Origin of the sequence: Methylobacterium longum, from assembly GCF_022179385.1 — a bacterium.
GTDB lineage: Bacteria > Pseudomonadota > Alphaproteobacteria > Rhizobiales > Beijerinckiaceae > Methylobacterium > Methylobacterium longum.
On sequence record NZ_BPQS01000026.1, the window covers coordinates 1 to 55,849 of the forward strand.

Annotated in this window: 53 protein-coding genes, 2 tRNA genes and 2 pseudogenes (1 of these 57 cut by a window edge); 24 read left to right on the plus strand and 33 right to left on the minus strand. The window is 69.3% G+C overall.

Annotated features, from left to right (window positions below; all coding sequences use genetic code 11):
* The 4 genes and pseudogenes from MFF58_RS19980 to MFF58_RS19995 all read right to left on the minus strand — a co-directional run.
* Positions 1-418 (minus strand): annotated as a pseudogene (locus tag MFF58_RS19980) (transglutaminase family protein); the annotation flags it as partial.
* A 67-nt stretch (positions 419-485) separates the two neighbouring features.
* Entirely contained in the window at positions 486-1,415 is a 930-nt protein-coding gene (locus MFF58_RS19985; RefSeq protein WP_238290627.1) for a transglutaminase family protein, read from the minus strand.
* A gap of 210 nt (positions 1,416-1,625) precedes the next feature.
* Complete coding sequence (locus MFF58_RS19990) at positions 1,626-2,222, minus strand: response regulator (RefSeq protein WP_238290628.1); 597 nt, start codon at positions 2,220-2,222, stop codon at positions 1,626-1,628.
* 120 nt (positions 2,223-2,342) lie between these two features.
* Positions 2,343-3,515, minus strand: coding sequence for a transglycosylase SLT domain-containing protein (locus MFF58_RS19995; RefSeq protein WP_238290629.1), 1,173 nt, complete (start codon positions 3,513-3,515; stop codon positions 2,343-2,345).
* Positions 3,516-3,744: 229 nt separating this feature from the next.
* Here MFF58_RS19995 and alaS point away from each other — a divergent pair, with 229 nt between their 5' ends.
* On the plus strand, positions 3,745-6,423 hold the full coding sequence (gene alaS / locus MFF58_RS20000; protein WP_238290630.1) for an alanine--tRNA ligase: 2,679 nt from the start codon (positions 3,745-3,747) through the stop codon (positions 6,421-6,423).
* Positions 6,424-6,506: 83 nt separating this feature from the next.
* On the opposite strand, the gene MFF58_RS20005 is transcribed toward alaS, so the two are convergent.
* From MFF58_RS20005 to mdeB, 5 genes are all read right to left on the minus strand, one after another.
* Entirely contained in the window at positions 6,507-6,917 is a 411-nt protein-coding gene (locus MFF58_RS20005; protein WP_238290631.1) for a DUF2147 domain-containing protein, read from the minus strand.
* A gap of 33 nt (positions 6,918-6,950) precedes the next feature.
* Positions 6,951-7,571 carry a hypothetical protein gene (locus MFF58_RS20010; RefSeq protein ID WP_238290632.1) on the minus strand — a complete coding sequence of 207 codons (621 nt, stop codon included), beginning with the start codon at positions 7,569-7,571 and terminating at the stop codon, positions 6,951-6,953.
* Between the two features lie 345 nt (positions 7,572-7,916).
* The gene (gene lpdA, locus MFF58_RS20015) at positions 7,917-9,656 is read right to left on the minus strand and encodes a dihydrolipoyl dehydrogenase (protein ID WP_238290633.1); all 1,740 of its coding nucleotides are present in this window, start codon (positions 9,654-9,656) and stop codon (positions 7,917-7,919) included.
* Between the two features lie 11 nt (positions 9,657-9,667).
* On the minus strand, positions 9,668-11,083 hold the full coding sequence (locus tag MFF58_RS20020) for a 2-oxo acid dehydrogenase subunit E2 (RefSeq protein ID WP_238290634.1): 1,416 nt from the start codon (positions 11,081-11,083) through the stop codon (positions 9,668-9,670).
* 223 nt (positions 11,084-11,306) lie between these two features.
* Positions 11,307-13,994, minus strand: coding sequence for an alpha-ketoglutarate dehydrogenase (gene mdeB / locus MFF58_RS20025; RefSeq protein ID WP_238290635.1), 2,688 nt, complete (start codon positions 13,992-13,994; stop codon positions 11,307-11,309).
* Positions 13,995-14,188: 194 nt separating this feature from the next.
* Between mdeB and MFF58_RS20030 the strand changes: the two genes are divergently transcribed.
* Positions 14,189-14,677, plus strand: a complete 489-nt coding sequence (locus MFF58_RS20030; protein ID WP_238290636.1) for an Lrp/AsnC family transcriptional regulator — start codon at positions 14,189-14,191, stop codon at positions 14,675-14,677.
* Between the two features lie 116 nt (positions 14,678-14,793).
* Here the strand turns inward: MFF58_RS20030 and MFF58_RS20035 are convergent.
* Together MFF58_RS20035 and MFF58_RS20040 are read right to left on the minus strand one after the other, a co-directional pair.
* A tRNA-Ala gene (locus MFF58_RS20035) sits at positions 14,794-14,869 on the minus strand.
* 147 nt (positions 14,870-15,016) lie between these two features.
* Complete coding sequence (locus tag MFF58_RS20040; RefSeq protein ID WP_238290637.1) at positions 15,017-15,403, minus strand: TIGR02300 family protein; 387 nt, start codon at positions 15,401-15,403, stop codon at positions 15,017-15,019.
* A 241-nt stretch (positions 15,404-15,644) separates the two neighbouring features.
* On the opposite strand from MFF58_RS20040, the gene aroA reads away from it, so the two are divergent.
* The 8 genes from aroA to MFF58_RS20080 all read left to right on the plus strand — a co-directional run bounded on the left by aroA (position 15,645) and on the right by MFF58_RS20080 (position 25,593).
* A complete protein-coding gene (gene aroA / locus MFF58_RS20045) occupies positions 15,645-16,994 on the plus strand; it encodes a 3-phosphoshikimate 1-carboxyvinyltransferase (RefSeq protein ID WP_238290639.1) in 1,350 nt (449 codons plus the stop codon).
* A 5-nt stretch (positions 16,995-16,999) separates the two neighbouring features.
* Positions 17,000-17,638 (plus strand): (d)CMP kinase, encoded by a 639-nt coding sequence (gene cmk / locus MFF58_RS20050; protein ID WP_238290641.1) that lies wholly within the window; start codon positions 17,000-17,002, stop codon positions 17,636-17,638.
* A 95-nt stretch (positions 17,639-17,733) separates the two neighbouring features.
* A tRNA-Lys gene (locus MFF58_RS20055) sits at positions 17,734-17,809 on the plus strand.
* Between the two features lie 1,193 nt (positions 17,810-19,002).
* Positions 19,003-20,829, plus strand: a complete 1,827-nt coding sequence (locus tag MFF58_RS20060; protein ID WP_238290642.1) for a cation:proton antiporter — start codon at positions 19,003-19,005, stop codon at positions 20,827-20,829.
* 92 nt (positions 20,830-20,921) lie between these two features.
* On the plus strand, positions 20,922-22,175 hold the full coding sequence (locus MFF58_RS20065; RefSeq protein ID WP_238290643.1) for a flavin monoamine oxidase family protein: 1,254 nt from the start codon (positions 20,922-20,924) through the stop codon (positions 22,173-22,175).
* A 144-nt stretch (positions 22,176-22,319) separates the two neighbouring features.
* Entirely contained in the window at positions 22,320-23,225 is a 906-nt protein-coding gene (locus MFF58_RS20070) for an SDR family oxidoreductase (protein WP_238290644.1), read from the plus strand.
* Positions 23,226-23,695: 470 nt separating this feature from the next.
* Entirely contained in the window at positions 23,696-24,619 is a 924-nt protein-coding gene (locus MFF58_RS20075; RefSeq protein WP_238290645.1) for a DUF6328 family protein, read from the plus strand.
* A gap of 653 nt (positions 24,620-25,272) precedes the next feature.
* Complete coding sequence (locus MFF58_RS20080) at positions 25,273-25,593, plus strand: class II aldolase/adducin family protein (RefSeq protein WP_238290646.1); 321 nt, start codon at positions 25,273-25,275, stop codon at positions 25,591-25,593.
* A gap of 738 nt (positions 25,594-26,331) precedes the next feature.
* On the opposite strand, the gene MFF58_RS20085 is transcribed toward MFF58_RS20080, so the two are convergent.
* The 3 genes from MFF58_RS20085 to mobB all read right to left on the minus strand — a co-directional run bounded on the left by MFF58_RS20085 (position 26,332) and on the right by mobB (position 28,604).
* On the minus strand, positions 26,332-26,685 hold the full coding sequence (locus MFF58_RS20085; protein WP_238290647.1) for an avidin/streptavidin family protein: 354 nt from the start codon (positions 26,683-26,685) through the stop codon (positions 26,332-26,334).
* Between the two features lie 139 nt (positions 26,686-26,824).
* Positions 26,825-28,081 carry a molybdopterin molybdotransferase MoeA gene (locus tag MFF58_RS20090; protein WP_238290648.1) on the minus strand — a complete coding sequence of 419 codons (1,257 nt, stop codon included), beginning with the start codon at positions 28,079-28,081 and terminating at the stop codon, positions 26,825-26,827.
* A 4-nt stretch (positions 28,082-28,085) separates the two neighbouring features.
* Positions 28,086-28,604: a molybdopterin-guanine dinucleotide biosynthesis protein B gene (gene mobB, locus MFF58_RS20095; RefSeq protein ID WP_238290685.1), complete on the minus strand. Its 519-nt coding sequence runs from the start codon at positions 28,602-28,604 to the stop codon at positions 28,086-28,088.
* Between the two features lie 250 nt (positions 28,605-28,854).
* Here mobB and MFF58_RS20100 point away from each other — a divergent pair, with 250 nt between their 5' ends.
* The 3 genes from MFF58_RS20100 (at position 28,855) to fdhF (ending at position 33,978) form a co-directional block, all read left to right on the plus strand.
* Positions 28,855-29,169: a hypothetical protein gene (locus MFF58_RS20100; protein ID WP_238290687.1), complete on the plus strand. Its 315-nt coding sequence runs from the start codon at positions 28,855-28,857 to the stop codon at positions 29,167-29,169.
* A gap of 62 nt (positions 29,170-29,231) precedes the next feature.
* The gene (locus MFF58_RS20105; RefSeq protein WP_238290649.1) at positions 29,232-30,950 is read left to right on the plus strand and encodes an NAD(P)H-dependent oxidoreductase subunit E; all 1,719 of its coding nucleotides are present in this window, start codon (positions 29,232-29,234) and stop codon (positions 30,948-30,950) included.
* A 55-nt stretch (positions 30,951-31,005) separates the two neighbouring features.
* Positions 31,006-33,978, plus strand: a complete 2,973-nt coding sequence (gene fdhF, locus MFF58_RS20110) for a formate dehydrogenase subunit alpha (RefSeq protein WP_238290650.1) — start codon at positions 31,006-31,008, stop codon at positions 33,976-33,978.
* Between the two features lie 185 nt (positions 33,979-34,163).
* Here fdhF and MFF58_RS20115 read toward each other — a convergent pair whose 3' ends face one another.
* The 3 genes from MFF58_RS20115 to MFF58_RS20125 form a co-directional block, all read right to left on the minus strand.
* Positions 34,164-34,517: a winged helix-turn-helix domain-containing protein gene (locus tag MFF58_RS20115; protein ID WP_435404752.1), complete on the minus strand. Its 354-nt coding sequence runs from the start codon at positions 34,515-34,517 to the stop codon at positions 34,164-34,166.
* A 212-nt stretch (positions 34,518-34,729) separates the two neighbouring features.
* Positions 34,730-36,718, minus strand: a complete 1,989-nt coding sequence (locus MFF58_RS20120) for a molybdopterin biosynthesis protein (protein ID WP_238290689.1) — start codon at positions 36,716-36,718, stop codon at positions 34,730-34,732.
* The gene (locus tag MFF58_RS20125; protein WP_238290690.1) at positions 36,715-37,806 is read right to left on the minus strand and encodes a molybdopterin-binding protein; all 1,092 of its coding nucleotides are present in this window, start codon (positions 37,804-37,806) and stop codon (positions 36,715-36,717) included. The genes MFF58_RS20120 and MFF58_RS20125 overlap by 4 nt, the downstream gene beginning before the upstream one ends.
* A gap of 269 nt (positions 37,807-38,075) precedes the next feature.
* On the opposite strand from MFF58_RS20125, the pseudogene MFF58_RS32610 reads away from it, so the two are divergent.
* The 7 genes and pseudogenes from MFF58_RS32610 to MFF58_RS20155 all read left to right on the plus strand — a co-directional run.
* A pseudogene (locus MFF58_RS32610) lies at positions 38,076-38,447 on the plus strand (hypothetical protein); the annotation flags it as partial.
* Between the two features lie 184 nt (positions 38,448-38,631).
* Positions 38,632-38,775 carry a hypothetical protein gene (locus MFF58_RS20130; protein ID WP_238290691.1) on the plus strand — a complete coding sequence of 48 codons (144 nt, stop codon included), beginning with the start codon at positions 38,632-38,634 and terminating at the stop codon, positions 38,773-38,775.
* A gap of 100 nt (positions 38,776-38,875) precedes the next feature.
* Positions 38,876-39,571, plus strand: a complete 696-nt coding sequence (locus tag MFF58_RS20135) for an ABC transporter permease (RefSeq protein ID WP_149312762.1) — start codon at positions 38,876-38,878, stop codon at positions 39,569-39,571.
* Entirely contained in the window at positions 39,568-40,278 is a 711-nt protein-coding gene (locus tag MFF58_RS20140; RefSeq protein WP_238290651.1) for an ATP-binding cassette domain-containing protein, read from the plus strand. Before MFF58_RS20135 ends, MFF58_RS20140 begins: the two co-directional genes overlap by 4 nt.
* Positions 40,251-41,096, plus strand: coding sequence for an ABC transporter substrate-binding protein (locus MFF58_RS20145; RefSeq protein ID WP_238290652.1), 846 nt, complete (start codon positions 40,251-40,253; stop codon positions 41,094-41,096). The genes MFF58_RS20140 and MFF58_RS20145 overlap by 28 nt, the downstream gene beginning before the upstream one ends.
* 340 nt (positions 41,097-41,436) lie before the next feature.
* The gene (locus MFF58_RS20150; protein ID WP_373323365.1) at positions 41,437-42,240 is read left to right on the plus strand and encodes a 5-formyltetrahydrofolate cyclo-ligase; all 804 of its coding nucleotides are present in this window, start codon (positions 41,437-41,439) and stop codon (positions 42,238-42,240) included.
* Between the two features lie 175 nt (positions 42,241-42,415).
* Complete coding sequence (locus MFF58_RS20155; RefSeq protein ID WP_238290653.1) at positions 42,416-42,877, plus strand: Ros/MucR family transcriptional regulator; 462 nt, start codon at positions 42,416-42,418, stop codon at positions 42,875-42,877.
* A gap of 75 nt (positions 42,878-42,952) precedes the next feature.
* Here the strand turns inward: MFF58_RS20155 and MFF58_RS20160 are convergent, their stop codons facing one another.
* From MFF58_RS20160 to MFF58_RS20180, 5 genes are all read right to left on the minus strand, one after another.
* On the minus strand, positions 42,953-43,450 hold the full coding sequence (locus MFF58_RS20160) for a DUF892 family protein (protein ID WP_238290654.1): 498 nt from the start codon (positions 43,448-43,450) through the stop codon (positions 42,953-42,955).
* Between the two features lie 43 nt (positions 43,451-43,493).
* Positions 43,494-43,781, minus strand: a complete 288-nt coding sequence (locus tag MFF58_RS20165; RefSeq protein WP_238290655.1) for a hypothetical protein — start codon at positions 43,779-43,781, stop codon at positions 43,494-43,496.
* A 350-nt stretch (positions 43,782-44,131) separates the two neighbouring features.
* Positions 44,132-44,443 carry a hypothetical protein gene (locus tag MFF58_RS20170; RefSeq protein ID WP_238290656.1) on the minus strand — a complete coding sequence of 104 codons (312 nt, stop codon included), beginning with the start codon at positions 44,441-44,443 and terminating at the stop codon, positions 44,132-44,134.
* The gene (locus MFF58_RS20175; RefSeq protein WP_238290658.1) at positions 44,443-44,697 is read right to left on the minus strand and encodes a hypothetical protein; all 255 of its coding nucleotides are present in this window, start codon (positions 44,695-44,697) and stop codon (positions 44,443-44,445) included. Before MFF58_RS20175 ends, MFF58_RS20170 begins: the two co-directional genes overlap by 1 nt.
* Positions 44,698-44,770: 73 nt before the next feature.
* Entirely contained in the window at positions 44,771-45,067 is a 297-nt protein-coding gene (locus MFF58_RS20180) for a hypothetical protein (protein WP_238290660.1), read from the minus strand.
* Positions 45,068-45,869: 802 nt separating this feature from the next.
* On the opposite strand from MFF58_RS20180, the gene MFF58_RS20185 reads away from it, so the two are divergent.
* Together MFF58_RS20185 and MFF58_RS32310 are read left to right on the plus strand one after the other, a co-directional pair.
* Positions 45,870-46,100, plus strand: coding sequence for a hypothetical protein (locus MFF58_RS20185; protein ID WP_238290662.1), 231 nt, complete (start codon positions 45,870-45,872; stop codon positions 46,098-46,100).
* A gap of 42 nt (positions 46,101-46,142) precedes the next feature.
* Positions 46,143-46,274 carry a hypothetical protein gene (locus MFF58_RS32310; RefSeq protein WP_279603288.1) on the plus strand — a complete coding sequence of 44 codons (132 nt, stop codon included), beginning with the start codon at positions 46,143-46,145 and terminating at the stop codon, positions 46,272-46,274.
* A 10-nt stretch (positions 46,275-46,284) separates the two neighbouring features.
* Here MFF58_RS32310 and MFF58_RS20190 read toward each other — a convergent pair whose 3' ends face one another.
* The 3 genes from MFF58_RS20190 to MFF58_RS20200 all read right to left on the minus strand — a co-directional run bounded on the left by MFF58_RS20190 (position 46,285) and on the right by MFF58_RS20200 (position 48,015).
* Positions 46,285-46,635, minus strand: a complete 351-nt coding sequence (locus tag MFF58_RS20190) for a hypothetical protein (RefSeq protein WP_238290663.1) — start codon at positions 46,633-46,635, stop codon at positions 46,285-46,287.
* 263 nt (positions 46,636-46,898) lie between these two features.
* Positions 46,899-47,588, minus strand: coding sequence for a metal ABC transporter permease (locus MFF58_RS20195; protein ID WP_238290693.1), 690 nt, complete (start codon positions 47,586-47,588; stop codon positions 46,899-46,901).
* Between the two features lie 172 nt (positions 47,589-47,760).
* The gene (locus MFF58_RS20200) at positions 47,761-48,015 is read right to left on the minus strand and encodes a hypothetical protein (RefSeq protein ID WP_238290694.1); all 255 of its coding nucleotides are present in this window, start codon (positions 48,013-48,015) and stop codon (positions 47,761-47,763) included.
* A gap of 109 nt (positions 48,016-48,124) precedes the next feature.
* Here MFF58_RS20200 and MFF58_RS20205 point away from each other — a divergent pair, with 109 nt between their 5' ends.
* Complete coding sequence (locus MFF58_RS20205) at positions 48,125-48,676, plus strand: hypothetical protein (protein ID WP_238290664.1); 552 nt, start codon at positions 48,125-48,127, stop codon at positions 48,674-48,676.
* Here the strand turns inward: MFF58_RS20205 and MFF58_RS20210 are convergent.
* Positions 48,581-48,973: an HU family DNA-binding protein gene (locus tag MFF58_RS20210; RefSeq protein ID WP_238290695.1), complete on the minus strand. Its 393-nt coding sequence runs from the start codon at positions 48,971-48,973 to the stop codon at positions 48,581-48,583. The two genes, MFF58_RS20205 and MFF58_RS20210, sit on opposite strands and share 96 nt — an antisense overlap.
* On the opposite strand from MFF58_RS20210, the gene MFF58_RS20215 reads away from it, so the two are divergent.
* Complete coding sequence (locus MFF58_RS20215; RefSeq protein ID WP_238290697.1) at positions 48,869-49,099, plus strand: hypothetical protein; 231 nt, start codon at positions 48,869-48,871, stop codon at positions 49,097-49,099. The two genes, MFF58_RS20210 and MFF58_RS20215, sit on opposite strands and share 105 nt — an antisense overlap.
* Before the next feature lie 515 nt (positions 49,100-49,614).
* On the opposite strand, the gene MFF58_RS20220 is transcribed toward MFF58_RS20215, so the two are convergent.
* The 7 genes from MFF58_RS20220 to MFF58_RS20250 all read right to left on the minus strand — a co-directional run.
* Positions 49,615-50,154: a tetratricopeptide repeat protein gene (locus MFF58_RS20220; protein ID WP_238290665.1), complete on the minus strand. Its 540-nt coding sequence runs from the start codon at positions 50,152-50,154 to the stop codon at positions 49,615-49,617.
* Positions 50,155-50,246: 92 nt separating this feature from the next.
* On the minus strand, positions 50,247-50,840 hold the full coding sequence (locus tag MFF58_RS20225; RefSeq protein ID WP_238290666.1) for a hypothetical protein: 594 nt from the start codon (positions 50,838-50,840) through the stop codon (positions 50,247-50,249).
* A gap of 153 nt (positions 50,841-50,993) precedes the next feature.
* On the minus strand, positions 50,994-52,028 hold the full coding sequence (locus MFF58_RS20230; protein WP_238290667.1) for a hypothetical protein: 1,035 nt from the start codon (positions 52,026-52,028) through the stop codon (positions 50,994-50,996).
* Positions 52,029-52,098: 70 nt separating this feature from the next.
* On the minus strand, positions 52,099-52,443 hold the full coding sequence (locus MFF58_RS20235; RefSeq protein ID WP_238290668.1) for a hypothetical protein: 345 nt from the start codon (positions 52,441-52,443) through the stop codon (positions 52,099-52,101).
* A gap of 11 nt (positions 52,444-52,454) precedes the next feature.
* Positions 52,455-53,105, minus strand: coding sequence for a hypothetical protein (locus MFF58_RS20240; protein ID WP_238290669.1), 651 nt, complete (start codon positions 53,103-53,105; stop codon positions 52,455-52,457).
* Positions 53,106-53,148: 43 nt separating this feature from the next.
* Complete coding sequence (locus MFF58_RS20245; protein ID WP_238290670.1) at positions 53,149-55,770, minus strand: virulence factor SrfC family protein; 2,622 nt, start codon at positions 55,768-55,770, stop codon at positions 53,149-53,151.
* 8 nt (positions 55,771-55,778) lie between these two features.
* Positions 55,779-55,849, minus strand: the 3' end of a protein-coding gene (locus MFF58_RS20250; RefSeq protein ID WP_238290672.1) for a virulence factor SrfB. The gene runs 3,040 nt beyond the window's last position; only the last 71 of its 3,111 coding nucleotides appear in the window; its start codon lies beyond the right edge, outside the window — the gene reads right to left on this strand; its stop codon occupies positions 55,779-55,781.

A 55,849-nucleotide genomic window follows, 5' to 3' on the forward strand; every position in this document is an offset into this window, starting at 1 on the left:
AGTCGACGATCGCCTGGACGCGCGCCCAGCCTTCCGGAGCGCCGCCGAACAGCGACCACGCCGTCTGCGAGAGCTTGTCGGTGTCGCAGTAGCGCGAGCCCAGGAGGAAGATGAGGACGTCGTCCGGCAGGTCCTGCACCGGGATCTGCCGCGCCTCCGGCACGACCGGATCGGGGGTTCCGGAATCCGCGACCGTGAAATCCGCCGAGATCGTCACCTGCCCGGGCGGCACGACGAGGCGGTGGCAGATGTTGTCGAAGCCGTCCCGGTATTCGCGCGCCTCGAGGGGCGGATCGAAGGTGATCACCTGCGGTGTCAGAACGTCCCCCAACCGCGAGGGATGGACGCTGAGCATCAGGATCATCGGCGTCGGCTGCGACAGCGTGAAGGCGATATCGAAACCCGTCCTGATCTTCATCGCGGCCACCTTGCCCTGTCGCCTTCCGCGCGGAGACGCCACGCACGCTCGTTCAGAATCCCGGGGTTCAACGCGCCGCATCGGGGGGAGGCCCCTGCGCGGTGCGGGACGTCGTCGCGTCCGCCGGCAGGGCGATCACGTCGACCTCGACGCGCATGCCCAGATCGTCGCTGGCGAGACCGAAGAAGGAGCCGTGCAGCGGCACGGCCTGCGCGGGGTTGCGCGCCACCGCCACGCGGATCAGGTCGCGGTTGCCGACGATTCCGTTCGTGGGATCGAACTCCACCCAGCCGGCACCCGGGAGATAGACCTGCAGCCACGCGTGGGTGGAGCCGCCGCCCACGTGGCGGGCGCGGTCGTTCCGGGGATTGTAGAGGTAGCCGGACACGAACCGGGCGGCCATGCCCAGGGCCCGCACCCCCTCCATCATCAGCACCGCGAAGTCGCGGCAGGATCCGACCTTGCTGCGCAAGGTGGTCAGCGGATCCTGCACGCCCTTCTCGGACCGGGCGAGGTAGGTGAAGTTCGCCCGGACGCTGCGCGTCATGGCGGCCAGCAGATCCTGCGTGGGGATCCGCCCCTGGACCGGCAGGAAGCTGCGCGCCCAGGCGTCGATATCGTGGTGTGGATCCGGCCATTGCCGCTCGATGGAACGGGCGAGGTCCGGCATGTCCTCCGCGCCGTATCCGAACGGGTAGTGGGTCGCGTGGGGCGCGAGCGGGAAGACCGGCGCATGTTCCGGCGTGTGTTCGAGGGTGATGCCGCAGGCGAAGGTCAGCGTTTCCGCCCGGGTGTCGAAGGTCGTCACGGCGACGCAATTGCCGAACACGTCGAACATCCAGCGCAGGGAGGCCGGCTCGGGGGTGACGTCGAGCGTCGCCTCGATCAGACGCTGGTCGTAGCTGTCGCGCGGCCGGAACATGATCCGGTGCTCTCCGAAGGCGACCGGGCGCCGGTACCGGTAGACCGTGCGGTGGCGGACGGACAGGATCGGCAACTTCTCGGGCTCCGGGCTGTCACCGACTCGGAGACCAGCCATGCAAGGGGCGGGCCCAGCGCGGCCGACCGACGGCCGGAAAATCCGGCGATCCGGTCTTTTCGGGGAGGCGCGGCGCACTCGCGATCGGGGCCCGCGCCGTTCGACCCCGGTGAACAGCGCCGCCGTCCCGGCAAGACGGCGGCGAAGGGCGATGGCGGCGCAAGCGCCTCAGATCACCGGCGGAGCCGACTCGGCGGCTGCGCGCTCAGCCTCGACCAGCACGTCGAAGGGGCGCCACGGCTTGGCGATGAACACGGCCTCGGCCGGCAGGTCGGGGCGCGGCAGGCCGTGGCCCGAGGTGATCACCAGCCGCGCCCGGGGCCACAGGGTCGCCACCGCGCGGGCGAGCTGGAGCCCGTCCATCTGACCGGCCAAGCGGACATCGGCGAAGACCAGGGCCACGTCGCCGCCGCGCGCCTGCAGGACCGACAGCGCGGCCTCGGCGCTGTCGCATCCGACCACGTTGAGCTCGGTCTCCTCCAGGAGGGTTTCGGCCAGGGCGCGAATCTCGGGATCGTCCTCCACCACGAGGGCGAGGCGCGGGGGCTCGGCCTCGAGCGTCACGACCGGCGGCTCGTGCCGGGCGGACGCGTCGTCCTCGGTCTGGCGGACGCGGCGGACCAGCGCGGCGAGGTGCTCGGGCACGCCCTCGGTGACGAGGTTGTCGTAGAACGAGGCCAGTGTCCGTCCGATCTGATCGAGCGGAAGGCCTGGGGACAGCGTATCGGTGAGCGGCAGGGGTGCGCTCGTCTGGTGCTTTTTCAAGGACTCCCCCCGAAGTCGTACAGTCACGGACATGCAGAACGCGGCGCCTGGGGAGGAAAGTCGGCAATCCGCCCCTGGTTGCGCGGGGAAATCCGAATCCCGCCTGGCCTCTCGGGAGCGTTATTGCGTGGCGAGGCCGGTCTCGGCGTCCGCGTAAGCCATGATGCCGGAGACCGCGCGGACGTTCTGATAGCGCGAGCCGCGGGTGCTCATCATCGCCTCGAACTTCTCGTGGACCTGCGCCACCGAGAGGCTCAGCGGCTTCCGATGGCGGCCGCGCCCGACGAAGCGCCCGGCGGCGAAGAAGATCGAGCGGTTGGCGCGCGCCGGTCCCGGAAGCAGCACGGCGGCGGCGGCGGCCGGCTTGTTGACGACGTTGGCGAGGAACTCTCCGGCGTCATCCACACCCAGGAAGTGGGCGAGGTAGACCTCGCCGAGGGTCAGCTCGCGCCCGATCCGCTGGGCGATGCGGCCGGCGTCGCGCTTGAGCATCTCGCCGGCCATCAGCGCCGACAGGTAGGGGTCGCGGCGCAGTTCCAGAACGCGGGCGCGCTCGGCCGCGTCGGTGATCACCGGCCGATCGTTGGCGTCGGCCGTGACCAGCGCGGCCTCCTTCTCCAGCCCGTATTTCGGGCCGAAGTCGCGCACCACCCCGAGCCACGTGCGCTCGATGAACTGGTAGAGGCCGGTGGCCGACGAGGTCTTGGCCTGGACCGCGGTGACGAAGCTCGACTCCTTGTCGGCCACCGCCATCAGCAGCACCGGATCGGTCTGAACGGCCTGCGCGGCCCGCACGATCGTCTGCACGAGGTGGCGCCGGATCTTCATCGGGCCGAATTCGAGGATGTCGTTGGGGTCGCCGGCCGCACTCTCCGACAGCAGGAAGTCGTACGAGACCCGGTCCACCGTGTTGGAGCCGATATCGGTGTCGAGGTCGTGCACCGCGGCGAAGCTGGCGGAGGCGCGCAGCGGCGTCTGCTCCAGATCGGTATCGGTGGCGAGGGCGACGGTGTGGATGCGCGGGCGCGGCATCGGTAGTTCGGTCGCGGCCTGCGCGGTGGACACCGCCGTCGACAGCCCGACCTTGCCGAGATCGACACCCGATCCGATCAGGGCCGCGCTGAGGCCCCCGGCGATCAGCGACACCGTGAGCAGGGAGCGGAACAGCGCGGGGCGGCTGCCATGGGCGCGGCCCAGCATGGGCTGCGCGGCGATCACGTCGGCATGGCGGGCGCCGAAATGGCGCTGGTTGCCGGTGATGGTCCTCGGCGATCCGACCGTGCGGCCCTGCATCGTTATCCCGACTCTCCACACGCCGCTGCGGCGCTACGGACACACCATCGCTTGACAGATGTGGCGACAACACGGCCGCGCTTGTGGCCGAGTTGCGGCGTCCCGGGGAGATTTCGCGGCGGGCCGCCCGTGACTCGCGCGGGATCCCTCCTTAAGAGGGCGCCATGCGGGTGCCGCGCGGAAGCGCGCGGCCGCCCTTTCCCCGTGTGTCCTGCCAGAGTCAGCCCTGATGAGCGGCGTCAACGAGATCCGGTCGACCTTCCTCGACTACTTCGCGAAGGCGGGGCACGAGGTCGTGCCCTCGTCGAGCCTCGTGCCGAAGAACGATCCGACACTGATGTTCACGAACGCCGGCATGGTGCAGTTCAAGAACGTCTTCACCGGGATGGAGAAGCGCCCCTACGACCGGGCGACGACCGCTCAGAAATGCGTGCGCGCCGGCGGCAAGCACAACGATCTCGACAATGTCGGGTACACGGCGCGCCACCACACGTTCTTCGAGATGCTCGGCAACTTCTCGTTCGGCGACTACTTCAAGGACCGCGCCATCGAGCTGGCCTGGACGCTGATCACCAAGGAGTTCGGCCTCAAGTCGGACCGGCTGCTGGTCACCGTCTACGCGGACGACGACGAGGCCGCGGGCCTCTGGAAGAAGATCGCCGGCTTCTCCGAGGACAGGATCATCCGGATCGGGACCTCCGACAATTTCTGGCAGATGGGCGATACCGGCCCCTGCGGCCCGTGCTCGGAGATCTTCATCGACCAGGGTCCCGCGCTCCAGGGCGGCCCGCCCGGCTCCCCCGACGAGGACGGCGACCGGTTCCTGGAATTCTGGAACCTCGTGTTCATGCAGTACGAGCAGCTGGAGCCGGGTTCGCGCAACCCTCTCCCGCGGCCGTCGATCGACACCGGCATGGGCCTGGAGCGCATGGCGGCGATCCTCCAGGGCGTGCACTCCAACTACGACACGGACCTGTTCCGCGCCCTGATCGATGCCGTCGCGCACGCGGTATCGCGGGCGCCCGAGCCGGCGACGATGGCCTCCTACCGGGTGATCGCCGACCACCTGCGCGCCGCGTCGTTCCTGGTGGCGGACGGCGTTCTGCCGGGCAACGAGGGCCGCGGCTACGTGCTGCGCCGGATCATGCGCCGGGCCATGCGCCATGCCGAGATCCTGGGGGCCCGCGAGCCCACCATGTTCCGCCTCGTGCCGACCCTGGTGCGCGAGATGGGGCCGGCCTATCCCGAGCTGATGCGGGCCGAGAGCCTGATCGGCGAGACCCTGAAGCTGGAGGAATCCCGCTTCCGGCGCACCCTGGAGCGGGGCCTGTCGATCCTCGACGCCGAGAGCCGCGACCTCAAGGACGGCGACAAGCTCTCGGGTGACACCGCCTTCACCCTCTACGATACCTACGGCTTCCCCCTCGACCTGACCCAGGACGCCCTCAAGGCCCGGGGCATCGGCGTCGACACCGACGCCTTCGCGGCGGCGATGCAGCGCCAGAAGCAGGCGGCCCGCGAGGCCTGGAAGGGCTCGGGCGAGGCCGCCACCGAGACCGTGTGGTTCGGGCTGCGCGAGCGCGTCGGCGCCACCGAGTTCCTGGGCTACGAGACCGAGACCGCCGAGGGCATCGTCACCGCGCTCCTGCGCGACGGCGCCGAGGTGCAGAGCCTGGAGGCCGGTCAGACCGGCCTCGTCCTCGTCAACCAGACGCCGTTCTACGGCGAATCGGGCGGTCAGGTCGGCGATACCGGCCTGATCCTGGCGCCGGGCGTGCGGGCGCGCATCACCGACACGCAGAAGAAGCTCGGCGACGTGTTCGTCCACCACGTGACCGTGGAGGAGGGGCGCCTGAGCCTCGACCTGCCGGTGGAGCTGAAGGTCGACAACGCCCGCCGCAGGGCGATCCGTGCCAACCACTCGGCCACCCACCTGTTGCACGAGGCCTTGCGGCAGGTCCTGGGCGACCACGTCGCCCAGAAGGGCTCGCTGGTCAGCCCCGACCGCCTGCGCTTCGACATCAGCCATCCGAAGCCGATCGAGGCGGACGAACTCGCCCGGGTCGAGGACATCGCCAACGCGGTGCTGCTCCAGAACGTCCCCGTGGTGACCAAGCTGATGGCGGTGGACGACGCGATCGCGTCTGGCGCCCGGGCGCTGTTCGGCGAGAAGTACGGCGATGAGGTGCGGGTGGTCTCCATGGGGCTGCCGGTCGACGGCGAGGCCGCCCAGGGCCGGCCGAAGACCTTCTCCGTCGAGCTCTGCGGCGGCACCCACGCGGCGCGCACCGGCGATATCGGGGCGATCACCGTCGTGGCGGAGAGCGCCGTGGGCGCGGGCGTCCGCCGCATCGAGGCGCTGACGGCGGACGCGGCGCGCCGCCACCGCGCCGAGGAGGCGCGGACGCTGGCGGCCCTCGCCGGCATTCTCAAGGCCCCGGTCTCGGAGGCGCCCGACCGCCTCACGGCGCTGATGGAGGATCGCCGCCGCCTGGAGCGCGAACTCGCCGAGACCCGCCGCAAGCTCGCCATGGGCGGCGAGGGCGGCCCGGGCTCAGGGGCGCGGCAATCCGAGATCGGCGGCGTGGCCTTCCGCCGCTCGGTGATCGAGGGGCTCGACATGCGCGACCTCAAGCCGATCGTCGACGAGGAGAAGAAGCGCCTGGGCTCCGGCATCGTGGCGGTGGTCGGCGTGGGGCCGGACGGCAAGGCTGGGCTGGTGGTCGGCGTCACCGACGACCTGACCGCGCGCTACGACGCCGTCGGCCTCGTGCGGGCCGGCGCCGGGGCGCTGGGCGGCAAGGGCGGCGGCGGCCGCCGCGACATGGCGCAGGCCGGCGGTCCCAACGGCGCGGGTGCGGAAGAGGCCCTCGACGCCGTCGAGCAGGCCCTGACCGAGGCCGCCTGAGGCGGGGGCGGCCGGGCCGCCCTAGCCAGCAGCGTGGCCAGCAGCGTGGCCAGCGCCCTGGCCAGCATCGTGGCCGCGGGGGATCACTTCACCCGCGTCCAGGTCTGCCGCTTGCAGAAGACGCTCATCACGCAGCCCGCCACCTCGAGGGAGTTGGCGCCCGTGAGCTTGAGCGAGCCGGAATAGGTCTTGCCGTCGTTCGGGTTGTAGAGCGAGCCCGAGAAGCCGCCGCCGTCGGCCTGCGGCGCGTTCAGGATCTGGATGCCGACGACGCTGCGGGTGCGCTGGGCCGGATCGGGATTCTTCTCGTCGAGCCCCTTGCCGGGGGCGCTCACGATCGTCCCGCAGAAGCCGCCGCCGCAGGGCGTGATCCGGACCCGCGACGTGCCGGTCTCCGTGAGCCAGGTCCCGGACGGGTCGGCGGCCTGCGCCGGGCCGCAGAGCAGGCCGGCCGCCAGCGCCGCCAGAACCGTGGGACGTACCGTGAAACGCATCCTGTTCCTCCCGTTGTCAGGTCATCGTGTCGGTCAGCGGGACGCCCGGGGCAGCGCGCTGCCCAGGTAGGTCTCCACGACCTCGCAGAAGGGCTGCCCGGCGCCGGTCGATAGCACGGCGTCGACCTCGAACAGCGGGTCGGTCGGTCCCGTCTCCGCGCCGCGGCCCGGGCCGCGGACCGCCACCGTGCTGCGCACCGGAGCCAGGGAGCGTACCACCCGGCCGAAGGGCGTGCGGGTGCCGTCCAGGGTGGCGTTCATCTCGGGCGTCAGCCGGGCCGGCACGTACCAATTGTCCGCCTCCGACAGGACGCGGTCCCCGCAGGCGAGGCGGACGCGCCGGTACCGCACGGGCTCGTCCGGGCCGATCGCCAGCCGGGCCCGCTGCGCGACGGAGAGCGGCTTGTCCGGGACGGGCAGCCGCTCGGCGACGAGGTGCGGATCGGCCGCGAGCGCGTGGTCGGCGCACCAGCTCTCGAGGGCGAAGGTCGCGCTGTGCGCGGCGAGGATCCGGCTCCTCAAGTCGGCGATCAAGGCGTCGTCGCGCGGTTCGGGTGCGGCCTCGCGGGCGGGCGCAGCCTGCGCCAGGGCACTGCGCGGCGCGCTCACCGCCAGCGCCGACAGAGAAACGGCGAGCAGGAGGCGGCCCGGCAAGCTTTTCCGCGCCGCGCGGAGGGCCCGATCAAGTCGAAGCCCAGTCGAGGCCGAACGTTGGAGCGACCGTCCGCAGCGCCACGGCATCTCGACACGTATCCTCCCGAACGCGGCGCCGGCTTCAGCACGGCGGCCGCCGCGTCGATGCCCGGCGATACGCGCGGGTCGAGACGATTCTCGATCCGCGGTGCGGCCGTGCGCGAGATTTAGCCAGGAAAACCCGAGCGGTCGAGATGGCCGGGGCGCGCCGGCACCGATCGCGTGGCGTCGCCGGGCTCGGCGGAGCCCCCCGCGCGGCGGCACACCCCGAGGAGGGGATCGGGCGGGGCCTCGATCCGCACGGCGTCAGGCCCGACGCGCCGGGGCGGGGAGATCGGTGCAGAGGCCGAGGGCGACTTCGGCGGTCAGGCCGATCGTCTCGCCCAGCGTCGGGTGCGGGTGGATCGTGCGGCCGATATCGGCGGCGTCCGCCCCCAGCTCGATGGCCAGGGCGATCTCGCCGAGCATGTCGCCCGCGCTCGGGCCGACGAGGGCGCCGCCGACGACCCGCTTGGTCCCCGCGTCGAACAGCAGCTTGGTCAGGCCGTACTCCGCGCCGTTGGCGATGGCCCGCCCCGAGGCCGCCCAGGGAAAGCGCGCCACCTCCACGGCCCGGCCGGCCGCCCTGGCGGCGGTCTCGGTGAGGCCGACCCAGGCGATCTCCGGATCCGTGTAGGCCACGGAGGGAATCACGGCGGCGTCGAAGCCGGCCCGGTGGCCGGCGGCCACCTCGGCGGCGACGTGGCCCTGATGGACGGCCTTGTGGGCGAGCATCGGCTGGCCGACGAGGTCGCCGATGGCGAAGATGTGGGGCACGCCGGTGCGCATCTGCGCGTCGACGGGAACGAAGCCGTTCTCCACTGCCACCCCGGCGGCTTCGAGCCCCAGGCCCGGGCCGTTCGGGCGCCGGCCCGCCGCCTGGAGGACGAGGTCGTAGGTCTGCGGCTCGGCCTCGCCCCCCAGCGCGACCGCGATGCCGTCGGCACCGGCCGTCGCGGACACGACCTCGGTCCCCGTGAGGATTCGGTCGAACCGGTGCGCGTTGCGCTTCATCCAGACGGCCACCAGGTCGCGGTCGACGCCCTCCAGCAGGTTCGGCAGGCGCTCGACCACGTCGACCCGGGCGCCCAGGGCGCTGTACACGGTCGCCATCTCCAGGCCGATGATGCCGCCGCCGATCACCAGCAGGCGCTTCGGCACGAAGGGCAGCTCCAGCGCCCCCGTCGAATTCACGATCCGCGGATCCTCCGGCAGCATCGGGAGGGCCACCGGGGACGAGCCCGCGGCCACGATGGCGCGGGCGAAGGCGAGGCTCCGCTCCCCGCCGGCGTGGAGCGCGACCGCGACGGTGGACGCCCCGGTGAAGCGCGCGGTGCCGCGGACCACCTCGACCTTGCGCTGGCGCGCCATCTGGGCGAGCCCGTCGGTGAGGCGGCGCACCGTCCCGGCCTTGAAGGTCCGCAGCTTCTCGAGGTCGATTGTCGGGGCACCGAAGCTGATCCCGTGCGCGGCGAGGCGCGCGGCCTCCTCGGTGACGGCGGCCACGTGGAGCAGCGCCTTCGAGGGGATGCATCCGACGTTGAGGCAGACGCCGCCGAGCGTCGCGTCGCGCTCGACGAGGATCACCCGCTGGCCGAGATCGGCCGCCCGGAAGGCGGCCGCGTAGCCGCCGGGGCCGCCGCCGACGACCAGCACGTCGCAGGACGGGCCGCCGCCCTCGCCGGGCGGCGGGGCCGCCGTCGCGGGCGCGGGGACCGGTTGCCCGGTCCCCGATCCGGGCTGGGCGCGGGATTGCGCCGCCGGCTCCTCGGCCGCGAGGCGGGCGACGAGCGTGCCGGCCGAGACCGTGTCGCCGAGGCCGACCAGCATCTCCACGAGGCGGCCGGCGACCGGGGAGGGGATGTCCAGGGTCGCCTTGTCGGATTCGACCATCAGCAGGGTCTGGTCCTTGGCGATCGACTGGCCGGGGGTGACCGGAATCTCGATCACGGGGACGTCGGCGTAATCGCCGAGATCGGGCACGCGGATGTCGATGGTCTCGGGCATGGGGGGTGCGGTCACAGGAGGGCGCGGCGCAGGTCCGAGAGGACCGAGGCCACATGGCCGAGGAAGCGGGCGGCGGCGACGCCGTCCACCACGCGATGGTCCCACGACAGGCTGAGCGGCAGGATCAGGCGCGGCTGGAAGGCCTTGCCGTCCCACACCGCCTCCGTCCGCGAGCGCGCGGCTCCCAGGATCGCGACCTCGGGGGCGTTGATGATCGGCGTGAAGCCGTCGCCGCCGATCCCGCCCAGCGACGAGATCGAGAAGCAGCCGCCCTGCATGTTGGAGCCCGCGAGGGTTCCGGCCCGGGCCTTCTCGGCCATCTCGGCCATCTCGGTGGCGATCTCGATCAGTCCCTTGCGGTCGCAGTCCCGCACCACCGGGACCATCAGGCCCTTGGGCGTGTCCACCGCGAAGCCGACATGGACGTAGTCCTTCAGCACGAGGTCGCCACCTTCCAGGGAGGTGTTGAACCGCGGATGGGCGCGCAGCGCCGAGGCCGCCGCCTTGATCAGGAACGCCACCATGGTGACCCGGGCGGGGGGCGTGCGCGGCTCCTTGTTCAGGCCCACGCGGAACGATTCGATCTCGGTGACGTCGGCCCGGTCGAAATTGGTGACGTGCGGGATCGTCAGCCAGTTGCGGCTGAGATTGGCCCCCGAGAGGCTCTGGATGCGTGACAGCGGCTCGCGCCGCACCGGACCGAACTTGGCGAAATCCACCTGCGGCCAGGGCGGCAGGCCGGCACCGATCCCGGATGCGGCGACGGGCTGACGGGCGGGCGCGGCGAGCGCCGCCTTGACGAAGGCGTGCACATCCTCGCGCAGGATCCGTCCCTTCGGCCCGGTGGCCGGCACGCCGTCGAGGCCCACGCCGAGTTCGCGGGCGAGCAGGCGGACCGACGGGCTGGCATGCACGTCGCCCCGGGTCGCGGGGATCGGATGATCGGGCTCGGCTCCGGGCGCGGCACCGGGCGCGGCACCGGTCTTCCCTCCGCCCGCGGCGGGGGAGGGCGGCGCGGGAACCGGGTCGGGGGCGGAGAACGACGGGGCCGAGCCGGGCGGGGACCCGCCCGCCGGGCCCGCCTCTTCCGGGCGCCCGGCTCCCCTCTCCCGATTCTCGCCGACGGAAGCGCCACCCGGCTCGGAGGGGGGCGGAAGGGCGCCCGCCGCCGCCGAAGCATCGCCCTGCGCAGGCTCGACTGTCAGGATCGGCGTCCCTTCCGACACCTTCGTGCCCACCGCGACCAGCAACTCGCGCACGATGCCGGCCACCGGGGAGGGGACCTCCATGGTGGCCTTGTCGGATTCGATGCTGAGGATCAGGTCGTCCACCGCGAGGCGGTCGCCGGGCTTCACCAGAAGCTCGATGACCGGCACGTCCCGGTAGTCGCCGATGTCCGGGAGGGCGATCTGCAGCGCGGCGCTCATGGGGTGGAATTCCGGTTTCTGGAAGGTCGTGGCGGTCTGTTTGCGCCCGGGCAGGCGCGGGAATCGCGGGCCGTTGCGGATGGACCCCGTGCGACGGTCTGCCGTGTCTTCGTTCCGCCCCCTCATCCCGCGGTGCCGGAGCGGAGGCCTCGCAGGAGCCCTCCGGGGACCGCGCGGCCGGCGGGCGGGCTCCTGCGAGGCGCGCTGCGTGGGGTCACCGCCTTCAGATCGTCCAGGGGGCGGGCGCGTCCGTCGCGATGCCGTAGCGGCCGATCGCGTCCGACACCGTGGCGCGCGGCACCGTACCGGCCTCAGCGAGGGCGTGCAGGGCGGCGATGACCACGTGCTGGCGGTCCACCTCGAAGAAGCGGCGGAGCGCGCTGCGCGTGTCGCTGCGGCCGAACCCATCCGTGCCGAGCGCGACGAAGCGCGCGCCGACGTAGGACGCGATCAGCTGCGGGTAAGCCCGGACGTAGTCGGTCGCCGCGACGACCGGCGCCGTGCCCGGCAGCAGCGCCGCCACGTGGCTGACCGGTGCCTCGGCTTCCGGGTTGAGCATCGCCTGCCGCTCGGCCTCGCGGGCGTCGCGGGCCAGTTCGCTGAAGCTCGTCACGCTGAACACCTCGGCCGAGACGCCCCAGTCCCGCGCGAGCAGGTCGGCCGCCGCGATCACCTCCGGCAGGATCGCGCCTGAGCCGAGGAGGCGGATGGCGGCGGTTCCGGTCCCCGGCCCGGCTTCCGGCCCCGACAGGCGGTACATGCCCTTCAGGATCCCGGCCTCCACCCCTTCCGGCATGGAGGGCTGCGCGTAGTTCTCGTTCATGGCGGTGAGGTAGTAGAAGGCGTCCTCGCCCTCTTCCATCATCGCGCGGGTTCCGCGGTCGACGATCACCGCCATCTCGTACGCGAAGGCCGGATCGTAGGCGCAGCAGTTCGGGATCGCGGCCGCCGCCAAGTGGCTCGACCCGTCCTGGTGCTGCAGGCCCTCGCCGCCGAGGGTGGTGCGGCCCGCCGTGGCGCCGATCAGGAAGCCGCGGGCCCGCTGGTCGGCCGCCGCCCAGATCAGGTCGCCGACCCGCTGGAAGCCGAACATCGAGTAGTAGATGTAGAACGGCAGCATCGACAGGCCGTGGACGCTGTAGGACGTGGCCGCCGCCGTCCAGGACGAGATCGCCCCGGCCTCGGTGATGCCTTCCTCCAGGAGCTGCCCGTCCCGGGCCTCGCGGTAGTAGAGCATCGAGCCGGCATCCTCCGGCTCGTAGAGCTGGCCCTGCGGCGCGTAGATGCCGACCTGCCGGAACAGGTTGGCCATGCCGAAGGTCCGCGCCTCGTCGGCGACGATCGGGACGACGCGGGGCCCAAGGTCCTTGTGCTTCAGGAGGTTGCCGAACAGGCGCACCACCGCGGTGGTGGTCGACATCTCCTTGCCGCCGGCCTCCAGCGCGAAGCCCGCATAGGTCGAGAGCGCCGGTACCGCGACGGTCGGCGCGGTGCGGCGGCGGGCCGGCAGCACGCCGCCGAGGATCTCGCGGCGCTCGCGCAGGTAGCGCATCTCGGCCCCGTCCTCGGCCGGCTTGTAGAAGGCCAGGCCCTCGACCTGCGCGTCGGTGAGCGGCAGGGCGAAGCGGTCGCGGAAGGCGCGGAGCGCGTCGACGTCGAGCTTCTTGGCCTGGTGGGCGGTCATGCGCGACTCGCCCGCGCCGCCCATGCCGTAGCCCTTCTTGGTCTTGGCCAGGATCACCGTCGGGCGGCCCTTGGTGGTCTTGGCGGCCGCGAAGGCGGCGTAGAGCTTGCGGAAGTCGTGGCCGCCGCGTTTGAGGCGATCCACGTCGGCGTCCGACATGTGGGCCACGAGTTCGCGCACCTCCGGATCCTCGCCGAAGAAGTGGGCGAGGTTGTAGGCGCCGTCCTTGGCGCCCAGCGTCTGGTACTTGCCGTCGACGGTGTCGGCGAAGCGGCGCAGCAGGGCGTGGTTGGTGTCGCGGGCGAAGATCCCGTCCCACTCCGAGCCCCACAGCACCTTGATGACGTTCCAGCCGGCGCCCCGGAACAGGCTCTCCAGCTCCTGGATGATCTGGCCGTTGCCGCGCACCGGACCGTCGAGCCGCTGCAGGTTGCAGTTGATGACGAAGGTGAGGTTGTCGAGGTTCTCGCGGGCCGCCAGGGCGAGGCCGCCGATCGACTCGGGCTCGTCCATCTCGCCGTCGCCGAACACGCCCCAGACGTGCCGGCCGGACGTGTCGGCCAGTCCCCGGTCGGCGAGGTAGCGCATGAACCGCGCCTGATAGACCGCGTGGATCGGTCCGATCCCCATCGAGCCGGTCGGGACCTGCCAGAAATCGGGCATCAGCCAGGGATGCGGGTAGGAGCAGAGGCCGTCGCCCGCGATCTCCTGGCGGTAATGCTTCAGCTGCTCGTCGCTGAGCCGTCCCTCCAGGAAGGCGCGCGCGTAGACGCCGGGCGCCGAATGCGGCTGGAAGTAGACGAGATCTCCGTCCGCCCCGCCCTTGAAGAAGTGGTTGAACCCGACCTCGAACAGCTCCGCCGCCGAGGCGTAGCTCGCCACGTGGCCGCCGAGTTCGCCGTAGGCCATGTTGGCGCGCACCACCATGGCCAGCGCGTTCCAGCGCATGATCGAGGTCAGCCGCTCCTCGATGTCGAGGTCGCCCGGATAGCGCGGCTGCTTCTCCAGGGGGACCGTGTTCCGGTAGGGCGAGTAGGGCAGCGCCTCGTCGAGGATGCCGATCTCCTTCGAGCGCCGCTCCAGGCGGTCGAGGATGAAGCGCGCCCGGGCCGCGCCCTCGGTGCGGAACAGCGATTCCAGGGCGGCGAGCCAGTCCTGCGTCTCGGCCGGGTCGTGATCGACCTCGGCGGACCGCGCGATGGTGGCTTTCGGCGGAATGGCGTTCATCGGCGCGGGCTCCCCTGTTGCGCGGGATCATACGGACATCCCCGAGGGGCAACATACCGATTGTTTGCTTCCGCGGTCCGAATGCGGGATCAATCGACCGGGGGACGGCCGTTTCGCGGCAAACGGTTCCCCGGCCGGGGCCGGTGGAGGATGCCCGGCTCGTGATCGATCCGAGGCAAGCGGAGCGTGCGTTCATGGCCCAGCCCCCGGCAACCCTCGACGCCGCGAGCCTGCGGATCCTCGAGCGCCTCCAGCAGGACAGCGAGATCAGCATCGCGGAATTGGCCGAGCAGGTCGGTCTCTCGACCTCACCCTGCTGGCGCCGGGTCAACGACCTCAAGGAGGCGGGCATCATCCGGGGCTGCGTCGCCGTGGTCGACCCGCTGAGCCTGGGGCTCGCCGTGAACGTCTTCGTCCACGTCTCCCTGGAGAAACAGACTCAGGCGGCGCTCCAGGCCTTCGACGCGGCGGTGCGCAGCCGACCCGAGGTGATGGAGTGCTACCTGATGAGCGGCGAGGCCGATTACATGCTGCGGGTCGTCGTGGAGGATCTCGGCCAGTACCAGAAGCTCGTCCTGGACCACCTCACGCGCATTCCCGGTGTGGCCAACATCCGCTCCAGCTTCGCCCTGGGTCAGGTGAAGTACACCACCGCGCTGCCGCTCGGGCACCTGACCCGCTGATGTGGCTCGCCGCAAGCGGTACAAAGCCCGCAGTGGTCGCCGGGGACGTTGGTCTGCGTCTGAAGGTCTAAGATGCACCCTTCGTGCGCGCCGGAACCGGCCGCGAAGGGGGAGGATGGTGGAGCCTAACGGGATCGAACCGATGACCTCTTCCATGCCATGGAAGCGCTCTCCCAGCTGAGCTAAGGCCCCACTTTATCCGCCGCGGTTTGGGGTCCGCGGTGTCTCGCCGGTCCGGCTGGCGTCCGGCGAGGGCGGTTCTATAGGCGGCTCCCGCCGCGGACTCAACCCCTTTTTTTCGCGATTTTCCGGGGTCTCGTCGGAGAGGCGGTCAAAGCCTCAGCTTTCCTCGTCGTTCTCGATGTCGCCGTCGATCAGATCGGACACGTCGTCGTCGCCGCTGTCCTCCTCCTCGAGGAAGGTGTCGTCGTCGGCCTGGTCCCCATCCTCGGAGGTCTCGTCCTCCGGCGTCGGATCGGCCTCGTCCTCGGCGGCCTCGACTTCGTCGAGGGACACGAGCTCCGGACCCTTCTCGTCCGTCTCGTCCTCATCGTCGTTGTTGACCGGCGCCCGCGATACGATGGGGGCCGCCGCACGGCTGCTGGTCGCCACCGCCTGATAGACCGCGCCGCATTTCGGGCACACGGCGGGGTCGCGGGCGAGGTCGTAGAACTTCGCGCCGCAGCTCATGCACTGGCGCTTCAAGCCAAGTTCCGGTCGGGCCACGGGCGGACACCTCGTCGTCAATGCTGTCTTGGGGGAGGGGCCCCGTTAGTCGCGGGCGCTGCGCCTGTCAATCGAGCGGGTGCGCACGGCCTCTGCCCGGTCCGGTCCCGCGGAGCCCGCGGATGACGCGCGACATCACGCGTGTTAACCGCGCGGCGAATTCACGGTCCGATTGCAGTGCCGCGGCGACGCCGCGCGACGCACCGGATCCAGGTCCATCCCGAGCCCGAACGGACGTCCCGTGTCGCACGATTCGCCTCCCCAGCCCCTCACCGCCGCGCCGGGAGCGCCCCTGCGGGGGCGCCTTCGGCCGCCGGGGGACAAATCGATCTCGCACCGGGCGATGATCTTGGGGCTGCTCAGCGAAGGCGAGACGAGAGTCGAAGGGCTGCTCGAGGGCGACGACGTGCTGCGCACCGCCGCCGCCGCGAAAGCGCTCGGCGCCGCCGTGGAGCGTCTTGGCACGGGCCGCTGGCAGGTGCGCGGCGTCGGCATCGGCGGCCTGACCGACCCGGACACGGTGCTCGACTTCGGAAACGCCGGCACCGGCTCGCGGCTGATGATGGGCGTCGTCGGCGGCCAGCCGGTTACCGCGACCTTCGACGGCGACGCCTCCCTGCGCTCGCGGCCGATGCGCCGGATCCTGGACCCGCTGACCCGCATGGGCACGCAGGTCCTGGCCGAAGCCCCCGGCGGACGCGTACCCCTGACCCTGCGCGGCCTGAACGAGGCCATCCCGATCACCTACGAGACCCCGGCCGCCTCGGCGCAGATCAAGTCCGCCGTGCTGCTCGCCGGGCTCAACGCCCCCGGGATCACCACGGTGATCGAGGCGGCGGCGACCCGCGACCACACGGAGCGCATGCTGCGCCTGTTCGGCGCCACGGTCAGCGTGGAGCCGCACGGTCCGGGCGGTCACGGCCGCAAAGTCGCGCTCACCGGGCAGCCCACCCTGCGCGGCACCGACGTGGTGGTACCGGCCGACCCGTCCTCGGCCGCGTTCCCGCTGGTGGCCGCGCTGATCGTGCCCGGTTCCGACGTAGTGATCGAAGGCGTGATGATGAACCCGCTGCGCACCGGCCTGATCACCACGCTCCTCGAGATGGGGGCCGAGATCGAGCGGGTCGCCGAGCGGGAAGAGGGCGGCGAGACCGTGGCCGACCTGCGCGTGCGGGCGAGCCGTCTGAAGGGCGTCGACGTTCCGGCCGAGCGCGCGCCTGCCATGATCGACGAGTATCCGGTGCTGGCGGTCGCGGCGAGCTTCGCGGAGGGGCGTACGCGGATGAACGGTCTGCATGAGCTGCGCGTCAAGGAATCCGACCGCCTCGCGGCTGTGGCGGCCGGGCTTGCGGCCAACGGCGTTCGCCACACGGTCGAGGGCGACGACCTCGTGGTCGAGGGGGACGGGGCGGCGGCCGCCGGCGGCGGCACCGTCGCGACCCATCTCGACCATCGCATCGCCATGGCGTTCCTGGTGATGGGGCTCGCGACGCGCGATCCGGTCACGGTGGATGATGGCGCGATGATCGCGACCAGCTTCCCCAGCTTCCTGCCGAGCATGCAGGCCCTCGGCGGCCGGATCGGAGCGTGATCCGCATGCCGCTTCTCATCGCGATCGACGGTCCCGCCGCTTCGGGCAAAGGTACGCTCGCCAAGAGATTGGCCGGCCATTACGGACTGCCGCACCTCGATACTGGGCTTCTCTATCGAGCCGTCGCGCTGGCGCTGCTCGACGCCGGCCGCTCCCTCGACGATCACGCCGCGGCTGCCCAGGCCGCACGCACCCTCGACGCCGAGCGGCTCGACGATCCTCGCCTGCGCGAGCGCGCGATGGGGGAGGCGGCGTCGCGGGTCTCCGCCGTGCCGGAGGTTCGCGCCGGCCTGCTCACATGGCAGCGCCGCTTCGCCACCGATCCCCAGGGCGCCGTCCTCGACGGACGCGATATCGGCACCGTGGTCTGCCCCGATGCGGGCGTGAAGCTGTTCATCACCGCGTCATCGGAGGAGCGGGCCAGGCGGCGGCATCTGGAACTCGCAGGCCGGGGCGAGACCGCGGACTTCGCGGTGATTCTCGCCGACATCGAGGCCCGCGACGCGCGCGATGCGTCCCGGGCCGCCGCGCCCCTGCGCATGGCGGATGATGCGATCCGGCTCGACACGACCGACCTCGACGCAAACGCCGCCTTCGACGAGGCCCGGGCGATCGTGGAGCGCGCCCGGGGCAGCATGTCCTGAGCGTCGCCGCGGCGCCTCGTGTTGACCCTTAGGGTCCGCTCACCTATTGCGGACGCGCCGTCCCCGCGAGGCTGTAGCAGGCGGGTGTGGGACGCGAGCGCGTAGCTCAGCTGGTAGAGCAACGGACTTTTAATCTGTAGGTCCTGGGTTCGAGTCCCAGCGCGCTCACCAGATTGTTCAGACACTTACCAGCACCAAAGAGGCTACGACCAAGAGCCTTTTTCACGTGCGCCGACAATGCGCGGTATGCTGAGCGCAGGCTCAAGCTTGAGATTAAGTAATATGCTGTTCACGCGCGAGCGCTGGAGAAAACGCTCGCTACCAACGCAGCGAATATCGGCGCCGCGAAGGAAGAACCGCGGTAGGTGATCATGTCTCGAGAGGGCTCGGTCTGAACCACCAGCCACGTGATAGTTGACGCCATGGTTTCCCGCCTCATCCGTATGTCAGAGAGGCGGATGAGCCGCTTCCACGGTGCGGCCCGCTCCGTTCTGTTCCTGCCGCCCAGCACGGCGCTCATACGCGGCGTTGCAGCCGTAACAGGCCGGCTGGAAGCGCCGGCGGCCCGGCGGGTGAGTGGACGTGCGCACCGTCTTGCGACGAGAACGCATCGCGCGGGGTGCTGCGATCTCCTGTCCACCCAATCGGGCAGGCGATCTCCTTCGACAGGGCCACGGCAGTCCGGTTGATCCGCCTAATCACGACGAAGCCAGCAACGAAGTACGCTGGGTCGCCGTCGGTCCCGATCGGTTCCCGAAGCGCGTCGCGCCACAATGATTGCGGAGCAGAAGGGGTGGGATGCGCTTGGAGCAGCTCGTACTGCCGCTCAAAACCGGATGGTCGGCTTCGCGCCCAACTCAGTCATCCGGTGGCCCTCGGCGGCATCTCCGAAGGGGACGTCGGCTCGCGTCGGGACGGTGTTCGGGGGGGGGCGATCACCGGCGCCCAAACGATGGTCGCCTACCCGGAGCCGTTCATCCTGCGTGCGAACGCGGTGTCCCGCGCCGTCGGAGAGCTGAGGCGTTGCCATGGCGTTGATAACGTAACAGGCACATCGACTCAGGCGCCGGCCGTCGGACGCATCGCACAGGCGCCCTCAGGGCCCGGCCGTGCGATGCCAGCGAAGATCGAAGGTCGCCTTCATGGCGATTGGGGCGGCTTACGGTCATCATCGGCGCGTGACCCAGTCGCTGCGTCCACGGGTGCACCGCTTGAACGGGAACCGTGGCGGTGCCACTCGATTGGCCGTGGAACGCATGGTGAGCCGCCAGTCGGGGGCGAAACGGCGCGACTGTCCCCACCCATCATTAGGTCCCGGTTCGGCTGCCAGGGGGTAGGTCCGGATGCTGGTCCGGAGCGTCTGCATGGAAAACGGTGTAGCCACGGCGGTCCTCTGCGTCGTCGGTGGTGGCATCGCCGCCCAGGTTCTCGCCGCCAGGCTGCGCATCCCGGCCATCGTCCTCCTCCTCGCGCTCGGGTTCCTGGTCGGGCCCGTACTCGGCCTGCTGCATCCCACGCACGACTTCGGACCGAACCTACGACCCCTGATCGGCTTGGCCGTGGCCATCGTGGTGTTCGAGGGCGGCCTCGCGCTCGACTTCCGCGAGTTGCGGGCGTCCGGCGAGGGGGTGCTCCGGCTCACGGCCTTCGCCCTGCCCATCAACTTCGTCCTGGGCACGCTCGCCGCCCACCTGATCGGGGGGATGATGTGGGGACCGGCGTCCGTGTTCGGCGCCATCCTCGTCGTCACCGGGCCGACCGTGATCCTGCCGCTCCTGCGCCATGCCCGCCTGGAACGGCGTTCAGCCGCCTTCCTGAAGTGGGAAGCCATCGTCAACGATCCCGTCGGCGCGATCCTGACCGCGGTCGTCATCGAGATTTTGGTGGGTGTGCCCCACGGCGCCGGGGAGGATCCGGCCACCGCACTGACGCTTCACCTCGCGGAGGGCGTGCTGGTGGCCGGCGCCCTCGGTGTCGGCTCGGCAGTCCTGGTCGCCTGGGCGTTCCGGCGCGACCAGATCCCGGAGACACTGAAGACGCCAGTGCTGCTCGCGCTCGCGCTGGTCGCCTACGTCGTGCCGAACCTCCTGATGCACGAGGCCGGGCTGATCGGCGCGACCGTGTTCGGCATCGCGCTCGCGAACCGGCACGTGCCCGGATTGGCCGAACTCCGCCGCTTCAAGGAAAGCCTCGTCGTCCTGCTGGTGTCGTGCCTGTTCGTCGTGCTGACCGCCGACCTCGACCTCGCGGTCCTCGGCAAACTGTCCGTGCCGATCCTCGGGCTTACGGCCGCGATCCTGTTCGTGGTTCGCCCGGCGGCGATCTGGTTGGCCACGCTGCGCAGCGACCTATCCCGGCGGGAGCGCCTGTTCGTCGGCTGGATCGGGCCCCGCGGCATCGTCGCGGCCGCCGTCGCGGGGCTGGCCGGTCCCCGGCTCAGCGAGGCGGGGTATGCCGGTGGCGACCTGATCCAGCCCACCGTGTTCGCGGTCATCGTCGCGACCGTGCTCGCCCACGGCTTCTCTCTCGGACCGCTCGCCCGCCGGTTCGGCCTGTCGACTGCCGCCGATACCCAGCGGCTCGCCGTAGTCGGGGCATCGCCGTGGGCGAGCGATCTCGTCATCACTCTGCACCGGGCTGGCGTGCCGGTCGTGATCATCGACATCTACCCCGGTGCCATGCTGGCCGCACGGCAGGCGCGCGTGCCGACACTCCAGGCCGAACTCCTGTCCCGGCACGCCGAGGAAGGGATGGCCGACCATCCTCCGGATCACCTGCTCGCGGCGACCCGGGACGATCTCTACAACGCCCTCGTGTGCACGAGGCTCGCTCCGGAGATCGGTCGCGAGCGCGTCTACCAGATCGCCCCCTCGGAGAATCACCTGCTGCACGCCGATACCGGCGTCAGCCGGGATGCCCGCGGAAAGGTTTTCGGGAACGCTGACGCCAGCTTCGATGCGTTGGCCGGTCGGCACGAGGCCGGGTGGCGGTTCGTGGTGACTGAGCCGGATGACGTCGCTCGGCAGGACGACATCCATCTGCTCACCATCAAGGCCGGTGGAAGTCTCGAATTCGTCTCCCTCGATCACGGGGCGAACGAGGCTGCCGAGGGCGACCGGTCGCTGATCCTGCGGGCGCCAACCCTGCCAGCAATCGAGGTTCAGGATCGATTCGCTCAGGTCTCTGCCTGATCGGCGGCGTCCAGCGGGATTGATCCCTCCCGATTGCGGGCTACAGCCGCACCGGCCTTGGAAGCCGTGTCGGCCGTCCTCACCTTGGCTCCATGGGCCGCGAATTCGACGTCATCATCGTAGGGGGAGGCGCCGCGGGCATCGGCGCCGCGCGGTGGCTTGCGGCCCACAGCACAGCGGCCTTGCTTCTCGAGGCGTCGTCGCGTCTCGGAGGCCGCGCGTACACGCAGGATCTCGGGGGCTACCCCCTCGACCTCGGCTGTGAGTGGCTCCACTCGGGCGACCGCAACGCATGGGTCGGCGTCGCTGAGGCATCGGGCTTCCCGGTCGACCGGGGCGATCCGCCATGGGCGAAGGCGCACCCTTCCATTGCCGAGGATGTCGATGACCAGGAGGCGGCGCGGCATGCATACGGCGATTGGGAGGAGCGGCTCCGCATCGTCGCCTCGGGCAGCGACCAAGCCAGCGATGCCCTTGAGCCCGGCGTCCCCTGGAACGCCTACGTGCGAGCCATCGCCGGTTTCATGAGTGGCGTCGCACCCGAGCGGATCTCCGCCGCGGACTACCTCGCCTATGATGATGCCTCGACGGGGCGGAACTGGAACCTGCCGCTCGGCTACGGCACGCTGGTCGCTGCCAGCCTGCCGTCCTCTACGGCCCTGCGGCTCGCCACCCCCGTGGAGCAGATCGACCTGACAGCGGACGGCGTCGCCGTCACCACCCGCGCCGGCGTCGTCCGTGCCGGCGCCGCTATCCTCACAGTCTCGACTGCGGTCCTGGCCGGCGACGCGATCCGCCTTCCCGCCGGAGTCGATCCCTGGCGCGAGGCGGCTGCCGCGCTGCCGCTGGGCTGCAACGAGAAGCTCTTCCTGGAGATCGGGCGCGATTCCGCATTCGAGCCGGACACGCATGCGTACGGCAACCTCCACGACGCGAGGTCGGCCGCTTACTCGATCCGACCCAACGGATGGCCGGTGATCGAGGCGTTCCTCGGGGGCGACGGCGCCCGCATCGTGAAGGAGGATGGCCCGGCCGCAGGGTTCGCCCATGTCTCGGCCGAGTTGGCAGCCCTGTTCGGCAGCGACGTCGCCTCGGCGATACGACCGCTCGCGGCGACCTCCTGGAGCCGGATGGCCTCCATCGGGGGCGCGTATAGCTGCGCTCTGCCGGGCCGATCCCAGGCGCGGGCGCGGCTGGCCCAGCCCTTCGAGGACCGGCTGTTCTTCGCGGGCGAGGCGACGCATCCCTTCGACTTCACGACCGCTCACGGTGCCCACGACAGCGGGCAAAGGGCTGCCGACGAGGCCATGGCCGCACTCGGGAACAGGCGGGGCAAAGCGGCCTGACGGGAGCCCTCGACGGCGTCCACATGGCCGCAGGCGCCGGAACATCCGGGGGCGGCGTCCATTTCAAGGGACCCCGGACAGCATCACCCGACACGCGAGCCGCACGAGCTGTCCCGTTCGAAGGCGGCGCGACAGGACAGCTTCATGACCGACGCCGCCGATCAGCGCCTCAGGATGCAGGATCCCCGCACCCAGTACCCGCAGCCGCCGTTCAAACGTCAACCGCAGGAGGCGCCCGGCCTCGCTGGGGCGATGGACCCGAAGCCGGACCACGGGGAGACAAGCTACAAGGGTCACGGGCGCCTCGCCGGTCGGAAGGCCCTGGTGACCGGCGCTGATTCCGGCATCGGGCGCGCGGCCGCCATCGCGTTCGCCCGCGAGGGCGCCGACGTGGCGCTCAGCTTCGTCGAGGACGAGATGCCGGACGCGCGGGAGGTGGCAAAGCTGATCGAGGCCGAGGGGCGCAAGGCGGTGCTGCTGCCGGGCGACATCACCGATCCGGTGTTCTGCGAGGCGCTGGTCACGAAGGCGGTCGCCGACCTCGGCGGCCTCGACCTCCTGGTGAACAACGCCGGCAAGCAGACGAACCAGAAGGACATCGGCGACATCACGGCCGAGCAGTTCGACCGGACGCTGAAGACCAACCTCTACGCGATGTTCTGGATCACCAAGGCAGCGTTGCCGCACATGCCGGCGGGCGCCTCCATCATCAACACGGCCTCGATGGTGGCCTACAACCCGCCGCAGATTCTGTTGGACTACGCCACCACCAAGGCTGGCATCGTCGCCTTCTCGAAGGCCCTGGCCGAGCAGCAGGTGGCGAAGGGCATCCGCGTGAACGCCGTCGCGCCCGGTCCGTTCTGGACGGCCCTGCAGCCCTCGGGCGGCCAGCCGCAGGATGCGGTCGAGAAGTTCGGCTCGGAAGTGCCGCTCGGCCGCCCCGGCCAGCCGGTCGAACTCGCGCCGGTGTACGTCTTCCTGGCTTCCCAGGAGGCGAGCTACGTGACCGGCGAAGTCTACGGAGCCACGGGCGGCAACGGCACGGCCTAACCGAAGAGCCAGGCGCGGGGCTTGCCGCGAGGGGAAGCGGGTGTCCGGGGAAGAGGCCGTGTTTCGGCTCCTGCCGGTCGCCCTAGCGGATCCGCGCGACGCGGGCCCCCTTCTCGTCGGCTCGCGCCTCTGCTTCCTTGGCCGCTTGCCGGGCGTCGTCCAGCCCCCCACCCGGGCGCGCGTCTCGCAGCCATGCCGAAGATCGTCCAACTCCTCCTCGGGGGGTCTCGATGCCGATGCAGCGGTTCCGGGCCGCGCTCGACCGGATGAGCTTGTCGAGCTTGGCCTGAAGGGTGGCACGGGCGTGGCGCGGCGAATTCTGGATCGGTTGTTCGTGGCGAGGGGGGTAAGCCGGCTGTGGACGCGCAGTCGCCTGCGGCGGCGGCTTAGGCCGCCCGAGCGTCCCGGAACGGAACCCGGCATGGGGGTTGCCGATTGCCGCATCCCGCCTCCCTTGGACCAGGTCGCGTATGTCCCTGTCGAAGAAGGTGAAGGTCGGCCTCGACGAGACCCGCATCCTGATCCTCGGCTCGCAGATCCTGCTGGGCTTCCAGCTCCAGGGCGCCTTCCGCCCGGCCTTCGAGAGGCTGCGGTTCCACGACCGCGTCGTCTGGGTCGCCGCCCTGGGCCTCATCACGCTCACAATCGCCGTCCTCATCACGCCCTCGGTCCAACACCGGGTGGTGGAGGGCGGACGGGACACGAAGCGCCTTCTCGGCGTGATCGGGCGCTGCGCCGGCCTCGCGCTCGCGCCGTTCGCCGGGGCGCTCGGGGCGGACCTGTACCTCGCCGTCGAACCGGTGCTGGGGCTTGGCCCCGGCGCCGCCGCCGGTCTCCTCTCCTGCTGCGTCGCCCTCCTGTTCTGGTACGGGTTGGAGGCGCTGAAGGCACGAAGCGTCGGGGAACGGGAGCGCATCATGACCGACCGCGAACCCGAGCACGAGCACACCTCGCTGGAGACCAAGATCACGCAGATGCTGACCGAGGCGCGGGTGATCCTGCCCGGCGCCCAGGCGCTGCTGGGCTTCCAGCTCGTCATCACCTTCTCGGAGGCGTTCGAGAAGCTGGCCTTCGCTACGAAGGTCGTGCACCTGGTGGCCCTCGGCTTCCTGGCGCTGACGGTGGTCTGGCTGATGGCGCCGGCGGCTTACCACCGCATCGTCTATGCGGGCGAGGACACGCCCGAGTTCCACGCCTTGGGCAGCCGCTTCCTGCTGGCGGCGAGCGTGACGCTCGCGCTCGGCATCTCGGCCGATCTGGGCGTCGTGGTGGCGAAGGTCGTCGCATCGAACGGGGCGGGCGTGGTCGCCGCGATCCTGACCCTCGGCCTTCTCGTGGGGCTCTGGCACATCCACCCGTTGGCGCTTCGGCGCCGCCACGGCGCTTCCGGATAGGGCAGATGTCGCGCTGACGGAGAATCCCGGTGCGCGGCACAGCTTCGACACGCCCACCAGCCCGTGGCCCGTCGCGTTCCCGAATGCGCAGAGCACCCGCCATTGCAGGATGGCAGAAAGCGACGCGGGCACGCTCTCAAGCTGCGGTAGGCCAGCCTCACAAGCCCGGTACGGACTCTTGCGCGGCGACAGGAGCCCATGTCGGCCGCAAGAGGGTCGCGACGGTACCGGCACGGGATGCCGTCGTCCAGTTGGTGCAGGCGGTGTTGTTGCCCTGAGAGAGGGTGCGTCGGGGCTATCGGCAAGCATCCTTGCCGCCGAGCCCGGCATCGGAAGGCCGCTGTTCTAGCGGCATTCGTCCGCATTCACGCCATTGTCGGGATCACCGCTGCCCCGTCACAGCGCGCGACTTGGGCGGGGGGAGACAAAGCGGTGAGAATCACACCTCTGGGGTTATCTGCCGGCGCCTGCACGCTGCTCAGTTCGTGGTGCGGACAAACCTACGTCCATCAACCCACGCCGACTTCCGCCCCGTCCCTCGATGCCGGGATCGAGGAGCTCGTCGGGGCCAACCACATCCTCACTGATCAAGGCGTGGTGGATGGCTCTGGACATAGCGGCATCGGCATCCCACGCGGCGTGATCACTTCCTGATGTCGCGCACTGTGGCGCCGGCGCTGGTCCGACGCGACGACATTCTGGAGTCCGACCGCGCCGGCGAGCCGGTCGATGCGAGGGGCCGTCAGGTCTTCCTCGAGCGGTTCATCCGCAGCGCCATCTGTCGGGTACGCCCGGATGTGCAGTCAGTGGTGCACACCCACTCGCCGGCCGTGATCTCCTTCAGCGTCAGCCAGGTGCCGACGCGCGCCACCTTCCTTATCGATAAAGTTGGACCATGTAGTGGTCTGGACCAGCGTCGACGCGCCGGCGGTCCCGTTGGATCCGCTGGGTCGAGAGTTGCGAACGCTGGGTGACGAGGTCGCCGATCTGGTACGTGATGTTGCTGCCGAAAGGCAGCGGGGCGGATGGTGTGGTCGGACTGATCTCGTACATCGGCGCACAGAGAGTGCGCCATTCGGCCGTCGTGTCGTCCGCACCCAACGAGCCAAATCCTAAGTCAGCCAGCTTATACAAGCACGGGTGTTGTATAGGCGCACCTTGATAGGGCAACCCGAAGGGGTATGTGCGGTCTGCTGAGTGCGAAAACGTCGCAAGCACAGCGAATGGCGGCTTCGGGTAACATTCCGAATTCACATCCAACGCGCCAGCGTCGATCGACAGGAACGCGGACGGGTGGCTCGGCCGCGGTGCCCGGCGGGTTCGCCTGCACCGTGGCCCGCCTGGCTTTCAGGAGGCTCGCGCCGTCGCTGGAGCGCCCGATTGGGGTCGCGAGAGGACCCTCCGCTCTTCCGGCTGACCATTCACCGAAGCAACCCTGCGGCTTCCGGCCAGACTCCGCCACGCCGAATTGTTGACGGGAGAAAAGCCTGTCGTTCGGCTTTGCGCCCATCCCGGCCATTCAGCGGGCTGTGGGGATATCCCGTGAGCGGAGGCTACCGGCCCCGATCGGCCATCTCCGCACCCGACACGGGGATGACGGCATGCAGAACGAACCGGAAGGCCGATATTCGTCGACAATCGTCGCCCGACCGCTCGTCGCTCCAATTCCCCCGTTCCTCAGAACGATATCGGGAATGGAAGCGGCCCTGCCTTCATGAGCATGCGTTCTCGACCTTTGAGAAGATGGTCGTTTCGAGCGCGATGTGACCGTCCACGGCCTTCGGCTGCGAACACCGTTCGACGGCATGGAAGACCGCATGAATCTCCTCGGCCGTCTTCTCGTCGGCGCGGACGAGACGCCCGGTCCAGGCCGTGATTTCCTGTGGTGACGACGTGCTGGTCACGAAGCCGATGATGTCGCCCTCGGCCGTGCCGACGAGGATGCGGCTTCGATGCGTCTGCGCAGGGCCGGGATTGGCGGCGGTGTAGGTCCCGGAAACGGCCTCGCCCATCTGGAGGAGGCGAAGTTCCGCGCCTGCTTGGCTCCGCCAGACACCATCGAACATCGTTGACCAAGCCCGCCGACCGAGCGGCCGTTCGTACGGCCAATCACAAGCGATATAGCAGGATTGATATAACGGAAGCGGGAGCCCGGCAATGCTCGGGGCGCCGTCTGCGGCCGGTGAGGCTCTGAGGACGGCCTCGCTACCAGAGGGCTTCGTGCGGATGGAACCGCACGATGTCGCCCGGCGCGACCTCGATCCGGCTATCCTCCAACTCCACGAGGCCGTCGGTTTCGGTGAGCGATGACAGCATGCCCGCGCCGTCGCGCTGGAATTTCCGGGCTTGCCAGGTGCCGTCGGCGTCCCGGGCGAGGCTGGCCCTGACGAACTCCCTGCGGCCGGCTCGCTTCCGGTAGGAGAAGGCCGCCCTGACGGTGAACCCGCGCGGCGGCGCGTAAGCCTCGCCGGCGAGCCGGGCGAGCAGCGGCCGCACGACGAACAGCAGGGTGACGTAGACAGCCACCGGATTGCCCGGCAGGCCCAGGAACGGCTTGCCGTCGATCATGCCCATCGCGACCGGCCGTCCCGGCTTGATCCCCAGCCTCCAGAACACGAGGCGCCCGATGGTCTCGACGGCGGTCTTCACGTGATCCTCGTCGCCGGTCGACACCCCGCCCGACGTGAGGATCACGTCATGCTCCGCGACCGCCGCCGAGAGCCTCACCGCGAGTGCCGCCGGGTCGTCACGGATGACGCCGAGGTCACGCGCCGCGACGCCCATCCGCCGGAGAAGAGCAAGCAGCAGGATGCGGTTCGAGTCGTAGATCGCGCCCGGCCTCAAGGGCGCCCCCGGCTCGACGAGCTCGTTGCCCGTCGAGAACACGCCGACCCGCAGGGTGCGGCGGACCGTCAACGTGCGCAGGCCGACGGCGGTCGCCAGAGACAAGTCCTGCGGCCGGAGACGCCGGCCGGCCGCGATGATCGGCGCGCCCTTCGCCACGTCCTCGCCAGCGTCGCGGCTGTTGGCGCCGCGCTTCAACCCGAGCGGCAGAGACACCCGGCCGTCGGGCAGGACGTGGACGTCCTCCTGCATGAAGACCGTGTCGGCATCCGCCGGCATCGGGGCTCCGGTGAAGATCCGGACGGCCGAGCCCGCCACCGACACGCCTTCCGACGAGCCGCCGGCCGCGACGACCGCGCCGACCGGCAGAACCGTCGAGTCGGAGGCGCGCAGGTCCGCGAAGCGGACCGCGTAGCCGTCGACGGCCGAGTTGGGGAACGGCGGGACGTTGATCGGCGCAACGCAATCCTCGGCCAGGATGCGTCCGTCGGCGTCCCAGACGGGAACGTCCTCGGTGCCGACGATCGCTTCGAGTCGCTCGCCGAACAGCGCGTGCGCGTCCTCGATCGTCATCAGGGGGCCGCCGAACGCGAAGCAGTCATCGCTGAGCTGGGCCATTCGGCTAGAGCCTCCCGAGGACGTCTTCGAAGGAACCGGCCACGTCGAGCATCAGCCCCGTCACCGCCTCCGCGTCGTTCAAATCTACGACGGGAAGGCCCGATGCCGGAAATCCGACGTCGCTCGCGATGCCCACGATGGTGGCGTCCAGAGGATGGAGGGGCGGGCGGCCGTTGTCGACGCGATGGACCTCGATCTTGGGGATCGGCTCCCGCTTGTATCCTTCCACGACGATGAGGTCGCAGGGGCTGATCCGTCGCAGGAGCTGACCCAGGGTCGCTTCCTGCTCGTCCCCCAGTTCGTGGACCTGGGCCCACCGGCGGCCCGACGAGACCAGGACCTCGCTCGCTCCCGCCTTGCGGTGCTCGTGGGAGTCCTTCCCGGGTTGGTCCGTGTCGAAGTCGTGGTGGGCGTGCTTAATGGTCGCGACCTTCACACCGCGGGCGACGAGCACGGGGATGACCCGGATCAGGAGGCTGGTCTTGCCAGCGCCGCTCCACCCGGCAAGTCCGATTACGCGCATACCGGACACCACTGACCGCCTCCCCCGCGACGTCTCCACTGCCTCGCTCGACCAGTCAGGGCAAGCGTCAGCCATGTCGCCGCGGCGCGTGACCCCCGCCCTACGCAAATTGAAACGACTTCAAAAACGATATAACACCTCCGCTATAACGGCTGCCATGTGGCATGCCACGGGCGAACGCCACGCCAACGGACCCGAACGGGCACGCCATGCACCACGTCGACTTCCCCTGGATCGCGCAAGCATGAGCATGGGCGATGCATCCCCTGCGGCGGACTGGGCCGCCATCGTGACGGACGCGTACTGCGCCGACGCGAAACCGCCGCTCACGCAGGAGCTCGCCGGGCGCGTCCGCGACGCGCTCGCGAAAGCGGTCGACTCCCCGGCCGAAGACGCCCCGAACACCCTGATGGACCGCCTGAACGGCGCCCTCGACGCGTTCGAGATCGAACTCCGCTCCGTCGTCGGGCCCAGGGTCACGTCCCTGGACGAGGCGACGGGAGCCGTCGTGATGAAACATCGATCCGAGGCCGGCCAGCCGCTCCGGGCCTTCGGCGGCCAGTAGGCCCCGACCGGACCGCAGGACGCCGCGACCACCCGCCCCAGAAGTTGGAAATCAGATACCGCATGAGTGAGGCACCGGGGACAGTCAGGAACTTTTCGCATCCCGGCCGGGGGCGGAACAAGGCGCGTAGCGTACCCAAGGGGCGCCAGGTCGAGCCGCGGGCGAAGGTCGAGATCGAGGAGCTTCTCGGCTCCCGCTCGCGCCAGCGCGACCTGCTCATCGAGCACCTCCACCTGATCCAGGACACCTACGGCCAGATCAGCGCCGAGCACCTGGCGGCGCTGACCGACGAGATGGCCCTGGCCTTCGCCGAGGTGTTCGAGACCGCGACCTTCTACGCGCATTTCGACGTCGTGAAGGAGGGTGACGCCTCCATCCCGAGGCTGACCATCCGGGTCTGCGATAGCATCACCTGCGCGATGTTCGGCGCCGACGAGTTGCTGGAGACGCTCCAGCGGGAACTCGCCTCCGACGCCGTCCGCGTCGTGCGCGCGCCCTGCGTCGGCCTGTGCGACCACGCGCCCGCCGTCGAGGTCGGGCACAACTTCCTGCACAAGGCCGATCTCGCGTCCGTGAGGGCCGCGGTCGAGGCCGGCGACACCCATGCCCACATCCCGGACTACGTCGACTACGACGCCTATCGGGCGGCCGGCGGGTACGCGACCCTCGACCGGCTCCGCAGCGGGGAGCTTCCGGTCGACGACATCCTGAAGGTGCTCGACGACGGCGGGCTGCGCGGCCTCGGCGGCGCGGGCTTCCCGACGGGACGCAAGTGGCGTTCGGTGCGTGGCGAGCCCGGGCCCCGGCTGATGGCGGTCAACGGGGACGAGGGCGAGCCCGGCACCTTCAAGGACCAGCTCTACCTCAACACCGACCCGCACCGCTTCCTCGAAGGCATGCTGATCGGCGCCCACGTCGTCGAGGCGCCGGAGGTCTATATCTACCTGCGCGACGAGTATCCCATCTCCCGCGAGATCCTGACGCGCGAGATCGCCAAGCTCCCCGAGGGCGGCCCGCGCATCCACCTGCGCCGCGGCGCCGGCGCCTACATCTGCGGCGAAGAGTCCTCGCTGATCGAGTCCCTGGAGGGCAAGCGCGGGCTGCCGCGGCACAAGCCGCCGTTCCCGTTCCAGGTCGGCCTGTTCAACCGCCCGACGCTGATCAACAACATCGAGACGCTGTTCTGGGTGCGCGACCTGATCGAGCGGGGTGGTGCGTGGTGGAAGAGCCACGGCCGCAACGACCGCGTCGGCCTGCGCTCCTACTCGGTCTCGGGGCGCGTGAAGGAACCGGGCGTGAAGCTCGGCCCGTCCGGCCTCACCATCCAGGAGCTCATCGACGAGTATTGCGGCGGCATGGCAGACGGCCACACCTTCGCGGCCTACCTGCCGGGCGGCGCGTCGGGCGGCATCCTGCCGGCGTCGATGAACGACATCCCGCTCGATTTCGGGACGCTGGAGAAGTACGGCTGCTTCATCGGCTCCGCCGCCGTCGTGATCCTGTCCGAACGGGACGATGTGCGCGGTGCCGCGTTGAACCTGATGAGGTTCTTCGAGGACGAGAGCTGCGGGCAGTGTACCCCCTGCCGTTCGGGGACCCAGAAGGCCCGCATCCTGATGGAGCAGGGCGTCTGGGACACCGAACTCCTGGGCGAGCTGTCCCAGTGCATGCGTGACGCCTCGATCTGCGGCCTCGGCCAAGCCGCCTCGAACCCTCTCAGCAGCGTCATCAAGTATTTCCCGGACCTCTTCCCCGCGCCGCGCGCCGCGGCTGCCGAGTGAGGCAACCGATGGCGCCAGCGAACCCTATCCCGATGTCCGAGCCAGGAGCGGCCGCATGAGCAACGCCCCCGAACAGCACGGCGACAAGACCGAGAAGTCCGAGATCCGGGCCGACGGGCTGCAGGATGCAGGCGGTCCCGCGCAGGGCTCGAAGCCGGAGGCCGGCGGCTCCTACTCGCAAGGCGCGAAGGCGGGCGGCCAGGCGGCACCGGAGCCGTCGGGACTGCACGATCTGACGGAGCGGCCGACCGCACCCGCGACCATCGCGTTCGAGCTCGACGGACAGCAGGTCGAGGCCGGTCCCGGCGAGACGATCTGGGCCGTCGCCAAGCGCCTCGGCACCCACATCCCGCACCTCTGCCACAAGCCCGAGCCCGGCTACCGTCCGGACGGCAACTGCCGCGCCTGCATGGTCGAGATCGAGGGCGAGCGGGTGCTGGCCGCCTCGTGCAAGCGCACGCCGGGCGTGGGCATGAAGGTCAAGACTGCGACCGAGCGTGCCACCAAGGCCCGCGCCATGGTGCTCGAACTGCTCGTGGCCGACCAGCCCGAGCGCGAGACCTCGCACGACCCGACGTCGCACTTCTGGGTGCAGGCCGACTTCCTCGACGTCTCCGAGAGCCGCTTCCCTGCGGCCGAGCGCTGGACCGGCGACTTCACCCACCCGGCCATGAGCGTCAATCTCGACGCCTGCATCCAGTGCAACCTCTGTGTCCGCGCCTGCCGCGAGGTCCAGGTCAACGACGTCATCGGCATGGCCTACCGCTCGGCTGGCACCAAGGTCGTGTTCGACTTCGACGACCCGATGGGCGGCTCGACCTGCGTGGCCTGCGGCGAGTGCGTCCAGGCCTGTCCGACCGGCGCGCTGATGCCGTCCGCCTATCTCGACGCCGAGCACAATACCCGGACGGTCTACCCCGACCGCGAGGTGACCTCGCTGTGCCCGTATTGCGGCGTCGGCTGCCAGGTTTCCTACAAGGTGAAGGACGAGAAGATCGTCTACGCCGAGGGCGTGAACGGGCCGGCCAACCATAACCGGCTCTGCGTGAAGGGCCGCTTCGGGTTCGACTACGTCCACCATCCCCACCGCCTGACGGCGCCGCTGATCCGCCTGGACAACGTCAAGAAGGACGCCAACGACCAGGTCGACCCGGCCAACCCGTGGACGCACTTCCGCGAGGCGACCTGGGAGGAGGCGCTCGACCGCGCCGCCGGCGGCCTCAAGACGGTGCGCGACACGCATGGCCCCAAGGCGCTCGCCGGCTTCGGCTCCGCGAAAGGCTCGAACGAAGAGGCCTACCTCTTCCAGAAGCTGGTGCGGCTCGGCTTCGGCTCGAACAACGTCGACCACTGCACGCGGCTGTGCCACGCCTCGTCGGTGGCCGCCCTCATGGAGGGGTTGAACTCGGGCGCCGTGTCGGCGCCGTTCTCGGCGGCGCTCGATGCCGAGGTTATCATCGTGATCGGCGCCAACCCGACTGTGAACCACCCGGTCGCAGCGACCTTCCTCAAGAACGCGGTGAAGCAGCGCGGCGCCAAGCTGATCGTCATGGACCCGCGCCGGCAGGTGCTGTCGCGGCACGCCTACAAGCACCTCGCGTTCAAGCCCGGCTCGGACGTGGCGATGCTCAACGCGATGCTCAACGTGATCATCGAGGAGCGGCTCTACGACGAGCAGTACATCGCCGGCTACACCGAGAACTTCGAGCTGCTGAAGGAGAAGATCGTCGAGTTCACGCCGGAGAAGATGGCTTCGGTCTGCGGCATCGACGCAGAGACCCTGCGCGAGGTCGCCCGGCTCTACGCCCGCGCCAAGTCCTCGATCATCTTCTGGGGCATGGGCATCAGCCAGCACGTCCACGGCACGGACAACTCGCGCTGCCTGATCGCTCTGGCCCTCGTCACGGGGCAGATCGGGCGCCCCGGCACCGGCCTGCATCCGCTGCGCGGCCAGAACAACGTCCAGGGCGCGTCCGACGCCGGACTGATCCCGATGGTCTACCCGGACTACCAGTCGGTCGAGAAGGCCGCGGTGCGGGAGATGTTCGAGGAGTTCTGGGGTCAGAAGCTCGATCCGCAGAGGGGCCTCACCGTCGTCGAGATCATGCGCGCGATCCACGCCGGTGAGATCAAGGGCATGTTCGTCGAGGGCGAGAACCCGGCGATGTCGGACCCGGACCTGAACCACGCCCGTCACGCCCTGGCGATGCTCGACCACCTCGTCGTACAGGACCTGTTCCTGACGGAAACCGCCTTCCACGCCGACGTGGTGCTGCCGGCCTCCGCCTTCGCGGAGAAGGCCGGCACCTTCACCAACACCGACCGTCGCGTGCAGATCTCGCAGCCGGTGGTGTCGCCGCCAGGCGACGCGCGGCAGGATTGGTGGATCATCCAGGAACTGGGGAAGCGCCTCGGTCTGCCCTGGAACTACGGCGGCCCGGCCGACATCTTCCGCGAGATGGCCATGGTGATGCCGTCGTTCAACAACATCACCTGGGAGCGCCTGGAGCGCGAGGGCGCCGTGACCTACCCGGTCGACGCGCCGGACAAGCCCGGCAACGAGATCATCTTCTACGCCGGCTTCCCCACGGAGAGCGGGCGCGCGAAGATCGTCCCGGCCGCCGTGGTGCCCCCGGACGAGTTGCCGGATGACGACTACCCGATGGTCCTATCGACCGGCCGCGTGCTGGAACACTGGCACACCGGCTCGATGACCCGGCGCGCCGGCGTCCTCGACGCGCTGGAGCCAGAGGCGGTCGCCTTCATGGCCCCGAAGGAGCTCTACCGGCTCGGGCTGGAGCCCGGCGATACGATGAAGCTGGAGACGCGCCGCGGCGCCGTCCACCTGAAGGTGCGCTCCGACCGCGACGTGCCGGTCGGCATGATCTTCATGCCGTTCTGCTACGCCGAGGCTGCGGCCAACCTGCTGACGAACCCGGCGCTCGATCCCATGGGCAAGATCCCCGAGTTCAAGTTCTGCGCGGCCCGGGCCACCGCCGTCCACGCGACGCCCATGGCCGCCGAGTAGGCGGTGGACCTCCGGCGGCGCGCTCAGGCGTGCCGCCGGGCCTTGACGGTGGACATCAGGATGATCCGGCGGGCAGCGCCGGATGCGGCAGGCTCGCCGGCACCGAGCTGAGGACTACCGGGCCGAGGCACGGCCTCAAGAATCGGCTCCCGATCGATGCGCTCCTCCGAGCGCCGTCCTCGATTCTAGGAATCGGGCTTCATCAGCGAAGCGAGAAGGTCGAGTTCACCCGCCACGGCCTCCGAGGCGAGCCGCTCCATGCGCAGGTAACTCTCGAGGATGGCGGTGCCCGTGTTCGTGAGGGTCGCGCCGCCACCGCTGCGTCCGCCCTTGCTTGCGGAGACGAGCGGCTCCTGGAACGCCTTATTCAGCGTATCGATGAGGTACCAAGCTCGCTTGTAGCTCATGCCCATCCGGCGCCCTGCGGCGGCGATGGAGCCGGTGTCGCGGATGCCGCTCAGAAGGGCGACCTTGCCCGGTCCCAGCAAGGTGTCCGAGCCGAGCTCGATCCTCAGACTGATGCTCGTGTCCTCGCCCAATGCCCACCGCCTCGATGGAGACCCCAGCGCCTCGCAGGCGTCCCTACGCGAAACGGCATCGTCGAGCATCCCGGCGAGCGACAGGATTCCCCGTTTCGTTCCACCGAGGCAGGTCCCGCGCATCGCGGGCCGGCGGATGCGGGCTCATGCGATCTTGACCGGGCTGGTCGGGGTCACGCCGGCCGCGACGAGGCCGGCGAGCCCTGCGCTCGTCACGAGGGTTTCGCGGCGGGCGAGAAGCCGAGATCGCGCAGCGCTGCGGCCGTCTCGGGCTCGCCCAGCAGGCTCAGGAATGCCGCGAGCGCTGGCATCCCCTTCGCGCGCTCGCGATACATTAGGTCGTAATCCTCTTCCGTCAACGGATGGAAGCCGAGCCCATAGGCATCCGCGACGCTTGCTATGGCCACGCCCCAGTCCGCCCTGCCTTGCGAAACCGCCGCGGCGACGGCGTTGTGCGAACGCGGCTGGTTCCAGAACCCCGCCGGCCTTGCACCGTTCAGCAGCCCGTCAACGAGCAGACGCGTGCCCGATCCGGCGTTGCGGTTGACCATGACGGCGTCGGGGTCGGACAGCGCGGCGGTGACCGCGTCGGCGGCCTCCCGACCTTCGAACCGGGCGTCGCCGCGGCGAAACACGACGCCCTGGAGGCGGCGCCAACCGGGCGCGAGGGACATCCCCTCGGCGAGGAACGGGGCGTTGTACCGGCCCGTCTCGGAATCGAAGAGGTGCATGGCGGCGACATCGCATTCGCCGCGTCGCAGGGCGGCGAGGCCGCCGGCCGACCCGACCCAGATGGTGCGGGCGCGGTAGCCCCGCTCGGCGAGCAGGCCGACCACCCGGTCCAGACCGATGCAATGGCTGCCGACGACCGTCAGGTCGGGCGCCCGAACGCCGGCGCCCAGGCGAACCACGGCGACGTCCTCGCCGGCCTCGACGCCGGCGCGCGCGGCTGGAACCGCGAAGAATCCGTCCGCCTGCGAGAAGGCGGTGACCGAACCCGAGCCCTTCGGCAGCGGCAGGGCGATCGTCCCCTCGGGACCGAGGGCGAGCGAGGTCATCACGAACTCGGTGCGGCCAAGCTCGGAGGGCACCCGTTGGGAGACGCGCGCCGCAATCGTTTCGTCCTCCCGCGGCGGCAGCCCGGCAAGCGCCCGGACGAACGGAACGACGAAGTCGTGGAAGGTGAACATCGCGGAGGTGGGGAACCCCGGCAGGACGATGATCGGCTTTCCCTGAGCCACCGCCACGCAGAGTGGCTTCCCGGGCTTCAGGGCCACGCCGTGGAACAGGATTCCCGGCTCGCCGAGGCGGGGCAGCACACGGTGCGAGACGTCGCCGGCCCCTTTTGACGTGCCTCCCGAGAGCACGACGAGGTCGCTGTCCCGAAGGGCGGATCGGAGGGCTGCCTCGAGGAGGGCCGCATCGTCGCGCACGATCCCGAGCCGAAGCGGTTCCCCGCCATTCTCGGTCACCGCGGCCGCGATGATCGCGCCGTTCGAGTCGTAGATCGCGCCTTCGGGCAGGGGCTCGCCCGGTGCGACCAGCTCGTCCCCCGTGGACAGGACCGCGACGCGCGGACGTCGCGTCACGTCGACGGCCGCCAGGCCGCACGCCGCCACCATGCCGATTTCGCGGGCGGTGATCCGCGTTCCCTTGCGCAGCACCGTCTCGCCGCGTGCCATGTCAGCCCCGGCATATCCCACGAACTGCGCCGGCCGAACCGCGGTCAGAACGTCGACGGCGAGGCTCCCGGCGTCGAACTCCGAGTGCTCGACCATCATCACGGCGTCGGCGCCCCGAGGGATCATGCCGCCGGTGGAGATCGGCGTCGCCGTTCCCGGCCGGACGACGACGGTCGGCGCGACGCCGCAAGCAAGGATCTCGCGGTTCAGCGTGAGACGCCGCGGGCTCGCCGGCCCGGCTCCTTCCGTGTCGGTGGCGCGCAGGGCGAACCCGTCCACCAGGGAACGGTCGAAGGGTGGAACGTCCCTTGGGGACGCGACGTCGCGGGCGAGCACGCGCCCGAGCGCGTCTTCCAACGGCACGGTCTCGGAAGGCAGGAGCGTGTGCGGGACCGCCGCCCGGAACCTTGCGAGCGCGTCGTCCCGACTCATCACCGTGAGAAACTGCTCCTGGCTTGAGGCCGCGGCGATACGCTCGGCGAAATGCGCCGCCTCGTCCCGGTCCGCGTCGGCGCTCACAGGGGCCAAACCTTCACCTCCTCGCCTGCCCGGAAGCCTTCGCTTTCCGGCTCGACCACGATGATGCCGTCCGCCTGTACCAACCGACGGAGCGGAAGGCCGGCTCCGCCGAGTGGCTCGACGCCATCCGACACGCTTCGGACGAAGACGACCTCGGATAACCCGATCGCCGAGACGATCTTCCGTACGAGGACATGCCGCCGGAGCGGGCGGTCCGGCGCGCCGGTGAGCCTCGCAATGAGAGGACGGCCGAGTGCCAGGAACCCGGCCAGCGCCGCCTCGGGACGTCCGGGTACCAGAAGAACCGGCCTGCCGGCTGCGGAGCCGACGGCGGTGGTTTCGCCGGGCCGCATGGCGATGCCGTGCGCGCGGACGTCTCCGGCGAGGGCGAGGGCCGCCGCGCTGTGGTCCGAGCGTCCGAACCCGCTTCCCCCGACCACCAGCACCGCGTCCGCCGTGCCGCCCCGGATGGCCTCGCCGATGTCCCGGACGCCCTGGGCGCGAACGGCTTCCGTGGCCCCACCGGCCCGGGCGATCAGACGCCCGAGCAGGGGCGACACGGTATCGAGGTGGGACGCCCCCGCGGTGACGACGCGCAGGAGGGGTTGACGGATGTCTACCGCCTTCAGGCCGATCGCTTCCAAGACGAGCAGGTGAAGCGGCTCGATCTGGGTGCCCGCCTCGATCAACCTCTCTTTGCCAGCGACGTCGTCGCCCGCCCCGCACACGCCTTCCCGCGTGGCGGTGTCCGCGACGACCATGCCGTCCGCAAATCCCTCCGGGGGTAGAACCGCATCGGTGCCGGGAGGCATCGGCTGTCCCGCCTCGACCCATGGTGGTGGCCGCGCCAGGAAGATCGGCGCGTAGGCCGACGCGCCTCCCACCGAAGCGGCCTCGACCGCGAAGCCGTCTCGCATGGCCGTCATGCTCATCGGCACGGCGGAGGGCGCGACGATCGCGCCTGCCGCGATGCGTCCGAGCGCCGCTGCGAGCGCAACGGTCGCGGGGGCGACGGGCGCAGCCTCATCGCTCAGCAGGTTCGCCGCCTCCCGAAGCGGGATCAGCGCCGAGGACGCATTTCGGATCATCGTGGCGGCGATGCGCCATCCGGGTTCGATGATCAAGGGTCGGCACCGTGAACCCCTATTATCCCCCGTTTCACGACATCGAAGACTGGATCTCCCAAGCCTGCTCCCGCGCTCCACGAACACGAGGGCGGCAGCCACCGCCTTTGAACGCTCCGGCTCGCGCTCCGTCCGCTCGGGGTAGCGGTCGACCAGCTTATTCGTCCACGGGCCCGCAAGTGATCCGCCACGGTTGCCCCACCATGTCGGTGAGTGGGTGGCATCCTCGGCCGATGCTGTGTGAACCACACGCGCCCACTCCGGGCGTAGGTCGGATTCCCAGGTTCGTGAACTGTTTTCAAGCTGCGACCCTGCAGGACACGGATGCCCTCATCGACGGCCTGACCTGCTCGGTCGAGCCGACCGCCGCGGCTGCCGTCGCGCGCCCGATCCGGTACAACCTTGCCGCCCTGAAGGCCCGGCTGGACGCGGCCGGCATCGGCCATGACCGGGGTCTGACCTCCGACGGCATCTCGATGGGAGAACAGGACCGCGTGACGGCGGCAGTCGAGGCGCTGGGACGGCTGGCCCTCCGGCGACTCGCGATCAGGCCGGGGCGGCGGATCGCCCTCGGGCAGGTCGTGGACAAGCTGCTCAGCAGGCTGCCGGGCAACCCGGTCGCGGTTCACGTCGCGCTGCTCTTCGTGATGCGGCCGCTCCTCGCCCGGCCCGGCGGCCTGACCGAGACCCCAGCATCTTGGCCCGTACGCCGCGTTCGAGTACCGGAAGTAGCCGGATCGGCGAGATCACGTGCCGGTCAGCCGCGAGCGCGGCACCGACGCCGTCCCCGTGGCGAGCAAGCTCCCGCGCGAAGGGGCAGGTGTGCGCACATCCCTGACGGAGAGCGATGGCCTCGTCGAACCTCCCGACGACACGACAACGGTCGCCCCGGGCGATATGCTCACCGACTCTCCGCACGCGCTTCTCTGGTAGGTATGACAGGTCCATTCGGCCGAACCTGCGTTTCGAGGTCGGATTCATCGGCTGATCTCGCCATCCGCCCCGTCCCATTCCCGAGGACCAGCCCGGGCGCATGATGCAGACGCTCCAGGAAATCCTATCCCGCCTGTTCAGCCTGGATCGTGACGTGCTGGCGATCGCGTGGCTGTCGTTGCGTGTCAGCCTCACTGCCGTCGGCATCGGCCTCGTGCTCGGCATACCCCTCGGTGCGTTCCTGGCTGTCGCCCGCTTTCCCGGACGCGGGGCCGCGGTCGGCTTACTCAACGCCTTCATGGGGCTGCCGCCGGTGCTCGTCGGCCTCGTGCTGTACCTCGTTCTCTCCCGCTCCGGTCCGCTCGGACCGCTCGGCCTGCTGTTCACCCCCGGCGCGATGATCGCCGCACAGGCGACGCTCGCAACGCCGCTCGTCGCCGCCCTGACGCAGCAGGTCGTCGCCGACGCCCGGGTGCATCTCGGGGAGCAGTTGCGCTCCCTCGGGCTCTCCGCACCGCGTCAGGCCGGGGCGATGATCTACGACGTACGCTTCTCCCTGGTGACGGCGGCGCTCGCCGCGTTCGGCCGGGCGATCTCTGAGATCGGGGCGGTCCTCGTCGTCGGCGGGAACATCGACGGGTATACCCGCACGATGACGACGGCGATCTCACTGGAGACCCAGAAGGGCGATCTCAGCCTCGCCCTGGCGCTCGGCCTCGTGCTGATCGGCCTCGTTCTGGTGGTGAACGTGGCCGTGGCCGTGCTCCGCCGGCACGCTGCGCGAGTGTATGGATGAGCGCGACGCCGGCCATCCGCCTCCAGGACGTGACTCTGTCCCTCGACGGGCGAACGGTGCTCGACCATCTCCACCTGGAGATCGCTTCGGGCAGCGTCACGGCCGTCATCGGCCCGAATGGAGCGGGCAAGAGCGTCACCCTCAGGGTCATCGACGGGCTCCTGCAGCCCGACGGCGGAACGGTACAGGTCGGCCCGCACCGGCGGGCCTTCGTGTTTCAGCGGCCGGCGCTGATCCGCGCAACCGCGGCCGCGAACATCGCCCTGGCTCTCGGAGGCCTGCCTCGTCCCGCGCGCGCCGCACGGGTGGAGGAAGCGCTCGCCCGCGTCCGCCTGTCGGAGCGCGGGCGCGATGCCGCGACGCGGTTCTCCGGCGGCGAGCAGCAGCGGCTGGCGCTGGCCCGCGCCTGGGCGGTCGGACCGGACCTGCTGCTCCTCGACGAGCCGACCGCGAACCTCGACCCAGCCTCGACCGAGATCGTTGAGGGATTGGTGTCCGCGATGGCACGGGCGGGCACAACGGTGGTGCTCGTCTCACACAATCTCGGGCAGGTGGCACGCCTCGCCGACACGGTGATCGTGCTGGCCTCCGGCCGCGCCGTCGAGCATGGTCCAGCCCGCCAGATCCTGTTCTCGCCCCGCACGTCCGAGTCGCGGGCCTATCTCGCTGGGGAGTTGCCGTGGACCCCTTTCGTCGCCGCCTCCTGACGCTGGGATTGGCCGCGCTCCTGAGCGCGACTGGCCTCATGCCGTCGGCCGACGCCGAGCCGAGCTCCATCGTCGTCGCCTCGACGACCTCGACCGAGCAGTCCGGCCTGTTCAAACACATCCTCCCCCTTTTCCGGGAGACGTCCGGGATCGACGTGAAGGTCGTGGCTCTGGGCACGGGCCAGGCGCTCGATGCGGCGCGCCGCGGCGATGCCGATGTGGTGCTGGTCCACGACCGTCCGGCCGAGGACAAGTTCCTCGCCGAGGGCGTCGCGACGATGCGGTACGACGTGATGTACAACGATTTCGTGCTGATCGGCCCGGCCTCCGACCCGGCCGGCGTGCGCGGCCTGGGCGTGCGTGAGGCCTTCGCCAAGCTCGCGGCCAGCAAGGCGGCGTTCGTGTCGCGCGGTGACCGCTCGGGCACCCACAGCGCCGAGCTGCGCAGCTGGAAGGAGGCGGGCGTCGATCTCGCGGCCGTGCGAGGCCCTTGGTACCGGGATGTGGGCCAGGGCATGGGTTCCGCACTCAACACGGCCTCAGCCCTTGGCGCCTACATCCTCGCCGACCGGGGGACGTGGCTCGCGTTCAAGAATCGCGCCGACTTGGTCATCCTTGTCCAGGGGGATTCGAGCCTGTTCAATCCCTACGGCGTGATGCTGGTGAACCCCGATCGGCACCCTGGCGTGAAGGCGAAGCAGGGACAGGCCTTCATCGACTGGCTTGTCTCACCGGAGGGGCAGCAGGCGATCGCGGGTTACAAGGTCGGCGGCGAACAGCTGTTCTTCCCGAGCGCCGGCCCGTCCGCGACGCGCTGATCCGGTCCAGGCGAGTGCGAGGGCCGGTCGGGAATCGACCGGCGCTCTACCAGAGGACCAGGGCTGTCGATTGATCGCCCGCCATCATCACGCCCGAACGGAGGGCGCTCGCGTGTCCTTCTGGAGCCTCTGAAAGGTTGGGCAGCTGATCGCGCTGGAGCCACCATCGTGCCGCGCAGAGACGAGCAGGGGATGATGGCCGGCAGTGTCGCGGTGATGCGATCCGCTTCACCGAACTCAAGGTGCTGAGGAAGCGTTTGCTCAAGGACACCGGGAGTCGTGCGGGTCGATCGTAGCGCGGGAGCTCATCATGGTTGGGCGTTCAACCAAGCTGCCTGAGATGTCGCCGGATTCTGCGGTTCCCGACCTTCCTGAGTTCGGCGCGTACAGTTCTCCACCCTGCCTCATGCATGAGCTCAGCCCCGACTTCGTCAGCCTGGGGGCGAAGCCTCAGCTTTCCGAATCGTACCTTTCCGAAGAAGCCGCGTCCGACTGGTCGCGCGTGCGGCAGTGGCGAAGGGAGACCCGCGCCGCTCTCATCGAGCGGCGGGTCAGCATCTCTGCCCAGGACCGCGCGGCCTGGAGCGAGCGCATCGAGCGGGCACTCCGAGCCGCTCTACCGGGGGCATCGGGAATATCGATCGGACTCTACTGGCCCTTCAGAGGCGAGTTCGATCCCAGACCCCTTCTGACACCGCTGCGTGGAACGGGCGTACGGCTGGCGCTTCCGGTCGTCGTGGAGAAGGGGCGCCCGCTTCAGTTTCGAGACTGGTCGCCAGGTGACCGCATGACCCGCGGCGTCTGGAACATACCCGTTCCCGCTGAAGGCGCAGCTGTCGATCCTGACGTTCTGATAGCGCCGCTCGTCGGCTTCGATCAGGCGGGGTACCGCCTGGGATATGGCGGCGGCTTCTATGACCGGACCATCGCGTCCAAGTCGATGAGGCCACGGGTCATCGGTGTCGGCTTTGACCTTGCCCGGCTCGCGACTATTTACCCGCAGCCGCACGACGTTCCTATGGACATCATCGTGACAGAAGAAGGTGTCTGGCAGGGTCCGCTCGCAGAGCCGCCGGTGCGTGAAGCTCAGGAGCGCCCTCGTGCTGCCGATCAGCGCGAGGATCCGATAGCTCGCCGGCTATGATCTTTCTTGGCGTCCCGCACGCGCCGCGTATCAACGCCTGTTCCAGCAATCGAAGGGCGCGTACGCGCCGCATGGCGAAATCATGCGCCTGAGACTTGATTTCGTCAAGGAAATCATGATGTACGCAGCATGCTCCGTATAGTGGCGCGAGCAATAGAACGATGGCAGGAATAAATTGATACCAGAGAATTTCGGGCGCACCGCGAACTTCATTGAACTGGCTGGCGAACTCGTCGCGGCGTACGTCTCGAACAATCCGGTTCCAGCCTCTGAGCTTCCGAACCTGATCCAGACCGTGCACGACGCGGTAGCCGGGTTGAGCTCTGATGCCAGCACGAGCGGGACTGCCTTGGCCAGGAACGTCGAGAAGCTGACCTCGGCCCAGATCCGCAAGTCGGTCCGCGAGGATGGCATCGTCAGCTTCATCGACGGCAAGACCTACAGGACGCTCAAGCGGCACCTCACAAGCCACGGTCTCGACCCGAAGAGCTATCGCGACCGTTATGGGCTACCGAGCGATTATCCGATGGTCGCGCCGAGCTATGCTGCGCAGCGCTCCGCCCTCGCCAAGGCCATTGGCCTCGGTCGTCCAGGAGCTGCAATCAAGAGCGCCGCGGAGGGCCGCAAGGCAGCCTGATCAAGATCTGTCGCCCGCACATTCGGCCCCACCGCCCGATCGGATCACGGGCTGGTGGGGTCGATAGGTACAGCCCTAAACAGGCTTCTGCTCAAGATAGGCATGAACAAGGTTGGGCAGATTGCTCCCGAGCCAATCGCCCATGTCCTGCTCTTCCCGCATCGATTGTTCGAGCACCGACGTGTCGTCGCTGGCGCCAGCCGCGTCAGCTAACGCGAGCAACACCTTGTAGGAGCTGATCTCGTAGGCTTTGAAGCCGATGGCAGCGAGGACGTTCTTCAAGACTTCGTCACCCGCACCGGCATGAGTGAAGCCCGCCACTGTCGCGACGGCACCAGTCACTGCCTCCTTGAGTATCGACTTCTTGGATCCGTGCTTCTCAAGAAGATCGTCGAGCCGCGCAGCCTGCGTGACGGACCGCTCATGGTCTGCCTTCATCTTCGCGTGCAGGTCCGGATAGCCCTCCATCCGAGGCAACTCATTCTGAATCGTACCGATCGCCTGTGTCTCGACCGCGTGCTGATTGCGCAGCCCGTTCAAATAGACGTCCATAGCCCGCTTCATATTGCTCATGCCTTGATCCCTAGCTGAACGGTCCGAGTCTGCTGGTGCAGGCTCAGCAATTGTCGGCGCCGGGCTTCACGGGCTGACCTTCCGGAGCCTTCTTCGAGCCGTCATCCTTCATGGCGGCGCCCGTGTTGGTCATGGCGCCGACCGTGCCGGGGGACTCCGCCTTGGCGCCGGGGGTCACCTTGGCGGTCGAGCCCCCATCGACATTCGAGCTGCTGTCCTTCCCGGTGGCCGCATTCGTCGTCGTGCCGACGTTGCACGGCGCAGCAACAGCCAGGCTCGCTGACAGCGTGAGCATCGTGGCGGCGGTGGCGATCTTCAGGATCTTGGACATGGTTCCTCCAGGTGCTTAAGCCTGAAGGGAAGGGGATCCACTGGTCGTTGTTCCAGCGGCCCCGGTGCGGCAACTGCTCGCGCCTGGTGATCAGCATCATCCCTTTCGCTCTCAAAACTGCAGCGCAGCCTCGAGAGCGCGCTAGACACTTACCAGCACAAATGCCACGCCGATGGCCGGCGCACGGCCTCTGATCGCCTTCATCCGCTCGCCTAGGCCGCGGCCTCACAAAGTGGCCGGAAGCCGAGCCATTCCGGCGCAGCAAGACGCGATCCGAAGAAGGACCGCGACGGGGTCGCCAGCGAGCAGCACGTCGTTGCTGCCGGGTGCCGGTCGCTGGACGGTGCAGGTTACGGCTGATCCTTCGTGCGGTAACCGGCGAAGAAGAGCGAAAGACCCTGGAGATCGACGCTTTCCAGCGGCTCGACCTGAGATGTCGGCTCGGGCGCGGCCGCTTTCCTGTCCAGCTCCTGAAGCACCTGCGCCAGAAGCGGCGGCCACTCCACGCCGTGATCCTGCAGAAGGCGCAAGACCTTCGCCAGCGCGATCCTCTGTGCCGCTGGCAAGGGCCGTCCGGAGATCTTTGCGTCGAGGGCCCGGTATGCGAGCGCGGTGCACAGGCGCAGAACCTCGGAGAGTTGTTCCGTGGAAGCGCCGACCATCAAGCCTGATCCTCCCGATGCAGCTTCAAGCCTGGTTCGCTGCCGTACTGTTCCGGCCCCATCAAGGCTCCCGATGCATCCGTGAGCGTCGCAGAGCACACGGATTCCGTCGGCAATCCGTCGCGATAGAACCAAGCCTGCTCGGTGGCCTCGTCTGCCGACCCGGCCGCAACAATCACACTCCGCCGGATCGTGGCGGCATGCGACCCGGTCGAGCGGAGGAGGAAAGCCGGGCTGTAGGCCAGTACCGCCATCGCGAGCCCTTCCTCTCCCGGAACCGGGTCTCGACCGTGCTGCCGTTCTGGGGAATGAACTCCGGGCCAGCGGTCACAAACGGCCCTTCTCGGACCAGAGCTGAGAGAGGAAGCTTGTCAGTCCTTGCTGGTCGATATCCTGCAGCGGCTCATCTCCCGCATCCGGCTCTGGAGCCGCCTCTTCAACGTCACGACCCAAGCCATGCAGTGCCTGGGCGAGCATCGGCCACCACGGCACATTGCACGCCCGTAGGAAGAAGGCGGCTTTGATCAGTGCCGTACTCTGCTCCTGCGGAACTGGCCGACCTACAAGCTGCGCTTCGAGCACCTGATCGATCAGAGCTGCCGTGAGACGGCGGACCTCAGCCAAGCGATCGGGCGGTGCGGTTGCTGGGCTCACTGTGGTCCTTCCGGCTCCGCCTGACGCGCGTCGTGTTGTCCTCCTACTCAACCGAAGCCCAGCCGCGCACCCGGCTTCACAGGGACGTAGGAGGCTACAGTCCCACCGATCAGAACAACTGTGACGCGAGATAGATCGGATCATCCCCGCTGATGGCGTTCGCCGGCCGTACTCCGGTAGCGGTTTGCGGCGAACGGTGTTCCCCGCTCAATCTCCATAACGGCTGGGTGAATTGCTGCGCCTAGGGTGGAGACCCTGCACACCGTCTAGGACACGGATGGGCTCGAAGATCGCGTCGGATGCAGACGATTCGCGTTTCAGGAAACGTAGAAGTTGCCTACTCGTGAGCCGAGCGGCGTCGGCGACCTCGAGGCCACGCCGCTCGGCCTCAGCGGTAACGTCCCGCGCGCCCTGAGCCTCACAAAGTGCGAGGGCCGCGCATAGCATGAGCAAATCTTTCCGCTCGTCGGGTGTCCAGTCGGGGAAAGAGAAATCGAGATTGTCCGTGATGTTTGACTCCACGGCATCGGCCCAAACATCTTCGAGGAGTCTATAGGCCGCTTCTATATACTCAGGCATTGTCTTCATCAGAATATATCCCTTAAATGCCTGTTTCGGATACATATTATGAGTAATATTCAATAATCAACGGCGCAGAGATGTCAATGAGTGTCGGGGGTAATTGTAATTGATGCCGACCTACTCAGGGTCGGAAGTGTCGGAACCAAAGTGGCGAGGCGCATCCTAGCTGCTCGCCGAGAAGTTGTGCGCCTTGATCGTCGCGATGATGCCGGTCCGCTTCGTCAGGCTGTTGTCTTTTACCTCGGGTTCGAAGCCGACCGCTCTGGAGATCCTTGCGCCACGGATCGGGGCCGCGCTCCGCGCTAGCCTCGAGGTGGTGGCCGGGACGGCTCTCGACGCGGCGGACCGCATCATAGCGGTTTTGGACCCCACGGACGGCGAGCTAGCCCTGGCAGCTTTCGAGAGCGGCACCGGCTCGTGAGTCGTCTCGACGTGCGGGGACGACCGGGACCGCCAGACCGGGGTGGCAGAGCCCGTGCTGCCGGAGGTGGCGGCCGAGCCGCAGCCGGTGGTCACCATCCCGCTCCGGCGGGGACGCGGCCACGTCATCGCGGCGGCCGGCACATTGCTCCTCGCCCTGCTGAAGCGTGCGTGATGCGAGGGCTTCAGCTTCTGAAGCGTATGCCAGCGCGGTCACGCGCATCATCGTCCGCGGCCGGTATGCCGATCAGGACGCGTGAAGGATTGGTGTGCACGATCCGAACATTCTTCGGCGTCCAACCACAGCCGACGCAAACAGCGTAGGTCCAGCGTCCCCACAGATCCGAGTTATGCTGGTCAACGGCCTTCTGCCGTTCCCTGGCTCTTTCAAGGGCTTGCTTCGTCTCTCTGGCTTTCGCATCGCTGTTGATGTCAGTTCTTGCCTGGACTGGATCTCGCCCGGATTGCGAATGCTCGGCTAAAGCTGGGGTCATCAGACCAGAAAACGTCATGAAAATCAGTATCAAACGTCGCATAAGAGGCTCCAAATGCGGTAAAATCGCACGCATACTGGAGTCGTGACGCATCGAGCGGCCGATAAGTTTCAGTCTCGACGGAAATGGCTGAGATTGGGCTGGCTTGTAACTGACTTGTAAGCTGATGCGCCTGCTCGCCCGGTGCTGGCCGGTACGCCACGAGGCGATCGGCGCCCTGCCGGCGGGGACGCCTGAACCGGGTTGCGTCGCCCGGGTACGGGCGACGCTGCTGCATCGAGGAGACTTCGACGTGACATACTTTTCTACATGGGAGGAGTGAGCCCGTCCTTGCCGACTGCGACGCGGCGCGCCGTGAGCTTGTCGTCGTCCCCGCGGGCAGCGACTACGAACGCCTTGGCACCAGCGGACAGCGCGGACGCATTGGCCGGCTCGAAGGTCACCACTGGCGCCTGGGCTGGCACCAGGATCCGAATGGACTGGCCCTTGCCGTAATCCACCGTCAGCATGCGCTCCGACCCGCCGCCGCTCGCCTTCACGGTCCCATTGGTCATGGCACTCTTCACCCGAGGCGCCTCCGGCACTGTCGAGGACGTTGCGGCCTTAACCGTTCCGTTGGTCATGGCACTTTTCACCTGCCCTCCACCGACGGTCGTGTCCGGTATCATATCCGAGTCGTAGTGGCCCTCGCCGGTGCCGCGCATCGCTTCAGGGAACAGCACCACTTCCAAAGCCACCGGAGGCTCGCCCTTCGTGGCGGTCCCGATGAACACGCCGTCCGTGATCTGATCGAGCTTCGCTGGCACCACCCAGGAGACTTTCGCCTCGGGATCGAGCGCGAACCTCTCGGTCTTGCCGTCGAGGGTCTTCAGCGTGAAGCCGCCGCCCGCGACCGCCTCGATCGTGCCGCGGAGGCGCTCGACCTTGGGTGCTGCTTGCGCGCTTGTGACAGCAGCCAGCAGGCCCGTCAGAGCGAGCGTTAGGAGTTTTGACATCATGGAGTCCTTCAGCCACCGGGGGTGACCCGGCGAGCAGGACTTGGGGTAGACGCCGTCCTCGTCAACGATGGCGCCCGGCGCCCCTTTCCCGCATGTGCCTGCCGAAGAACATATTTCCTCTGCTCCGCCGGGCACTTGGCCGTACATTGTCCGTCTCAGATACTCGGTGTCACTCCCGGACCGGCTTCGGCTCCGGCTTGGCGGCCCGCACAAGGCTCTGGATCGCCCGTGGCGGCCGACCGGCCTTCTGAGCGATCTCAGCCTCCTGCTGCTCAATGAGCTGTCGGGCGGGATCGTCGCCGTCCAAACCGCCTAGGATCTCCATCGGCACGCGCCGGTTCGAGGCACGACTGCCATCCTCGAAGATGGCGTCGAACAGGACGAAGCCTCGGTCCTGAGGCAGTTGTTTCACGCGTTTGGCCATGCGGGCTGATACGCCGGTAAGCTCGGCAGTTCCAGATCGCGGGAAGCGGTTGACGATTTGACCGCATGGGAGGAGGCTCAGGCCGGGGGCGGCTACGGAGTTGGCCACCATGAGCGACTTCAGTCACATTTTGAACTGGAAGCTTCTCCGGGGTTCGCACAAGTTTCCCGGTCCTGACGGCGGCACCTGCATCAACGAAGCGGCCGTCTTGGCATGCGGCTTCCCCTATCAGCGTGTCGGTTCTGTCAAAGCGATGCCGGCCTGCTTCTCGCGCCCAATCTGCGGGCTCGCGATGCATTTAAACGACAATGCGACGGATGCGCAGCGTCAGCGCCTGATGCCGTTCGTGACGCGCCTGGCTTGTGCGGACACACCCGAAGTCGAGCGCGAGCGGGAGCGCTACATCGATGCCTACCTCAACAGCGACAACTTGTTCTCACCCGCACCGGGTCAGTTCGACTTCCAGCGCGGTCTGGCGGCTCTGGAAGGCGCGCTCGCCATCGGGCGGCAAGTCGATCCGCTCGGCCTGGAGGAGGCGGCAGGCCGGCTGGATACTGTCCGCGCTTCAGCTAAACCGGCGACGAAGCGCCCTGGCGGCCTTTTGCCTGCGAAGCTGAAGGGTTGGCTCGGCTTGTCGCAGGCGCTCGAAAGCGCCGAGTGAAAGCTTGGCAGCAGGCGACGTCGGAGGTGCGCGGCGCGGGGATCGATAGGCCCGCTGGCGCTGCGCTGCCTCGGCCTGAGGTTTGACGTCGCCTCGATTGAGCTGGGCGGGCATGCCCTCGCGGGATTTGATGCTGACGTGCCGCTTGGCCGCGACGCGGACCCCCTCGCCCGTGCGTGGGTCCCGTCCAATATGCGGCTCGATCGCGCGTCCCGAGAACGCGCCGACCTCGCGCAACTCGACCCGATCGCCATCCGCCAGAGCCTCAGCGATGCGGTCGAGAACCGCCCGGACCACCGCGTCGACTTCCAGCGCGGAGTGGTGCGGGTTCTGCGCGGCGATGCGAACTTCAGGCTTGGCGCGGATCGTGCGCGAGCGATGCCGCGTCATTCCCTGAACCGCAGCCGTGCCGTGGCGAGCTGAGATTTCGATACCCGTCCGGCGTGAGAAGTTCCTCTGTCGTGCCGAAGCCATTCGGGACGTCTCCTCGACGCCTCAACCCCCGGGTCTGGGGACGGGAAGCACCGCCCGATACGGCGGGATTGGGTCGCTCGCGGACCATCCGCGTTTCCGGCTGACCATCTCCGAAGCGAACCCACGGCTTCCAACCAGACTACGCCATGCCGTATCGCCAACCGGCGTGAAACCGGCCATTCGACTCCGTCTCGATCCAGCCCGCTGCGCGCGCAGCAATAGTCTCGGCGCGGACATCGATCGGACATTCGTTTTTCTGTGTGCGAGCTGGTCGGCGAGCCCGGCGCCGGTGTCCTATGTCACATATTGGCCGCGCACTTCCTGCGGCAGTCAATGGGTTGCCGAATGACCGCGACGGGAGATGTCGTCATCGTCGGGTCTGAAGACCTTCGAGAGATCGGATTGGCTTCAAATAGAGTATCTGTCTGCCAGTACTTAAGGCAGCTGAGCGTGCCGGGCGAGTACTAATTGCATCCCACGCTGCCACAGAGCGAATTGGCGGCGTTGAGTGAAGGCAAGGTGCTCCCGGCCCCGCGCAGGAGATTGAGGGCGTTCCTGGCTTCCTCATTGTCAGGCTTCAGACGAAGAGCCTCTTCGTAATCTCGAACGGCAGCCTGCGTGTTTCCGAGGGTGATGTTAGCTTTCGCCCTGTTGATGAGCGTATTCGAAAAGGTCGGCCGCATCGCCAGCGCACGGTTGTAGTCGGCGATCGCGGCGGTCGGGTTCTGCAGGCCGGCATAGGCGATCCCGCGATTGTGGAAGGCGTAGGGGTACTGATCGTCCGCCCGGATGGCGCTGTTGCAATCGGCCAGAGCCTCCGCGAACGCACCACGGTCGATGTTCGCCCAGCAACGCCCATCGAGGGCGATCGCGCGCTGCCTCGGTGTCCGGGCCTCGGCCAAAAGGCGACCGCATCCGCCGACGCGCGTCTCCGGGCTCCCGGTCCGGCAATCCTGGGCGGCATCGGCCCGAGCGGAGGAGCTTGCAAACACCATCGCCGCCATCAGTCCGGCGTGCACACAGGCGGCGAGGGCGAGTCGTGGTGCGCGCATGACCGACCAGTCCTGCTTCCGGTTTCTAGGGCGGCTCATCGTGCTCAGCTGCAGCGGTCGTTGAAGATATCTCGGCTCGGCAGCTGCATGGAGTTCATCATGCGCAGCAGTTCAGCACGGTACAGGTCGCTGAACTCGGCCGGGAAGCGCCCCCCGATATTCGTGATCGTGCTGCGGTCGTCGCGGCGGATCGTGGCGAAGTCGTAGTAGCTTCTGTCGTCGAAGCTACCTTGCGCGATCGCCGTCCCGCGGCCTTCGAGCACGAACCCGGCGCGAACCGGCGACGTGTTGACCTCCTGCGCGCGGCCGATCTGGCTGCGTCGCGGCCGGATCTGCTCCGTGATGAACTGTTGCGCGCTGCCGCAGCGCTCGTTCGGGCTGACCTGCACGTACATCACCACCTGCGCGCCGTGCTGGCGCGAGTGCCAGATCGTCGTGTAGGTCTGCTTCTGCGGATCGTACTGGTCGTTGGCCAGCGGCGAGATCTCAAGCAGGCTGGTCGAGTAGTTCAGCGTCCAGCCGGAGGCGCTCCCGACCGTGGTGCGCTGCTGCAGCTCCCGCTGGCGCCGCTCCTCCTCCGCGCGGCGCTGCTCGTCCTGCTCCCGCTGACGTCGGGCGTCCGCCCATTGCCGATCCATCTCCTCCTGCCGTCTGCGCCTGTCCTCCTCCTGACGCCGGGCCTCGTCCGCCTGCTGGCGCCGGGCCTCGTCCTGGCGATCCCGCCCGCGGCTGCATTCAACAGCGAAGGTGTCGACAAGGGTGCGGAAGCGTCCCGCCGGATAGGACGTGCTTTAGCTCGCGGTGGCCGTGGGATCGTCGCAGGATGCGATCGCCCGCTGATACGCCCGCTGCTCCCGCCCCGCTTGCAGCCGGTCCTCGAAGGGACGGGCGTAGGGATAGGTCCCCGTCATCGCCTCGCAGCCGCGGATCGCGGGATCGAGGTTCGCTCCGCGTAGCGCGGCCGGCTCGGCATTCGGGTCGATCTTGTTGCACTCGGTCCGCAGGCCCGCGAAGAACCCCTGCGGAATGAAGGCGAACGCCGTGGTGAGCGCACCGCTCGCTCGGGGCTCCAGATCACTGCCCGATAGGCCCCGCTTCAGTGTTTCGTGCGACTGCAGGAACGTTTCGCCCTCCTGCGCCATTGCGGCGAGCATGGGATCGCGCAGCGAGGCCCGGCCCGCGAGCGGTCCTCCCGAGGCATTGCGGCGGCCGGCACGTTCTCCGCCGATGAGGCTCGCGCCGGAGCTTCCCGCCGCGGCATCGAAGTCGCAGCGCCCACCGGCCGCAGATTGGCACTCGTCGATCACGACGACGAGTTCGCGGGTCCGACGTCTGGCGATGCGGCGCAGCACGTCGCTCAGCCGCACGCCTTCGCTGTCGAGCAGGCTCGGGCGCTGTCCGGCATCGGACGGAGTGTCCTGCGGCATGAGATAGATATCGTCGGCGCCACCGATGCTCGGCCCGAGGGCGAAGACCGCCACCTGGGCGTCTTCCGGCAGGCGGCCGACCGCCTCGCGCAATCCGCGATCCAGCTGCGGGCGGTCGGCGGGCCCGACCGTCCAGACCTCGAAGCCGATGTCGCGCAGGCGCTTGCGATACGCCTCCTCGTCGGCGTGGGCCGTCGCCGCCCGGCCGCCGGATGCCGAGGCTTGCGGCACGATCAGCAGCGCGATCCGCTGCCCGGTGACGGCGCTGCTGCGCGCGGCGGCGGCCTGGATCGTGAGGCCAGGCGAGGCCGCGTGCCCGGCGGTGGCGGCGGCGAGACCGAGTGCGGTCGCGACGGCTAGGCAGCTCCAGCGGCGGCCGGTACGGGCGGGCTGGGCCATGACAGGGATCCTCGGCATCGGAGGGTTGAAACTCGCAAGCGGACGGTTATCGTGGAGCGCGTCGGGGCGGTCAGGGACGACAGATCGCCCGGAGGCGGTCGCCGGTGGAATTGCCCTCGCACAGCGCCCGGAGCGCCTCGGTGTGGCGGGGGGAGCGGTTGCGCCACAGGGCGTAGTAGTAGGCGGCTCGCACGATGTCGGGTCGCGCCGCCTCGCGGTGCGCGACGTCGGCGTTGCCGGGGTCGTAGAAGCGCGCGAGCTGCCAGGCCGCATCCGCGTTCGTGACCGGATCGGCCTCTTCGAACGCGCGGAAGGCCGTGCTCCCTTGCCGGGAGGCGAGTGCCGTCTCGCCGAGCGCCAGGAAGGCGCCGGCCGGCGCGCGCTCGTCGATGAGACGGGCATAGCGATGCCGCAACTCGGCGGCCGTCAGCCGGGGGGGTCGGGCTGGGGAGGAGCGGGCGGCGGGCTCGGCTCCTGAGGCGGCGCATCCTGGCGGGCCAGGATGTCGGGCAACCGGTCGCGGTACAGATAGCCGCTGCCCGCGACCAGCGCGAGGAGCATCAGCGCGGCCATCGGCCAGATCAGCCGGCTCTTCCGTGCGGGCGGCTCGTGCGCTAGCGGAGCCCCAGGCGCGGCGTCCTGCGGCGAAGCCGGCTCCAGGAGCGGCACGGTCTCGACGGTCGCCACGGCCGGACCGCAGGTCCCGTCTCGGGGCAGTGCCGGGACTGCGGCCGGGAGGCCGGCGAGGATGCCCCTGCCGGACGGCGCGGGCGGTATGAACGGCCACGCGACTACGCCGAATGAGGTGCCGTCCTGCGCGACGATCTCGATCGGGATCAGCTCCTCGATGCGGTCCACCACGTTGGGGCCGAAGCGCGCGAAGGCCCGGCCGTCCCGCTCCGTCACCGCGAGCGGCGTGAGCCACGCGACCTCCGGCTGCCAGCCTTCGGCGCCGAGATGCCGGGGCTCGGTATCCTGCCGGCGGAACGAGAGTAGCGGCGATTGCAGCGGGCCACCGAGATCGATGAAGGCGTAGCCGCCGGGCTCGTCCTCGTCCTCGGTAATGCGGATTGTCATGGCGAAGGCTTCATGGGCAGGACGGAGCAAGCGGGTGGGGCGGTCAGGCGGCGCGCGCCTGAAGTCCGGCGAGGATCGCCCCGATCCGGGCGTTCTGCGCGAGGTCGATCGTGACGCCGAACGCGCTCTTGGCGTTGTCCTCGACGATCCGGTAGAAGCCGTGGAACCAGTCGGTGGCGTAGGTATGAGCGAAGGTCGCAGGGGCCTGCCCGACGCTGCGGGCATCGTAGCTGACCGGGCGCTGGGCGAACGCGACTCGATCACCCGCCTCGTCCTGGATCGAGGGACGCTCGCCGACCGGCGGAATGAGATTGAACCCGAGGCTGCCGGTCAGCCGGTTGAGGCGGGTCGCAGCGATCAGGGCGAGCTTGACCGTCGACTGCTCGGAACGTTCGATGGTCGCCAAGTTCCGAAGGTCCGCCGCGATGCCACCCTCGATGTCGGCGCGGCGGGCCAGGATGATCAGTTCGCTGACCACGATCTCCATGGCGGTCAGCGGGACAGCGAAGCGGCGCGCGAAGCCCTCGGTCTCGATCGTGCGGCGCAGGCTCCCGATCCAGGCGGCGACCACGGCCCGCGCCATCGCGCGCTCCCGGTCACCACCCGGGTTCGAGGGCTCGACTCGGGGCACCGGCGCCGCGCCGGGTCGCGGGATCGCGCCGGGACGGGCAATGCGCGGTGCCGCGACGGGAAGCGCGGCCTCTAGGGACACTCCCTCCGCCCCGTGCAGGGCGTGCGTGAGCATTGCGGGATCCACCATGAGCGTCCGCAGGAGCGAACCGAACTGGCCGGCCGCCACGACCGCATCGAGCGCGTCGAAGACTTGGCCGGCCGCCTCGCGCCGTTCGCCCAGCCGCGTCTCGATGTCGAGGGCGACGTGGAAGCGGGCGAGCCGCTCCCGCATCTCGGCGCGCAGGGCCTCCAGCCGGGAAGCGATCTGCTGCGCCTTCAGCGCCGGTCGGCAGACCCGCGACAGGTTCTCGACAAGGTAGCTCACGCCGCCGTCGTTGAGGCGAAGGGCCTCATCGAAGGCGCGGCCCGGATCCGCAAAATGCGCTGTCGCCTCCGGCAGGCCGGCGAAGCCGGCGCGCAGCTCCGCGAGCCGATCCTGCTTCTCGGGCAGGAACGCCACCTCGCGCCGCCCGTCGTAGCGGATCACCGACTCCGCCGGGTAGTTCGGATTCCGGAACCAGTAGGTGTTGCGGAACGGCGCGCCGGGCGTCCATTGCCGCGGCCACGTGTGCGCCTTCCCGAAGAAGCCCAGCAGCGAGGCCTCGATCCGGTTGCGGAAGCGCAGGCCCGCATCCTGGCCGACGTCCCCGGCCTTGTCGACGAAGTGGCTGTCGAACCACGTGAGCACGAGGAACAGCAGGTTCGGCAGCTGCGCCCGCGCCTCCGGGCTCGACCCGTGCGTGAGCGTGATCCATCGCTCCACGAGGTCGGGCAGCGTCACCACCTCTTGGTTGGAGGGGCGGACGCACAGCATCATCGCGGTCAGTTCCTGCTCGGCGACGTAGCGGTCGAACAGGTAGGCGACCTTGCCGCGCAGGAAGGTCTCCTTCAGCGCGTCCGGGTGCGCGGTCAGGAAATGGGCGAGATCGACCTTCTGCCGGCTGCGAGCGCCGGGGAAGTCGAGCAGGTCCGCCTCCTGCAGGAAGGCGCGCGGCGCGTCGGCGATCTCGATGCGCAGCTCCGCCGTGATCGCCGCCACCGTGGCACGGGCGAGCGTGACGGTCCTGCCGCCGACTCCGTGTACGGTCAGGGTGTCGTCCGAACGTGCCGCCCCGAGACCCGCCAGGGTCGCCACATCGAGGATGCTGCCCTCGCGCGGCACCAGCGCGGCGAGCGGCGCGAAGATCTCTTCCGGATGATCGAGGCGTTCCAGCGCCTCCGCGAGCTGACGGTAGAGGCCCGTCAAGGCCGCGTGCCCGCCCCAGAGCGGCGCGAACAGACGGGCGCGCCCGTCGAGATCGAGGCCCCCGGCCAAAATGCGGACCTCATCCCAGTAGCGGGCGAGATCATCGAGAGGCCGCGTGCCCCGCGCTTGGTCGCGCACGTAGTCTTGCAGATCGTCGATATCGACGTCGCCGAAGCGCGACGTGCCGGGGCGCGCCTGCGCCTTCAGGTCCGCCAGCAGCGCGGCGAGGGCCTCGGGGCCCGGCGGTGTCTCCTTGGTGGCGTCGCCATCGTGCAGGAAGGTGTTGCACAGGACCTTGACGAGATCGACCTCGCTGAGGACCCGCAGGCGGACCGGTGCACCGGCCGGCGTCCGCCCGGCCGCGGTCCCCGCACCGGCACCCGCCGTGAAGCGGGTGACCAGCCCCGTCGCTTCCTTCTCACCGATCGGGTTGATCTCCGCCAGGAAGTCCACCGGGTCGTGCCCGTCGAAGCGGGCCCGAAGGGCACCGTCCTCGGGACGCGCCAGGACCTCGACCAGGTAGGATTTGCCCGCCTGGCTCGGCCCGAACACGCCCGCGCACATCGGCCGTGCCGCCGCGCGTGCCAGCCGCTCGGCCCGGTTGGCCGCCTTCCGGACATAGCGGATGAGATCCGCACGCTCGCGTCCGACCGCGCCGGCATTGGCCTCGTCGCCGAGCCATTGCTCGGCGTCCTCGGCCAGACGACCCGTATTCCTGCAATCCTGCGCCAGGTGTTCGGTCAACATGCGTGATCTCAATCCAGGGCGAGGATGCCGGTGTCGAGCCAGTATCCCTGCTCCGAGGCCAGGGTATCGAGCACGAGTT

What these genes read in the sequence shown, in the direction of transcription:
- MFF58_RS19995 (WP_238290629.1), bottom strand. Translation starts at nt 3,515, where the DNA reads ATGCAGGGCCGCACGGTCGGATCGCCGAGGACCATCACCGGCAACCAG.
- alaS (WP_238290630.1), top strand. Translation starts at nt 3,745, where the DNA reads ATGAGCGGCGTCAACGAGATCCGGTCGACCTTCCTCGACTACTTCGCG.
- MFF58_RS20005 (WP_238290631.1), bottom strand. Translation starts at nt 6,917, where the DNA reads ATGCGTTTCACGGTACGTCCCACGGTTCTGGCGGCGCTGGCGGCCGGC.
- lpdA (WP_238290633.1), bottom strand. Translation starts at nt 9,656, where the DNA reads ATGCCCGAGACCATCGACATCCGCGTGCCCGATCTCGGCGATTACGCC.
- MFF58_RS20020 (WP_238290634.1), bottom strand. Translation starts at nt 11,083, where the DNA reads ATGAGCGCCGCGCTGCAGATCGCCCTCCCGGACATCGGCGACTACCGG.
- mdeB (WP_238290635.1), bottom strand. Translation starts at nt 13,994, where the DNA reads ATGAACGCCATTCCGCCGAAAGCCACCATCGCGCGGTCCGCCGAGGTC.
- MFF58_RS20030 (WP_238290636.1), top strand. Translation starts at nt 14,189, where the DNA reads ATGGCCCAGCCCCCGGCAACCCTCGACGCCGCGAGCCTGCGGATCCTC.
- cmk (WP_238290641.1), top strand. Translation starts at nt 17,000, where the DNA reads ATGCCGCTTCTCATCGCGATCGACGGTCCCGCCGCTTCGGGCAAAGGT.
- MFF58_RS20060 (WP_238290642.1), top strand. Translation starts at nt 19,003, where the DNA reads ATGGAAAACGGTGTAGCCACGGCGGTCCTCTGCGTCGTCGGTGGTGGC.
- MFF58_RS20065 (WP_238290643.1), top strand. Translation starts at nt 20,922, where the DNA reads ATGGGCCGCGAATTCGACGTCATCATCGTAGGGGGAGGCGCCGCGGGC.
- MFF58_RS20070 (WP_238290644.1), top strand. Translation starts at nt 22,320, where the DNA reads ATGACCGACGCCGCCGATCAGCGCCTCAGGATGCAGGATCCCCGCACC.
- MFF58_RS20075 (WP_238290645.1), top strand. Translation starts at nt 23,696, where the DNA reads ATGTCCCTGTCGAAGAAGGTGAAGGTCGGCCTCGACGAGACCCGCATC.
- MFF58_RS20080 (WP_238290646.1), top strand. Translation starts at nt 25,273, where the DNA reads ATGTCGCGCACTGTGGCGCCGGCGCTGGTCCGACGCGACGACATTCTG.
- MFF58_RS20085 (WP_238290647.1), bottom strand. Translation starts at nt 26,685, where the DNA reads ATGTTCGATGGTGTCTGGCGGAGCCAAGCAGGCGCGGAACTTCGCCTC.
- MFF58_RS20090 (WP_238290648.1), bottom strand. Translation starts at nt 28,081, where the DNA reads ATGGCCCAGCTCAGCGATGACTGCTTCGCGTTCGGCGGCCCCCTGATG.
- mobB (WP_238290685.1), bottom strand. Translation starts at nt 28,604, where the DNA reads ATGCGCGTAATCGGACTTGCCGGGTGGAGCGGCGCTGGCAAGACCAGC.
- MFF58_RS20100 (WP_238290687.1), top strand. Translation starts at nt 28,855, where the DNA reads ATGGGCGATGCATCCCCTGCGGCGGACTGGGCCGCCATCGTGACGGAC.
- MFF58_RS20105 (WP_238290649.1), top strand. Translation starts at nt 29,232, where the DNA reads ATGAGTGAGGCACCGGGGACAGTCAGGAACTTTTCGCATCCCGGCCGG.
- fdhF (WP_238290650.1), top strand. Translation starts at nt 31,006, where the DNA reads ATGAGCAACGCCCCCGAACAGCACGGCGACAAGACCGAGAAGTCCGAG.
- MFF58_RS20125 (WP_238290690.1), bottom strand. Translation starts at nt 37,806, where the DNA reads ATGATCCGAAATGCGTCCTCGGCGCTGATCCCGCTTCGGGAGGCGGCG.
- MFF58_RS20135 (WP_149312762.1), top strand. Translation starts at nt 38,876, where the DNA reads ATGATGCAGACGCTCCAGGAAATCCTATCCCGCCTGTTCAGCCTGGAT.
- MFF58_RS20140 (WP_238290651.1), top strand. Translation starts at nt 39,568, where the DNA reads ATGAGCGCGACGCCGGCCATCCGCCTCCAGGACGTGACTCTGTCCCTC.
- MFF58_RS20150 (WP_373323365.1), top strand. Translation starts at nt 41,437, where the DNA reads ATGTCGCCGGATTCTGCGGTTCCCGACCTTCCTGAGTTCGGCGCGTAC.
- MFF58_RS20160 (WP_238290654.1), bottom strand. Translation starts at nt 43,450, where the DNA reads ATGAGCAATATGAAGCGGGCTATGGACGTCTATTTGAACGGGCTGCGC.
- MFF58_RS20165 (WP_238290655.1), bottom strand. Translation starts at nt 43,781, where the DNA reads ATGTCCAAGATCCTGAAGATCGCCACCGCCGCCACGATGCTCACGCTG.
- MFF58_RS20170 (WP_238290656.1), bottom strand. Translation starts at nt 44,443, where the DNA reads ATGGTCGGCGCTTCCACGGAACAACTCTCCGAGGTTCTGCGCCTGTGC.
- MFF58_RS20175 (WP_238290658.1), bottom strand. Translation starts at nt 44,697, where the DNA reads ATGGCGGTACTGGCCTACAGCCCGGCTTTCCTCCTCCGCTCGACCGGG.
- MFF58_RS20190 (WP_238290663.1), bottom strand. Translation starts at nt 46,635, where the DNA reads ATGCGACGTTTGATACTGATTTTCATGACGTTTTCTGGTCTGATGACC.
- MFF58_RS20195 (WP_238290693.1), bottom strand. Translation starts at nt 47,588, where the DNA reads ATGTCAAAACTCCTAACGCTCGCTCTGACGGGCCTGCTGGCTGCTGTC.
- MFF58_RS20200 (WP_238290694.1), bottom strand. Translation starts at nt 48,015, where the DNA reads ATGGCCAAACGCGTGAAACAACTGCCTCAGGACCGAGGCTTCGTCCTG.
- MFF58_RS20205 (WP_238290664.1), top strand. Translation starts at nt 48,125, where the DNA reads ATGAGCGACTTCAGTCACATTTTGAACTGGAAGCTTCTCCGGGGTTCG.
- MFF58_RS20215 (WP_238290697.1), top strand. Translation starts at nt 48,869, where the DNA reads ATGCGGCTCGATCGCGCGTCCCGAGAACGCGCCGACCTCGCGCAACTC.
- MFF58_RS20220 (WP_238290665.1), bottom strand. Translation starts at nt 50,154, where the DNA reads ATGGCGGCGATGGTGTTTGCAAGCTCCTCCGCTCGGGCCGATGCCGCC.
- MFF58_RS20225 (WP_238290666.1), bottom strand. Translation starts at nt 50,840, where the DNA reads ATGGATCGGCAATGGGCGGACGCCCGACGTCAGCGGGAGCAGGACGAG.
- MFF58_RS20230 (WP_238290667.1), bottom strand. Translation starts at nt 52,028, where the DNA reads ATGGCCCAGCCCGCCCGTACCGGCCGCCGCTGGAGCTGCCTAGCCGTC.
- MFF58_RS20240 (WP_238290669.1), bottom strand. Translation starts at nt 53,105, where the DNA reads ATGACAATCCGCATTACCGAGGACGAGGACGAGCCCGGCGGCTACGCC.
- MFF58_RS20245 (WP_238290670.1), bottom strand. Translation starts at nt 55,770, where the DNA reads ATGTTGACCGAACACCTGGCGCAGGATTGCAGGAATACGGGTCGTCTG.